General features: G+C 59.4%; 54 protein-coding genes and 1 tRNA gene. 10 read left to right on the top strand and 45 right to left on the bottom strand.

Going from position 1 to position 45685, the window contains the following annotated elements:
• The 5 genes from AC1D2G_RS32935 to AC1D2G_RS32955 form a co-directional block, all read right to left on the bottom strand.
• Positions 1 to 1615 (bottom strand): polysaccharide biosynthesis protein (locus tag AC1D2G_RS32935; protein ID WP_477419248.1); only part of this gene is annotated, 1615 nt, incomplete at its 3' end.
• Between the two features lie 1447 nt (positions 1616 to 3062).
• Positions 3063 to 3365 (bottom strand): DUF1330 domain-containing protein, encoded by a 303-nt coding sequence (locus AC1D2G_RS32940; RefSeq protein WP_457155403.1) that lies wholly within the window; start codon positions 3363 to 3365, stop codon positions 3063 to 3065.
• Between the two features lie 2439 nt (positions 3366 to 5804).
• Positions 5805 to 6047: a hypothetical protein gene (locus tag AC1D2G_RS32945; protein ID WP_477308891.1), complete on the bottom strand. Its 243-nt coding sequence runs from the start codon at positions 6045 to 6047 to the stop codon at positions 5805 to 5807.
• A gap of 260 nt (positions 6048 to 6307) precedes the next feature.
• On the bottom strand, positions 6308 to 6907 hold the full coding sequence (locus tag AC1D2G_RS32950) for a c-type cytochrome (RefSeq protein ID WP_457154244.1): 600 nt from the start codon (positions 6905 to 6907) through the stop codon (positions 6308 to 6310).
• 235 nt (positions 6908 to 7142) lie between these two features.
• Positions 7143 to 7364, bottom strand: a complete 222-nt coding sequence (locus AC1D2G_RS32955; protein WP_477400146.1) for a hypothetical protein — start codon at positions 7362 to 7364, stop codon at positions 7143 to 7145.
• A gap of 461 nt (positions 7365 to 7825) precedes the next feature.
• Between AC1D2G_RS32955 and AC1D2G_RS32960 the strand changes: the two genes are divergently transcribed.
• The gene (locus AC1D2G_RS32960) at positions 7826 to 8137 is read left to right on the top strand and encodes a site-specific integrase (protein WP_477308886.1); all 312 of its coding nucleotides are present in this window, start codon (positions 7826 to 7828) and stop codon (positions 8135 to 8137) included.
• Positions 8138 to 8234: 97 nt separating this feature from the next.
• Positions 8235 to 8324 (top strand) — tRNA-Ser (locus AC1D2G_RS32965).
• Positions 8325 to 8422: 98 nt separating this feature from the next.
• On the opposite strand, the gene AC1D2G_RS32970 is transcribed toward AC1D2G_RS32965, so the two are convergent.
• From AC1D2G_RS32970 to AC1D2G_RS32985, 4 genes are all read right to left on the bottom strand, one after another.
• Positions 8423 to 9121, bottom strand: a complete 699-nt coding sequence (locus AC1D2G_RS32970) for a hypothetical protein (RefSeq protein ID WP_477419251.1) — start codon at positions 9119 to 9121, stop codon at positions 8423 to 8425.
• Positions 9122 to 9664: 543 nt separating this feature from the next.
• A complete protein-coding gene (locus AC1D2G_RS32975) occupies positions 9665 to 10021 on the bottom strand; it encodes a hypothetical protein (RefSeq protein ID WP_477419253.1) in 357 nt (118 codons plus the stop codon).
• Complete coding sequence (locus AC1D2G_RS32980) at positions 10018 to 10470, bottom strand: hypothetical protein (protein ID WP_477419255.1); 453 nt, start codon at positions 10468 to 10470, stop codon at positions 10018 to 10020. Before AC1D2G_RS32980 ends, AC1D2G_RS32975 begins: the two co-directional genes overlap by 4 nt.
• 3 nt (positions 10471 to 10473) lie before the next feature.
• The gene (locus AC1D2G_RS32985) at positions 10474 to 11172 is read right to left on the bottom strand and encodes a hypothetical protein (protein WP_477419257.1); all 699 of its coding nucleotides are present in this window, start codon (positions 11170 to 11172) and stop codon (positions 10474 to 10476) included.
• A gap of 114 nt (positions 11173 to 11286) precedes the next feature.
• Between AC1D2G_RS32985 and AC1D2G_RS32990 the strand changes: the two genes are divergently transcribed.
• Together AC1D2G_RS32990 and AC1D2G_RS32995 are read left to right on the top strand one after the other, a co-directional pair.
• Entirely contained in the window at positions 11287 to 11526 is a 240-nt protein-coding gene (locus tag AC1D2G_RS32990; protein WP_477419258.1) for a hypothetical protein, read from the top strand.
• Between the two features lie 169 nt (positions 11527 to 11695).
• On the top strand, positions 11696 to 11986 hold the full coding sequence (locus AC1D2G_RS32995) for a hypothetical protein (protein WP_477419260.1): 291 nt from the start codon (positions 11696 to 11698) through the stop codon (positions 11984 to 11986).
• 48 nt (positions 11987 to 12034) lie between these two features.
• On the opposite strand, the gene AC1D2G_RS33000 is transcribed toward AC1D2G_RS32995, so the two are convergent.
• From AC1D2G_RS33000 to AC1D2G_RS33010, 3 genes are all read right to left on the bottom strand, one after another.
• On the bottom strand, positions 12035 to 12247 hold the full coding sequence (locus tag AC1D2G_RS33000) for a hypothetical protein (RefSeq protein ID WP_477419262.1): 213 nt from the start codon (positions 12245 to 12247) through the stop codon (positions 12035 to 12037).
• A 420-nt stretch (positions 12248 to 12667) separates the two neighbouring features.
• Positions 12668 to 13045 (bottom strand): hypothetical protein, encoded by a 378-nt coding sequence (locus AC1D2G_RS33005; protein ID WP_477419264.1) that lies wholly within the window; start codon positions 13043 to 13045, stop codon positions 12668 to 12670.
• Positions 13038 to 13283 carry a hypothetical protein gene (locus AC1D2G_RS33010; RefSeq protein ID WP_477419265.1) on the bottom strand — a complete coding sequence of 82 codons (246 nt, stop codon included), beginning with the start codon at positions 13281 to 13283 and terminating at the stop codon, positions 13038 to 13040. The genes AC1D2G_RS33005 and AC1D2G_RS33010 overlap by 8 nt, the downstream gene beginning before the upstream one ends.
• A 109-nt stretch (positions 13284 to 13392) precedes the next feature.
• Between AC1D2G_RS33010 and AC1D2G_RS33015 the strand changes: the two genes are divergently transcribed.
• Both AC1D2G_RS33015 and AC1D2G_RS33020 read left to right on the top strand, forming a co-directional pair.
• Complete coding sequence (locus AC1D2G_RS33015) at positions 13393 to 13593, top strand: hypothetical protein (protein WP_477419267.1); 201 nt, start codon at positions 13393 to 13395, stop codon at positions 13591 to 13593.
• Positions 13590 to 13835 (top strand): hypothetical protein, encoded by a 246-nt coding sequence (locus tag AC1D2G_RS33020; protein ID WP_477419269.1) that lies wholly within the window; start codon positions 13590 to 13592, stop codon positions 13833 to 13835. The genes AC1D2G_RS33015 and AC1D2G_RS33020 overlap by 4 nt, the downstream gene beginning before the upstream one ends.
• On the opposite strand, the gene AC1D2G_RS33025 is transcribed toward AC1D2G_RS33020, so the two are convergent.
• Together AC1D2G_RS33025 and AC1D2G_RS33030 are read right to left on the bottom strand one after the other, a co-directional pair.
• A complete protein-coding gene (locus tag AC1D2G_RS33025) occupies positions 13832 to 14035 on the bottom strand; it encodes a hypothetical protein (protein WP_477419271.1) in 204 nt (67 codons plus the stop codon). The genes AC1D2G_RS33020 and AC1D2G_RS33025 overlap by 4 nt on opposite strands.
• Positions 14036 to 14037: 2 nt before the next feature.
• Entirely contained in the window at positions 14038 to 14931 is an 894-nt protein-coding gene (locus tag AC1D2G_RS33030; protein WP_477419272.1) for an ATP-dependent DNA ligase, read from the bottom strand.
• Positions 14932 to 15140: 209 nt separating this feature from the next.
• On the opposite strand from AC1D2G_RS33030, the gene AC1D2G_RS33035 reads away from it, so the two are divergent.
• Positions 15141 to 15491, top strand: a complete 351-nt coding sequence (locus AC1D2G_RS33035) for a hypothetical protein (RefSeq protein ID WP_477419274.1) — start codon at positions 15141 to 15143, stop codon at positions 15489 to 15491.
• Between the two features lie 206 nt (positions 15492 to 15697).
• On the opposite strand, the gene AC1D2G_RS33040 is transcribed toward AC1D2G_RS33035, so the two are convergent.
• From AC1D2G_RS33040 to AC1D2G_RS33060, 5 genes are all read right to left on the bottom strand, one after another.
• Entirely contained in the window at positions 15698 to 16147 is a 450-nt protein-coding gene (locus AC1D2G_RS33040; protein ID WP_477419276.1) for a hypothetical protein, read from the bottom strand.
• Positions 16148 to 16760: 613 nt separating this feature from the next.
• Positions 16761 to 17486 (bottom strand): TIGR04255 family protein, encoded by a 726-nt coding sequence (locus AC1D2G_RS33045; RefSeq protein ID WP_477419278.1) that lies wholly within the window; start codon positions 17484 to 17486, stop codon positions 16761 to 16763.
• A 147-nt stretch (positions 17487 to 17633) separates the two neighbouring features.
• Positions 17634 to 18047 carry a DUF1515 family protein gene (locus AC1D2G_RS33050; RefSeq protein WP_477419280.1) on the bottom strand — a complete coding sequence of 138 codons (414 nt, stop codon included), beginning with the start codon at positions 18045 to 18047 and terminating at the stop codon, positions 17634 to 17636.
• A 140-nt stretch (positions 18048 to 18187) separates the two neighbouring features.
• Positions 18188 to 18451, bottom strand: a complete 264-nt coding sequence (locus AC1D2G_RS33055; RefSeq protein ID WP_477419281.1) for a hypothetical protein — start codon at positions 18449 to 18451, stop codon at positions 18188 to 18190.
• Complete coding sequence (locus AC1D2G_RS33060; RefSeq protein WP_477419283.1) at positions 18451 to 19260, bottom strand: glycoside hydrolase family 108 protein; 810 nt, start codon at positions 19258 to 19260, stop codon at positions 18451 to 18453. The genes AC1D2G_RS33055 and AC1D2G_RS33060 overlap by 1 nt, the downstream gene beginning before the upstream one ends.
• Positions 19261 to 19339: 79 nt before the next feature.
• On the opposite strand from AC1D2G_RS33060, the gene AC1D2G_RS33065 reads away from it, so the two are divergent.
• Positions 19340 to 19735, top strand: a complete 396-nt coding sequence (locus AC1D2G_RS33065) for a hypothetical protein (protein WP_477419285.1) — start codon at positions 19340 to 19342, stop codon at positions 19733 to 19735.
• On the opposite strand, the gene AC1D2G_RS33070 is transcribed toward AC1D2G_RS33065, so the two are convergent.
• From AC1D2G_RS33070 to AC1D2G_RS33150, 17 genes are all read right to left on the bottom strand, one after another.
• The gene (locus AC1D2G_RS33070) at positions 19732 to 20118 is read right to left on the bottom strand and encodes a hypothetical protein (protein ID WP_477419287.1); all 387 of its coding nucleotides are present in this window, start codon (positions 20116 to 20118) and stop codon (positions 19732 to 19734) included. The genes AC1D2G_RS33065 and AC1D2G_RS33070 overlap by 4 nt on opposite strands.
• A gap of 11 nt (positions 20119 to 20129) precedes the next feature.
• Positions 20130 to 21677, bottom strand: coding sequence for a hypothetical protein (locus AC1D2G_RS33075; protein WP_477419288.1), 1548 nt, complete (start codon positions 21675 to 21677; stop codon positions 20130 to 20132).
• A gap of 268 nt (positions 21678 to 21945) precedes the next feature.
• Positions 21946 to 24024, bottom strand: coding sequence for a hypothetical protein (locus tag AC1D2G_RS33080; RefSeq protein WP_477419290.1), 2079 nt, complete (start codon positions 24022 to 24024; stop codon positions 21946 to 21948).
• Positions 24024 to 26024 (bottom strand): glycoside hydrolase family 24 protein, encoded by a 2001-nt coding sequence (locus AC1D2G_RS33085; RefSeq protein WP_477419292.1) that lies wholly within the window; start codon positions 26022 to 26024, stop codon positions 24024 to 24026. Before AC1D2G_RS33085 ends, AC1D2G_RS33080 begins: the two co-directional genes overlap by 1 nt.
• A gap of 353 nt (positions 26025 to 26377) precedes the next feature.
• Positions 26378 to 27955 (bottom strand): tail fiber domain-containing protein, encoded by a 1578-nt coding sequence (locus AC1D2G_RS33090; protein ID WP_477419294.1) that lies wholly within the window; start codon positions 27953 to 27955, stop codon positions 26378 to 26380.
• Between the two features lie 27 nt (positions 27956 to 27982).
• Entirely contained in the window at positions 27983 to 28450 is a 468-nt protein-coding gene (locus tag AC1D2G_RS33095) for a GNAT family N-acetyltransferase (RefSeq protein ID WP_477419296.1), read from the bottom strand.
• Entirely contained in the window at positions 28447 to 30063 is a 1617-nt protein-coding gene (locus tag AC1D2G_RS33100; protein WP_477419297.1) for a hypothetical protein, read from the bottom strand. The genes AC1D2G_RS33095 and AC1D2G_RS33100 overlap by 4 nt, the downstream gene beginning before the upstream one ends.
• Complete coding sequence (locus tag AC1D2G_RS33105; RefSeq protein WP_477419298.1) at positions 30060 to 30743, bottom strand: phage adaptor protein; 684 nt, start codon at positions 30741 to 30743, stop codon at positions 30060 to 30062. Before AC1D2G_RS33105 ends, AC1D2G_RS33100 begins: the two co-directional genes overlap by 4 nt.
• A 2-nt stretch (positions 30744 to 30745) precedes the next feature.
• Positions 30746 to 31516, bottom strand: a complete 771-nt coding sequence (locus tag AC1D2G_RS33110; protein WP_477419300.1) for a hypothetical protein — start codon at positions 31514 to 31516, stop codon at positions 30746 to 30748.
• Between the two features lie 93 nt (positions 31517 to 31609).
• On the bottom strand, positions 31610 to 32101 hold the full coding sequence (locus tag AC1D2G_RS33115) for a hypothetical protein (RefSeq protein WP_477419302.1): 492 nt from the start codon (positions 32099 to 32101) through the stop codon (positions 31610 to 31612).
• A gap of 12 nt (positions 32102 to 32113) precedes the next feature.
• Positions 32114 to 33085 (bottom strand): phage major capsid protein, encoded by a 972-nt coding sequence (locus AC1D2G_RS33120; protein WP_477419304.1) that lies wholly within the window; start codon positions 33083 to 33085, stop codon positions 32114 to 32116.
• Positions 33086 to 33091: 6 nt separating this feature from the next.
• Positions 33092 to 34144, bottom strand: coding sequence for a hypothetical protein (locus tag AC1D2G_RS33125; protein WP_477419306.1), 1053 nt, complete (start codon positions 34142 to 34144; stop codon positions 33092 to 33094).
• Positions 34141 to 34434: a hypothetical protein gene (locus tag AC1D2G_RS33130; RefSeq protein ID WP_477419308.1), complete on the bottom strand. Its 294-nt coding sequence runs from the start codon at positions 34432 to 34434 to the stop codon at positions 34141 to 34143. The genes AC1D2G_RS33125 and AC1D2G_RS33130 overlap by 4 nt, the downstream gene beginning before the upstream one ends.
• Positions 34434 to 36572, bottom strand: a complete 2139-nt coding sequence (locus AC1D2G_RS33135) for a hypothetical protein (RefSeq protein ID WP_477419310.1) — start codon at positions 36570 to 36572, stop codon at positions 34434 to 34436. The genes AC1D2G_RS33130 and AC1D2G_RS33135 overlap by 1 nt, the downstream gene beginning before the upstream one ends.
• Positions 36573 to 36598: 26 nt before the next feature.
• Positions 36599 to 36853, bottom strand: coding sequence for a hypothetical protein (locus tag AC1D2G_RS33140; RefSeq protein WP_477419312.1), 255 nt, complete (start codon positions 36851 to 36853; stop codon positions 36599 to 36601).
• Between the two features lie 22 nt (positions 36854 to 36875).
• Positions 36876 to 38276, bottom strand: a complete 1401-nt coding sequence (locus tag AC1D2G_RS33145) for a hypothetical protein (protein ID WP_477419314.1) — start codon at positions 38274 to 38276, stop codon at positions 36876 to 36878.
• Positions 38251 to 38706 (bottom strand): terminase small subunit-like protein, encoded by a 456-nt coding sequence (locus AC1D2G_RS33150; protein WP_477419315.1) that lies wholly within the window; start codon positions 38704 to 38706, stop codon positions 38251 to 38253. Before AC1D2G_RS33150 ends, AC1D2G_RS33145 begins: the two co-directional genes overlap by 26 nt.
• A 136-nt stretch (positions 38707 to 38842) precedes the next feature.
• Between AC1D2G_RS33150 and AC1D2G_RS33155 the strand changes: the two genes are divergently transcribed.
• Positions 38843 to 39319 carry a YfbU family protein gene (locus AC1D2G_RS33155; RefSeq protein WP_477419317.1) on the top strand — a complete coding sequence of 159 codons (477 nt, stop codon included), beginning with the start codon at positions 38843 to 38845 and terminating at the stop codon, positions 39317 to 39319.
• Positions 39320 to 39356: 37 nt separating this feature from the next.
• On the top strand, positions 39357 to 39824 hold the full coding sequence (locus tag AC1D2G_RS33160; protein ID WP_477419319.1) for a hypothetical protein: 468 nt from the start codon (positions 39357 to 39359) through the stop codon (positions 39822 to 39824).
• Between the two features lie 211 nt (positions 39825 to 40035).
• Here AC1D2G_RS33160 and nusG read toward each other — a convergent pair whose 3' ends face one another.
• The 9 genes from nusG to AC1D2G_RS33205 all read right to left on the bottom strand — a co-directional run bounded on the left by nusG (position 40036) and on the right by AC1D2G_RS33205 (position 45111).
• The gene (gene nusG, locus AC1D2G_RS33165) at positions 40036 to 40569 is read right to left on the bottom strand and encodes a transcription termination/antitermination protein NusG (RefSeq protein ID WP_477419321.1); all 534 of its coding nucleotides are present in this window, start codon (positions 40567 to 40569) and stop codon (positions 40036 to 40038) included.
• Complete coding sequence (locus AC1D2G_RS33170) at positions 40566 to 41051, bottom strand: hypothetical protein (RefSeq protein ID WP_477419323.1); 486 nt, start codon at positions 41049 to 41051, stop codon at positions 40566 to 40568. The genes nusG and AC1D2G_RS33170 overlap by 4 nt, the downstream gene beginning before the upstream one ends.
• Entirely contained in the window at positions 41044 to 41481 is a 438-nt protein-coding gene (locus tag AC1D2G_RS33175; protein WP_477419325.1) for a hypothetical protein, read from the bottom strand. Before AC1D2G_RS33175 ends, AC1D2G_RS33170 begins: the two co-directional genes overlap by 8 nt.
• A complete protein-coding gene (locus tag AC1D2G_RS33180; protein ID WP_477419327.1) occupies positions 41478 to 41753 on the bottom strand; it encodes a DUF6074 family protein in 276 nt (91 codons plus the stop codon). Before AC1D2G_RS33180 ends, AC1D2G_RS33175 begins: the two co-directional genes overlap by 4 nt.
• Positions 41754 to 42617 carry a hypothetical protein gene (locus AC1D2G_RS33185; protein ID WP_477419329.1) on the bottom strand — a complete coding sequence of 288 codons (864 nt, stop codon included), beginning with the start codon at positions 42615 to 42617 and terminating at the stop codon, positions 41754 to 41756. It abuts the gene before it with no gap.
• Positions 42617 to 42799, bottom strand: coding sequence for a hypothetical protein (locus AC1D2G_RS33190; protein ID WP_477419330.1), 183 nt, complete (start codon positions 42797 to 42799; stop codon positions 42617 to 42619). The genes AC1D2G_RS33185 and AC1D2G_RS33190 overlap by 1 nt, the downstream gene beginning before the upstream one ends.
• Positions 42796 to 43149 carry a winged helix domain-containing protein gene (locus tag AC1D2G_RS33195; protein WP_477419332.1) on the bottom strand — a complete coding sequence of 118 codons (354 nt, stop codon included), beginning with the start codon at positions 43147 to 43149 and terminating at the stop codon, positions 42796 to 42798. The genes AC1D2G_RS33190 and AC1D2G_RS33195 overlap by 4 nt, the downstream gene beginning before the upstream one ends.
• A gap of 83 nt (positions 43150 to 43232) precedes the next feature.
• Entirely contained in the window at positions 43233 to 43442 is a 210-nt protein-coding gene (locus AC1D2G_RS33200) for a helix-turn-helix domain-containing protein (RefSeq protein ID WP_477419334.1), read from the bottom strand.
• Between the two features lie 448 nt (positions 43443 to 43890).
• Positions 43891 to 45111 carry a tyrosine-type recombinase/integrase gene (locus AC1D2G_RS33205; protein WP_477419336.1) on the bottom strand — a complete coding sequence of 407 codons (1221 nt, stop codon included), beginning with the start codon at positions 45109 to 45111 and terminating at the stop codon, positions 43891 to 43893.
• Positions 45112 to 45685 lie beyond the last annotated feature (574 nt).

The following is a 45685-nucleotide window of genomic DNA, read 5'->3' on the forward strand; positions in this document are numbered from 1 at the left end:
GCCCGGTGTAGACTATCTGAATGTCGGTGTCCGGGCGGTGCCCCGAGAGACGGATGAGATTTCGAGCAAGATCCACGATCTTCACCGGCGAGCCCATGTCGAGAACGTAAATTCGGCCGCGCTCCTGCTGCCGCTCGCGGCTATGCGCCGCCGCCTGCAGGACGAGGAGGCAGGCTTCCGAAATTGTCATGAAAAAGCGTTCCATGTTCGGATGGGTAACTGTCACAGGGCCGCCGGCCCTGATCTGCTTCTCGAACAGCGGGACCACGGATCCGGCCGAACCCAGGACGTTGCCGAACCGAACGGTGACGAAACGTGTGGCGTTGACGGCCGAGTCCAGATCCATCGCCTGGCAGAACATCTCTGCCATCCGCTTGGTAGCGCCCATAACGCTAGAGGGATTCACAGCCTTGTCGGTTGACACCATAATCATCGTGGAGACGTTGGCACGAAGCGCGGCCTCAGCGACATTGCGCGTCCCGATCGCGTTGGTGAAAAGGCCTTCAAGCGGCTGAGCCTCAACGATCGGCACATGCTTGAGTGCTGCTGCGTGGAAGAGCACGTCGGGCCTATGGCYRGCAACGATTCTGTTGACGGCGTCCTTTTCGCGCACGTTGCAGAGGSCRGCATGCAACTYGAGGCTCGGGCGGGTGCCAGYGAGTTCAGTCTCGATAGAGTAGAGAAGGTGCTCGCTGGCGTCCACGAGAATGAGGCCGCGTGGGTTCAGGGCCGCAACCTGTCGTGCCAGCTCGGATCCAATCGAACCGCCCGCGCCGGTGATCATGACGGTCCTGCCCTCGATCATTGAGGCGATCTTGAGCGCATCAAGTCTAACGGGCGGCCGATGCAAGAGATCTTCCAACTTGATCGGACGCGGCTCAATTTCAGCATCGATGCTTTGCATGTCGAGAAGGTTCGGGAGCTTCAGGATTTCGACTTTCTGCTGTGCCGCAATCTCAACCAACGCCTCGATGCTGGCGTGCCGTTGATAGTCCTCGCGCGAACGCGTCAGAATGAGCGCCTCGGGTCGGCGCCCCTGGGCCTCAAATCGATTGAGGATCTGCGGTAGTCTTTCCAGCGGACCCAACACTGGAACCCCGCGAATAGAACGTCCGGTCCTGCGCCCCCGTTCGTCGATTATCGCAAGGATATTGAATGACGCATTATTTCTCTCCTTGGTGGTCCTCAGGAAGGCGTCGGCGTTGTCGGTGGCTCCAACCAGCAGCACGAACTTGCAGGTGCCGCGATCGAACAAGCGACCGGTGTCGTGGCGATTGCGATAGAGCCGATACGCGGCACGCGGCCCGGCTAGCAGCAAGATCAGAAAGGCCCAGGCGATCAAGATCGAAGAACGGGGAATCGAGCCCAGTCGATCCAGCAGGAATTGGGCCACTGTGAAACTAGCGACGGACGCGCTAGCAGCATAGGTGATTGCCAGGAGATCCGTCAGCGACGCATAGCGCCAAATACCACGGTTCAGYCCAAACAAGAAACCGACGCCGCTRACAATGACCCCGAATAGAGCCGCTGCACCAAGGAAATACGTCAGGTTYTGAACGACAATATCGAAATCAAGCCTCAACACGAGCGAAAGCAACATCGCGGCAGCACCCATTATGCCGTCGTGAACCAGCGCCAAGCCTCGCAATACTATCGGCCGAGAAACCCTCCAAAACCAAGTCGCATTGTCCCCAGTATAAACACGCTCTCGCCGTTTGCGTTCTGCTGGAGACACTAGTTTAGACCTTTAACAAAGGCGGCCATCATTCGCGGACGTCTAATTTCCAAACAGCCAAGGCTCGGTCGCTCGGATTCGCAGTATAGGGCTCTGGCGCTAACATGTGCCAGCAACTTCTGAAAATGGGAATCCTTCACGCGCCGATAGATCTTCGAGCGGTAGCCGTCGAACTTGACCTCGAGAATCCAGTTGTCACCTCGGGAGGAGCGTTTGGCCGGAAATTAACTTCGGCCAACGCAGCCAGTTCCGCCGCAACAACAAAAAGCCGCCACCTTGCGGGCAGATGATGGGCTTCTCTAGAGAGGCCGGAGAGGGGGCACAAGCTGGCCGGTATACAAACGTGACGCCATAATATTAGTTTCGTCTAAAATGCAAAAAAACCCGCCACGTTGCGGCGGCTGCGTTGGGCGCTCCGAGCGCCAGTGGGTGTGAGAAGTGGGTGGGCAGACGTTTGGCTCGGCAACGGATGTGGCCTGGACTGTCAAAGCTGCCCTTCAAACCAAAGACTCGGAAAATCCCGATCGGGATTTCGATAAAGCGCGGGAAGATCCACCTCCGCGAAACATTCATTGGCATCAGGCACCATAGGCGTCTGCATCTCAATTATATTAGCTTGTGCTTGAGGACCTTTTCCGACTGGGCCGGCGTCCACCATCCCAACACCCTGCCCAACGAGTGCGCCGGCGGGAAGTGAGGAAGCATGAGCAGCTTATGAGTATGGGTCGTACTCGCTACGGGTTCCATCGCGATCATTTACCTGTTGTCGTATGTCTCGATCAGGATGCAGGGGCAGCGGCGCCAGGCGCGATGAGGGCTTACCGGGAGCGGTGCTTGGTTTGACGGCAGGCGAGCTTTTCTCTCTTGCCCTCTCAAGTTCCAACAATCTGATGTAATAGGTATCAAAGGCCTCACTGTTCTTCCGCTCCTTTCTCCGGAGGTGAAGATACGGCAGCGCAAACGCCAAAATCGTTATTAGGCCGATCGGACCCGCGATGTGATTGCCGCCTGCAAGCCAATAGAAAACCGCAAAGACGCTGCCGGCTATCACCGCCCCTGCCACACTTCCCTTGATAGGATCAAATCTTGGCGGCGGCGCAACCGTGTCTGCCCGTCGCCTGGCCTTGAAGCTAACGCGTGCAGCATCCAATCTGACAATTCCCGATTATCGACGCGAATGGCCGGCGCAGGGGATGCTTGGGGAAGCGAAGCCGCACCGGCCACCTTGGCGGGAAAAGCCCCCCGCGCCGTTAAGTTTATCGTATATTAGATATCGCGCAATTAAGACTGAAGTCCCACTGGCCTAAAGGCCCGCTTCGCGGCACCGTCAGACAATGGGTGTTGTGATCCCTTCCAGCGCAATGATCCTGGTGTTGGCGCAACGTTTTCGAATCTCGATCAGGCGGGCGTACTCCGGCGAATTGTACCAGCTCATCAATGACGCCATATCTGGGAATTCGATAATAACCAAACGGTGTGGCTCCCAGTCACCTTCCAGAACCTTGGTCGCACCGCCACGACCTAAGTATCGCCCGCCGTAGCGCGCCTCGGTGGCCGGAACATCCCGCCGGTATTCCTCGAACGCGGCAGCGTCTTTTATGTCTACATCCGCGATAAGATAGGCGGCCATTTGTGCTCCCTCCCTTTGTCGTCGAACCCCTTCGCCATCGCTTTGGCCTACCGATTAGATCTTTTCCGGCTTGTGCTCCACCTTTTGCTGCTTCCATCGTTCTTACGGATAGGTCCCGAACATATTAGCGAAAGCGTATATTTTCACCAGCCGGCTCGCTCCCCAACCCGCGCCGGTCAGGCCCGACAGTCTGCTGGCCCCCCGCCGTGCGGAGATGCCGGGCCGCTTAGTCTGAGCGTCGCTGCCCTGGTGTCTTCGGGTGGCTGGTGAACGCGATGTTTCGGTCAGGGCGCCCTGCGTCACGGCAGGGCTGGCAGAATAGGACCCGGATCAAATCCCAGTGTAGGCAGCCGTAATCTTCGCCGAGACGGTCAACCAGCGCTTGGATATCGAGGTCGGCATGCCGGCGGCACGTCATGCAGTGACGGAAAGCCCCGACCCGATCTGTAGCTTCTTGCCGAGCGTGTCCTCGACGAACAGATATTTCATGGCCATGGGATGGCGCTACCCAGCCTTGGGGGGCCGCACAGGCCCTGTCCCGAACCATTGAATGAACGGCGAATCCTTGCCGGTGACGTCCTTCACCGTCTTCAGCAGCGCTTCGTGGGTGCGCTGGAGCGCCCGGTAATGCTCGCTGCTAGGTGATAGCAACGGCTGGACTATGCTTTTATGAAGTCGTTCCGCCTCCGCTGCGTAGTCACCACCAATGCCCCCTTGGGCGAAAAGCCCGCCGCCAGCAGACTGAGAGCGGGCAGCGGGCCTTTGATTTTCGGCAGGTGGAGGCCCGCCGGGCAGCAAAGTGCCGTTCGCTGCCGACGGTGATGGTTATCTGGCTTTGCGCGGACCGACGACTTACTGATTCGTAAGGCTATGGAACGGGATGCCGACGATAACTGAAATGCGTCGGGTCCGCTGCCGGGGAGACAGCGGACTCAAACTAGGGCCAAGAGGGGCAAGGCCCTTTATGATCCCTATGCGGGGATCAGGGTGATAACACCGGGCGAGCACAAACGTTCCGTCGGCTGAAAGATATTTCCCAAGCTCCGCTCCACGCCCGATTTGACTCGCTAATCCCTGACTAAAGCGTACTGAAGGACGTCGCTGGCCAATTTGAACGGGCGCCTGGCGCTTGGAAGAGTCGATCACGCTTTCGCCCCCACGAGGGATAAAGCGATGTCATCCGACGATCATCTCGATTCTGAGCAACTTGCAATGCTGACAAAGGTTCTCAACGACTATTGCACAGAGGCAGGAATTCCAGAAGGCCATCCCGCATGGGAACACTTCGGCCGGCGCCTCAAGAGCCTATCCCAGTCCGGGATACATGATCCCGATGAACTGGTGTCCAAAATGAACACTGGCTACGAGGATTGGCTAGGCGAGATCGGCGCTACGGGTCCTTTCATACCGCCCAAACTGTCGTCCGAAGACCGTCTCGTAGGCGACAATCGCTTGCCAGGGTCAGACCTAAGAGGCAGGCCAGCCGTAGCGAATAGAGTTCGGCTTTAAGAAAGCCCGGATTTTTTGGTGACGGGGCATCCGGCCGGCATTTTCAACCGCGGGGCATCGTCCAAAAGGCTGTATTCCAAAAAACTCCAGCGAGCGCGCTATGATGAATATTAGGCGCCGTTCCCCTCAAAACGCCGCCGGGTAATGGCTCGGCGCCCCGCTGGTTTGTTGAGTGTCAAAAGGGCGCCGGGATGGATTGCCTGGCGGAAAAGCGACCGGCTTCACTGGCATTTCTGGGTCAACATGGTAGTGCCCGGCCGGGGGGGGGGAAGGCTCAGGGCTAACCGTCGCATTTAAAGCCCTTAACCTTTATTCAATACGCCTAATTTAGCATCGTTTAATGCGCTTCTCCATTCTGCTTTTTGGCTGGGCGGCATTCTTCGGTTGGGACTTTGCTGCCAACGATGGCGAATTCACAGTATGCGAGTTGCCCACCTACTCCATCTTTCTGGTCTTATGTGAAGCACCAGCGCGCGTTTCCGTTGGCCTCTTTAGGCACGGGACGGACCATCCTTCCTCCGCCTGACCCGCATTCGCACACGGTGGCCCTCGTCATTAGTCGTGCTCATCAGGGGCGACCTCGTCGGCTTGGGGTGGTGTCCCCCTTCTGAAAAGAGAAGGGCGAAACGATAGATCCTCGAGGGAACAGGTCGGTAGATCGCGCGCAAAAGTGCGTCCGCTGTGCGTTGGCCAAGTTCAAGCATGACGTTGTCGAATGTGTCGGAAATCCGGCAATTGGGGCAAGATAGGAGGTCGGAACCTTGCGGCTCACTGACACTGCTAAGGGGCACTCTGCACGAATTGCAGATAATGCTAGGGGCGCTTTCTATCATCTAGACAGATATCTCGCTGTTTTAATCTACAGAGCAATTTCGGTGCCAAGCACAATTGATCCGTGGCGGGACATCTAGCGCCGCTCGCTTGGCGCCATTAGAACTTCGGTTTCCAGTCGCGGTTGCGCTGCACCTGGATACCCTCGTAATCAGGAACCACAGTGAAGAACACCGGCCGGCGGTCGCGCCTTGCAGCCTTACAATCCGAGCAGCCGAAGAGCCCGAACAGATCCCAATGCATGGAGCCGCGATCCGGGCCGAGCCGGTCGATAAGCGCTTGGACGTCGTTGAGATGGTTCCGGCAAGCGCCCGGTAAGGCCCCTGAAAGGATGATGGCCACCCGCACTTAGCCTTAATTGAGCGACTTCAGATTTGGTTGTAGAGTCACTTGAGCGGGAGATCTGACCTCCCCCGCAATGGCCGGTGCAAGCTTTAAGGCCGGCACCCGCCGTCGACTGCGGATGTACCAGCGACGGCGGGAGCAGCGGCAAGCACCGGCTTCAGGGCAAGTAGCGCCCCGCCAGCGCCCGCTCACTCATGCCGCTAAGCAGGAGTTGCGCGTCGACAAAATCATCAGAGAAATTAATTCGTGGACGACCGTCAGCGAATCTTTTGGCGGAACCTGGAGTGGCAACTGGTGCAATCCTGCAAAATCATGTGCACCAAGTGTTCTGCGGGCAGCGTCGCCGGATCGGGTTCAGCCGCGTTAGTGCGCTTCCCCAGCAGACTTCCGCCGTCCATCATCGTTCCAGGCCCCATCCGCATTTCGGCGTTGATTTGCGGGGGCGCATTCGCAGCCTCCTTAGCCAGTGCAGTTGTGAGCGTGGCGATGTGGTGAGCCAGCGCCTCAAAACTTCGTCGGTCTTGGTCGATTTCCGGTTTGGCACCGGACAGTGGACCGAGCGATCCGGATGGAAACTCGCCAACGAGGCTCCCGGTTCGATCTCGTAGGGTTTCAGCAGCGTCTCGAAATGCAGCAGCATTGTAAGGGACTTGGCCGTTAAACATCCCAGCAAGCGTTTTTGCAGCCGCTGCCATTTGTTTCATGGACGCTTGGCGGGCCACGATGAGTGCTTCACTGCCAACCTTGGCAGCGGCCAGGGTTGAAACACAAGCCAGTGCAAGCCCCACCGCAAGGACGATGCGTTTCACCGAGTTGTGCGCTCCCCAGTGCGGGCAGGCCGCAACTCCAATGTTCATGCGCCTACCTCCAAGTCACGCTTGGGCCATACACCTTCCAGTACATGGAAGGTCAAGCCGCGTGATCTCGCCGGCAAGCGGCGAATGGTCACTCCGGCACGCCAGCATCTGTCGACCTCTTCGCCGATCTCGATCCCCCGAATTCCGATCACCGCCGCGTCAGCAATCAGTTTGTGGGTGAGCTCGTCAACCGAGATGACATCGGGCCTTTGCCGTCTCGGGGACGTTGTTGGCTTCAGATAGAGCTGCGAACGATCTGGCCTGACATCGCGCCGATCACCGCATTGAGTAATTCAATGTCCTTCAAAGCTGCGATCTCTAAAGGGTCGGTGCTTTGGGCTAGAGTCCTGATTTCAGGCACGCCATCAGCGTCACGGGGCGCAAAGCTCTCGACCAGGACATCTCGATACTGCTTCAGCAAGCCGAGCGCATGATGATCTAAAGTCTCTTGATCCACAGGCCGATCGTATCAGAGCGCCAACGGCCTCGCCAGCAAGCGTTTCCCCTGGCCGCCGTCCTACAGCGCCGAAGCGTCCCGCGCGGCCTGGCACTCGTCGACCCTTTCAGATCCGTCAAAACAGGCCGACACGTTGAGCTTGGGGAAGTGCAAGACCTTGGCCTGCCACCGTGTCCGCTCAATCTCGTATTCGCCAACGCCCTCGGCCCATCGCGTCCAGCCTCGGTCAGGGCGTTCGGTAAGTTCGCTCTCGCGCATGGCTCGCGTTGGCCTGTCTCATTTCGGGACAAAAATGCTTGGCACCGGTTTTGCACTGCATAGTTTGCCGGTACCCTCCTCCTACCGGTCCTGATCGGGGATCAGGAAGTAAACCTTCGCCGGGCTTGAGGGATTGGGGTTCCTTCGCCCGGCGAGTTTTCTTTCAATGCAGCACCATGGCGCCGGCCAGCGAGGAGCATCGCTTGAAGCTTGGCATGGGCAAGGATGAGAAGGATCTGGCTTTTCCGACGTGGGATGGCCGTATTCGAACCCCTCGCCCGTTGTCAAAAGAGTTCGCTCGGGAAGCCGAAACTGCTGGTGATCCGCAAGTCACCTTCCATCGTCATATCACGCACCTGTTGCGCAACGGCGTTCCTGTGCAGGTCGTGTCCGCCCGCGCCGGTCACGCCGATCCGTCAGTCACCCTGAACATTCATGCGCACCTGCTCCCAGGACAGCAGGAAGGTGCCGCAGCGGTGGTTGACGCGGCCCTCAATGCCGCACTACAGGAATGAAGCGCGAACCAGTCGGGAACGCCTTCGGTGCCAATCCGGTGCCAACAGGCCGAAGCCAGCCGGCAGCGCACTACCTAAGTGATTGAAAAATCACAACGGAGGAATGGCCGAGCGGTTTAAGGCACCGGTCTTGAAAACCGGCGTGGGTGCAAGCTCACCGTGGGTTCGAATCCCACTTCCTCCGCCAGATTTTTGCCTAACGACTTGAGATATATAGATAATTTCAAGCCGCCTTATTTGGTGCCTAACTTGGTGCCTAACGTCTGCAAACGATGAAGCCCTTCGTCACCAACGGGAATATCCCCCTCTGAGCATCATCATATCCGGATCTTCCTCGTCCTCTTCAGGCTCATAAGGAGCCGGCGCCTCCAGCAGATTGATCCGCCTTAGGTCGGTGCCGCCCATCGGCGCATCGAGGGAGAGTGTCTTGAAGCAGTCGTATTCGCGGTTGTAACGGCCGAGGTAGTCCTTCATGCGGGCGCCGATGTTCTCCAGCAGCAACTCGCCTTCAAGGACGGCCAGGAGGATGGAGTTGATAACATCGTCACGCATGAAACGCGGCAGTGCGGCGCTGACGGCTCGGCTCACTACCCGATAAACCGTGTCCGGGTCGTGGCGAATGGCGTTGATGGATTTTGCTGTAAGCCTGTGTCCGGCCTGCTGCTGTAAGATTCGAACGCGATTCTCAACGTAGTACGCATGGGTGTAAGCGGCATGCCTGTCATGGTTAGCTAGACGCCAAGCCTTTTTATAGATGGCACGGGCCTCTTTGGTCTTTTCCCGGTGCCTTCGATTGTACTCAACCACTTTGTCAGCGTTTTTATCCCGCCATTTTTGCCTTTTTTCTCTAGAGGCCGGGCCGCGTTCCCTTATCCGCATCTTTTCTCTAAAGGCTGGATCGCGTTGCTTTGCCCGGATTTTTTCGAGGTTTTTGGCTCTGTAGCGCCTCTGCTCTTCGCGGTGTCTGATTGGGTCGAGGACCATTGCAGATATGGCAATCCGATCGGCCGTTCACGCAAGGGCTTGGTAAGGGGTTGTGCCCGCTAATCCCGCTAATCCTCCACCGCAAAGTGAAAAGCCCGCCACCCAGGGAAGAGGCAGCGGGCGCTAGTTCGGGAGGAGTGCCGAGCATCGCCTATGCCCGCGAAACAACGGTACGCCTCACCTAGCTGGATAATATGCACGCGCCGGTTGAAGCCCTGCATGTTCAAGCTGCGTGACTTTTCTGCCACAAGATTGGGCCAGCGGTTAATGCTTATCGCCGTTTGGATTTGGTGCCGGTGCCTCTCGCACATCGCGCGGTGGCGGATCGACATGCTTAGGCTCTGGCGATGATTCCTTGTCGGGACGACGAACTGGTGTCTTCTCCGGGGCGGGCTTCGGCGCGGGCCGTTCTTTGATTTGACTTGGCATTGGTTCTCTCCGTCACCTGAAAACCTGACAACCGCACTCTTTGTTCCGACGGCAGCCAACTAAAACGCCCGCCACCGTGAGGCAGCGGGCATCAAGCGTCCGACAGGCAATTGATCAGAAATGGCCGTGCCAACGCTGCCCATCTTGTGGCAAATCGGGGTCGTTGGACCACGTTACGGTTTCGCCGTAGTCCGAATCCGCGTGTTCGAGGTCCGAGCCCGATCCGGCAAGATTGCCTTCCAGGTCTTCGCCCAGGCCGAAAGCGCCTGTGCTTGTCCAGCCTAACGAATATTCCAGCTCGCTGGTGTCCCCTTCCCTGTCATCGGTGCCGACGACTTCGGCGCCACCAGCCATGTACGGTTCCATATCCGGGTCCGGGTCCACGAGGTCCAACAGGGATATCAGCCGTTCAATTTCATCCTCGATCGAGCGGCGGACGGTCGGGTCGGAAAGGCGAACGTGCGCGCTCATGATTGCACCGCCTTCCGGTTCGCCTTGCGGCCTGCCTGCTGGCGCCCGATGATTTCGAGGCGTTCGGCCAAAGCCGCCTCATCGCGGGCAATTGCCAGTGCGGTTTCAGGAGTGCCGCCGCCATGCCGTTGCAGCCAATCCTGTTTCCAGCGAAGATGGCGGACGCACTCGGCAGGAATGAACACCTGTTTCAGGCCTTCAATCTGCCACGCGCGAAACGCTTCCTCCGCAAGCTCACTCGCTTGGATGGCCTCTCGGCTTTCTCTGCCGTGCGCATCAACAGCAAGTATCCGGCGAAAGTCGGCCGTCATGCGGAAATGATAGGCCAACTCGATTTGCATGCGGCCAGTCCGCCAATCACTCGCTGGCTTGATCCATGCGGTGATTTCCGCGAGCTCATCGACCACGACCGGCGCAGCTTTGGGTCGGAAAGCAACAACGTCGCCCATTGGTCACGCCTCCCCGTCAGTGCAGAACGACGCGAAGCAGGCGACAAGGTCGTCCCCTTCAATCGGCAACCCAAGGCGCTGATAGCCGCTAAGAAGGCATACCGCCTTGCCTCTGACATCCTCCAACGTCACGCAAGGTTGGCGCAGGACCACATCGAACGCGGTCGACAGATCGCGGTGAGCTTCGTCGGATTGGCGATATGCTTCGTGGTACCCGCTGGCCGAGATTGCGGCTTCCTGCTCGCGCAATGAAGTCAGACCTTCATCCCGGGCACTGGCAAGGTTCGCCATCCACCGATTGTAGCCGGCGCGGTCCATCAAGCTCGATGCCCACGACTGCTCCACTTGCTCCAGTCTCCGGGCTATCTCAGCTTCGAGTTCGGCCGACGAATTGAATGGCTTGGACCGGTGCGACCAGATGGACGTGAGCCCGCCCGGCGGGGTCCACTTCGGAAAGAGCTTGTCGCCGAGGACTTCCGCGATGGCCTCTTCCCTAGCATTACATGCGCTGTAGGTGGCTTCTGCCGACCGGCAGGCCGCGATTGCCTCTTGCAGGTCGGTCGAACCGGCCGACGCGTGAGCGTGAGGTGCGACCGTAGCGACAGCAGCGGCGGTTGAGATGGCAGCGGCACCCACCAAGAGACGGCGGCGGCTGACATTGGGCATGCCTTCGGCGGCAGCCCGAACAGAGGTGTTCAGCATGTGTGGTATTCCCTGTTAACTGGTTTTATTTACCAGTTGACCATGAATTAGTATTAGCTTGCCGTCAACAGCAAACTATGAAAAAATACTATCTTGATAAGAAAGGGACACAGAATGCTCACAACCGGAAACCAGCTTCGCGCCGCGCGCGCCTTGGCTGACATGGACCAAGGAACGCTCGCGAAGCGGGCCGGTATCAACATCAACACCGTAAGTGCCATGGAGAAGAAGGGTGCCGAAGGTCTGACGAGCGGCCTGGACAAGGTGCGCGCCGTGATGACCGTTCTTGAAGAAGCCGGCATCGAGTTTCTGAATCACGGAAGTCCAGGCGTCCGGCTGAAGGCGAAGCTGTGACACGGAAACTTCTGATATCGCAGAAAGAGGCGCAAGGGTATTTGCGCGTTGCAATCTCCGAGCGCGCAATTGTTGAAGTCGACGTGGGAGGCATGACCTTTCGCTTTTTGCCTTCGGAATATGTGGACTTGGATCGCAAGATTGTCCCGGAGCCCGTCAGGGATCTACCATGACCCGAGCATCCATCGCCGAAGAGCTTGAGAGCGCCGCCGATCGCATCGCGGACATGTCGCGGGCTGATCTCCAGATCATTCTTCGACGCGCTGCCTTGATGCTGCGGAACGTCGCTGGCGTGCCCCTGGAGCCGCCGACGGAAGACGCGCTCAATTCCATAGCCGGCGAGATGGGGATCGGTAAGTCCGATCTCATTCAGATCGTGCTGCGTGAGTGGTTGGAAACGAACGCCTATCTGCCCGTCCGGATGATCGATGAGGAAAGCGAGACAGACGGAAGCGCATAGCCGTGTATCACTGCCACTGACACTGCGCAAAGCAAGCCGGATAGCCCCTTAATTGTGGTTGTCCAACAAGATGGCAAGATTTCTGGCTGCGGCGCTTTCTACAATCAGTTCCTCCAGCCACAAGTCACCGACGCGCGATTTGTTGACGCTACGCCTGACTACACGGAGCGCTTCATATATCGAAACTGCGGTGGTCTTCGCGTGATCATCAAGATAGCGGCAGACTGCAATCACGGCATCTGCATCGATGTCGAGTGGCAAATCTCGTATGGCACCCTCCCGCTGGGCCGCTAGTAACTCGCCAAGGAATGGCCGGTGCGGGCGATGCTTGGGTGAAGCGAGCCGCACCGGCCACCTTGGCGGGAAAAGCCCCCGCGCTGATAAGCCTATATAATATTAGCAATCGCGCAATTAAGACTGAAGTCCTTGGTTTGTCAGCCTAAAGGCTGGTTTTCTCGGTGTGCGACTTCGCGCAAAAAGGCCTGCCATCCTGTCTGATGAAGGCATGCTCCACTTTTTGCTGCTCCTTCGTACATAAGGATATGCCTCTTTATATTAGCAGAAGCGTATACACCGGTTAGCCGGTGCGACCTCTGATGCCCCCCGCGCCGGTCAGGCCCGGCGCTCTGCTGGCCACCCGCCCGAAACAGGGATGCCGGGCCGCCTAGTCTGAGCGCCGATTCAGCGCGGCCGATCCGCCTTTACGACAATCCGGGTATAAGCGCGCTCGACACCGAAGACCGCTTCGTCCTTCGTATCCACCCGGCCGCGCGCACCGCATATGAAGCAAGTCCAGAACCAGGTGCCCGCAGATGGGCCATGCTGCTCTCTCATGATCCGACCAACGCTCCTGCTCTGGAAATCGCCGCAGAAATCATAGGGCACCGTCTTCCCGCCGATGACTGTTCGACCCCATTGCAGCCAGACGCGGGCGCCTCGGTCGACCAAGATCTGGAAGGCACCTTCCTTTGTGTCCAAAGTCTCCAGGATCGTGCTTCCATCAAAGACTTGCCAGCCGCGCTGATAGGCTAACCGGACTATGAGGCGTTCGCTATCCACGGAACCGCTCGGTAAACCAGGTGATCTTGCCGTCGACCTTCATGGGCTTGTGGATCATCAGGCGCTTGGGCAGATGTTCAGGGTGAACCTCGATTAGCGTGATCTTGATCTGCGGCTTGCATCGGCTGCAGTCGAATTTCAAGGCAAGGGGATCGACGCCGCCACCATAGACCATCATCAGGTCGGCCGACCGGCAGTAGCGGACGTTGCCGCAGCTGCATTCCGCCTTGACGAGCATGTTGTGCCGGGTCGCGCCTTGCCCAGCGTGTCGATCGGATCGTGCGCCATGGGAACAAAAAAGGAACATTTTCCTTGATCGTCAAGACGGCTTGTGGAATCTTTTCGCCATGAGTGACGAACCGACGAGACTTGCCGAAGGCATGACACCCGTGCCCCGCGAGCGCGCACGGATCGAAAATCACATCTGCGAGTTTGTTGGATGCGGGAAGCGCGCGCCGTTCGGCTTTGCCAAACCAAGGCAGGCTTCGCATTGGTACTGTCTGGAGCATCGCGAGCACGGCGACCGCCATTTGCAGGGGGCAAGATGATCTATCCGCCAAAGCACCAGCGCGACTATCTCGATCGCTCGATTGACTGCCAGGAGGCCATGGAGCCGGGCTTTCAGGCCATTGTCGATTACATGCTGGAAGTCGGCTGGAACCGAGGCGAGATCCTGCAATCGCTAAGGCGGTTGATCGCCGCCGACAACATGACCCAGAAAGAAAATGCCAGAACGGAGACGGAGCTTGCGATTGCGCGCGCCATGATCCGTGCCGGCCGAATGCTCTAACGGCCCAAAGGCTGCCTTGAAAGCGAAACCAACTCCGCCTCATCGGTCACGCCGGCCATGTAATTCGCGATAATCCGAGACGCGAGTGCTTCCCTAGCGTGGTGATCGTTGACCTTAAGCTGCTCGAAAACTCGCCCCAGCAAGGCCAACTCTGATGGGTCAAAAATACCGGCTTCCGTAGCTTTTCGCCGAATTGGCATGATCAGACGCCACCCTCCTCATCTCGCAGATCCTGCACCGACGCATGTCGCAGCTTTAGCTCGCCACGCAGGAACTTCACCCGGGCCTTTATGCCGGGCTCGACCCATTCGACGTCCGGAGTGACGACGGCGCTGGGCAAGCCCTCTGGCGGCCTTGCCTTGGCCCGCTGCACGCGCTGCCACAGCCGGTCCTTGATCGAGCGTGTAGCGCTGAAGAGCGCCTTGCCGGCATACTTGCCGTCGCGCGCCATGAGCGCCATCGTGGGCCTGCCAGGTTCGCTCTGGAGGCCGATCAGATCGAAATCGCCGATCTCGAAACACTTCGTCTTCACCCAAGAATCGAACGGACCGCTGCGATAAGGGCTGTTGCGCCGCTTCGACACCATGCCCTCTAGACCCATCTTTTCGACGCCAGCGAAGAACTCGGCCCCGCCTCCCTCAACATGCTGGCTGTACTGAATGATGCCTTCTGCCGGCTTCACCAGATCCCAGAGGATGGCTTTGCGCTCGATCGCCGGCCGCGACCGCAGATCTTCGCCGTCCTTGTGCAGGATATCGAAGGCGACGAAGGCTAGTTGCTCGGCATTCCAGGCCATGCGGGAATGCATCTGATGGAAGTTCGGCAGGCCGTCCGCCTCCGGTGCGATCATCTCGCCATCGAGGATCAACGCTTTGGCCGGAAGCTTCTCCAATGCAGCGACAATCGGCCAGTAGCGCTTTGACCAGTCGTGGCCGGTCTTGGTGAAGGCGCGACCGCCGGTCCAATCTAGCACCAGCTGAGTGCGGAACCCGTCATATTTGATTTCGTGCAGCCAGTCGTCGCTGACCGGCGCCACTTCGACCAGGATCGGTTCCTGCGGCTTGATGAAATTCAACCGCTCACGGTCGCTACGCATTCACTCACACGCTCCCCACTCGCCCTTAAATAAGTTTTAGCTAAAATAGTTCCCAAAACGCCTACCCCGCGCACACCCGCCCAACCATGTCTGCGGATTTCTTGTTGGCTGCACTTGCCGCCACTGGCGGTGGGATGCACAAACCTACTTTGGCGCGACTGATAGCTGCGCCTTTTAAAGTTGCATGAAACAAGGGGCGGGGAGACATAATGCGCAAGGTGTTGTTTGTGTTGGTTTTGCTTGGCGTGGTTCAGCCGGCGCAGGCTGGCGAGATAAGCCAAGAGGAGTTCGTTGATATCTTTGCCCAGTTGATCGTCATCGGCGGCACATGCCATCGGCTTCAGATTACGGACGAAGTTAACGTTCTTGGAAAGCAGGCCGGGGTCACCAAGGCGGACCTTAACATCAGCTGGGACAAGACGAACGCCCACATATCGAGCTTCGAAACCTATTTGCGCGAGAATGACCTGATCATGCCGGATAAGGTCTGCCGGCTCGGTCTCGAACTGTATGGTAAGTATGGAACACGGGCTGCCGGCCTCTTGGAGCTGGTGCATTGAGCTTGTAGAAGAGCATTTGGCGCGCGACCAGCGGGCCGCCGTTGGCCTTCTGAATAATGAGCGCGCCCAGCGCCCACCAAGCCGCCGCACCGCCTAGGCTCGCGCACAAAAAAGCCCGCCACCTTTCGGCAGCGGGCAAGTTTATGGAGTGCTGGGATCAACCAGCATAGGGTCAACGAGCGGCGGAGGGGTTGGTTGCCGAAACTCTAGACCGGGAAATCCGTGTTTAGCGCGAATTGGGACCAAGATGACGCGGCAAGCATTTCCTCAAGCTCAATGTCGTCACGCGGGAACCGCCTCACCTCGGCATGGGAAATATTATCCCCATCTGCTGCATGAACGATCCTGATTTGATGCTTTCGCTTTTCACACGTCTTTCGGATTTCTCCTGCAACACCGAACGCAAAGGCGCTTTTTTTCCCTACGTCTCTTACCCTTCGCGTCAATTGCACGGTTTCGAGCATTTGGCTGGCTCGATCGCCCGAATAAAACTCTAGCCAATTGGTCGAGAGGTAGTCCTCGTCTGGCCGAAGCGAGAATGCATTGTATGCGGGCCCCTCAACTTTCTCAGACCCGTCCTCCAAGACGATTTTTCGGAGTTTTGACCAAGGTACATAGCGAACTAGGTGGTGCGCCTCGTCAATGGCACTCGTCATTTAGGCGTACCCATAGGGTTGAACCATTGGACTGGTTCATATGGCAAGAGGACAGCAGGCAGTCGGGACACTACCGTCGAGCCCGACGCCGATTCTGGTTCGCCATCTCGTGTAGAGGTGACGATCCAGCGGACCCTATCCCCTGGCTCACAAACTAACGTAAGCCGATTGTTGTCGTTGCTCCAGGTCGCGACCAAGCTGCCATGCTGCGTTGCACCCAACCCGGGGCGGCGTGAGGGACGCAGGAAAAGTATCATGCGAAGGAACGTTGTAGAGGCACGGTGGGTCACCGGTACGTCATCAGGATCCCACTCGTCTTTGTCCAACAGCTGATCGATTTGACCGAAAAGCTTCGAACGCCAATCGCCATCTAGATGCATAGCGATTGTGGCGACTTCAATTTTGAATGCCGCTCTCGAATCAAATAGCTGGCCTTCTAGGTCGCTTACCTGATTCAAAAATTTAAGCTGCTGTTTTCTAATAGGTTTTGGCGTGCCGGAGTCACGTTGCGTGGAGCGCGCTAACGTATTGTATGAGACCCCCGCTGCAATTGATTGCTGCAGACCAGGCTGCGCCGGTGAGGGAGACGATCCCTTAACTGTAACTAAGGCATTCATTCGAAAAGCTCACGGCTGTTATCGGTAACGAATTGTTCGAACAGTTTATTTTTTAGGTCTCTGGCCTCTACCAATATGGCCTCTTGATCCTTAACCGCAGTCGGAATCTGTTGGTCTCGCCACACATCTATATCAAGTAACAAGGACATGTACCCAAGCAAGGGCGGCGGGGTCACCAACCCGGCGGCCAAATTTACATTCCAGTAGGGTATTGTAGAAGCCGTCGACAGCTGAGTAGAGAACCCGGTCCAAGGTGCGTCAGACACATTCGGAAATTCGATATGAAGCCGAATGTAGTCAGTGATCGGGACTTTATCAACCAAATCAAAGGGAATATCGATCCTGTTGATGAATCTGACACCGATCCTGGATGGGACTGTGGTCCCTACAATTTTTCGCCACGCCTTCCAATTTGCTTTCATCGAGTGATCGAGGCTCTCCCAGCCTTGATAAGGGGCCAATCGTGACGTCGTTATGCCGAAAGTGTTCAGAACGCACACATCGGCTTGGTCCAGAGACGTGAGGCGGAAGCCTGTTGGTTTCAAGTCGACACCGCGCTGAGGCAATACCTGAATCTCAACGTCTTGGACCAGTTGTACGGTAGGATAGCGACTGAGTAACTTCTGCGACAGACGTTCCAGGTCCTCAAATTTTGCCGGCCCATTAACGCGGAAATCAATCACCGCTTCTGTTATAGGAGGCCTACCGTAGCTTTTGGGCACCTCTAGACTCCTCCCCACCAGGATCACATGGTGCTTGTAAACCAATCCGCGCGCCGAAAAAGTCACATTCGACAAAATCCACGCGTGTCACGACGGCAGCATTCTCGTAGCAGATAAGGCTTGCGCCAGGATTTCGGACACCGCCCGTCACCCGCCGCGCAACACGCGCCAGATGTCGGTCCAATAGGCTGTGACCAGCGAAGCCAGTGCCGCCGCCGCCATACCTGTGACGCCCAGTGCGCCGAGCCCCATAAGCTTCCAGCGCGTAACTTCGGCAGTGACCGCCTTCACGCTGGTCATATCCTCATTTAGCTTGCTGACAGCCGTTTCCGTCGCCGCTACCCGCTCGATCAGATCATCAGTCTTTTGATACATCTTCGCCCGGCTGGCGGCGGCGCGCTGTTCGGACTGCTCATAGCTCAGCGCGGCGCGCGAATCGCTGTCCTTGATGTCGCGACGGATCTCCGTGATGTCGCGCTGCATGTTCTGCGTGGCTTCCAAGAGCCCGCCAATCATCATTTCCAGGCTCTTTGTGGATGCCGGCATGCCCTCGCCCTTCACTGCAATGCTACTTCGAACAGGCCGGCGCGCGCGTGCACGTCCGGTTGTTGCCCGCCACCTGTTCGGCAAATGGCCTGTCATTTTTGATGATGAAATCACGCGTTGGCCCGGATGGCTTCAGAAGCGAGAACCCGGCTCCATTAATCGCAGCGGTCTGGCTGCACCCACTTGCCGCCAAGCTCAATGCAAAGATGCTGCTGATCGAAAGCGCTGATTTCAACATTGTCGTCATTCCTTTGCTGGATGAGGGCAAGGGCGGCTTCCCGCGCCTCTGCCTGGACGAGTGCGCGGGTTTCGGTGCGGGTCGCCGGGTCATGAATGATGATGACGTACAGCACTGCTACGATAGCGCAGACAGCGGCGCCGGCCGCCGCTGCCAGTGGAAGCTTGATCGCGTCAAACATCAGCTTTCCACCGTCGATCGGATATCCTTGACGGCATTGATGATCTGGCCCTTGAGGACGAGCAGGATCAACAGGACGATGATCAGCACCACGCCGCCGGCAAGGATCGCCTGCCAGTCCATGCCGCCTAGCCAGCCGAGGCCAATGCCACCACTGCCCAGGGCCGTAGTGATCCAGCTCCAGCGGTTGGTCTTTTCCTTCACCTTGGTATCGACCAGGTGAGGCACGGTCGGCTTGTCGACTTCGACCGGCACATTGACCTTGACCACAGACGGCTTCTCCGGCGTCGGCAGCGCGGACATTGCAATGGCAGCAGCGCGCACGGAAGAGACGCGGCTTTGCCAGCCCTTGCCGAATGTCTTCCATGTCGGGAGTCGCTTCAGGAATGCCAGGCGAGCGTCCGACACGGTATCGATAATGACGCCGGCCGGCTTTGCTCGCACCGCCGCAAGGGTCGCAGGGCCGATCTTGCCATCCTGCTTGATATTCGCCCCGCAAGCGGCCTGAAGGTATTTGGTTGCCCTGTCCGGCCCGCTGTTCACCGCGAAGTCAAAGACGGCATAGTCAACGCCGTCCGGCAGTTCAGCGCCGGCCACTGCATCCCAATAGAATCGGCGATAAACCGTCGCGATCTGGGCATCTGTGATATGGCGAAGGTCGTCCTTCGTTGCGTCGGCCTTCACGTAACGGCGGAAGTTGGCGAACGTGACGCCCTTCATTGTCGCGCCACCCGGGTCTTTCGGGTTGTCACTCCAGCCACCTTCTGATTTCAAGACGAGCGAAAGCGCCCGCGCGAAGTTGCGGTCCATGGTGGTATTGTCCTTTCAGGTGATGATTGACTACAGTGTTCGGCGGGCCGGGCTTGGACGGCTAATAGAGGAAGTCCTCATGCCAGAGAATGTTATGAAAGCGCCGATATTAGAGGTCGTCTTGTCATCCGGGATGAGCGAAGCAGCCGAGGCTGTGTCCGTAATTTTTGGGTCGGTCGACAAGCAAATTTATCAGTTGGACTTTGCGATCAAATGCATTCCGCTGGCTATAGCAGCGATTGCCTCAGAAGCCGGGAAACTACTTGCTGTTCTCCCGGCAAACAAGCAGCCTGCCCTTCAAGGCATCCGCGCAACAGGAACTCAATTGGCGATGAAGGAAGACGGAACGGTCGCTCTCCTGTTAAGGCTGGAGGGCGGGGCGGATTTGCCCTTAGAACTTCAACACAAGGATCTGCTCAACCTACGTAGCCAGATCGATGAGGCCGTTCAGATGGCTAGCAAGCGGCGCCACTAGGCGCGAGTGCTCAGGGCGGTCGTTGACAGCAGTTCTTCAGCCGATGAAGATTCCGCCTTCACCCTTTCCGCCACCGCCACCGCTTCCTCTCGTGCCGCCTTCACTTCGGCCATCTTCGCCTGAACGTCCGGTGATTTGTTCTGGATGACGCGCAAGGCCTCGATGCGCTGAACGCCTTCATCGGGAACGGCTGGGTAACCCATCGAGGCTAGGTGCGCGTTGACGGCGGCCACCTGTTCAGCGACATCGCCGAAACAATCCACGACCGTCCGATGAGGCTCGGAAAACAGCACCTCGCCGTTGTCGACAACCTGCTTCAGAAGCTGGATGCCGATCGAACCGTCGGCGCAAAGCGTGATCTGATTGAGAACCGTATTTCGCATGGGATTTTCCTTTATGCTTGATAAGCGACAGTGCCGCTCATGCGGGTCGTTGCTGACATATTGGTTTTGTTCAGGTCGGACGTGCCAGTTGTTCCGCCGATTTTTATTTGCAGAACCGTAGAGACGGCGAGCACGGTAAGAGCTCCGGAAATGGAGGTCATGCTCGCGTAAAGGCCAACCGGCCCTGAACTCAGCGCAATCGCAGCGACCGGCAGGCCGGTAAGGGTTGCTGTTCCGGAACCGCTGCCCAGCGTCGATACCGTGTTGTCAAAGGTTGCAATGATTCCCCGCCCCGTCTTGGTGTATGTGCCCGACTGGTTCGAGTAGACAAAGCCGGCCGTGCCGCCAGTGCTAAAGGAATATGCCGGCGTCCATGTGCCTTCCTCGTAGTCATCGAGGTTATTGGCATCGGCAGAAGGGCTCTGAGTGGCCGGGAATTGCACTCCCCTGCCTACAGTCACGTCAAAGCTGGAAGTGACACTTACGCCGCTCAGCGTATTGGCGGACAATACCGATGAAAATGTACCGTTAGTGGCTGTGACATCGCCATCCACACCAACACCAAAGCCGTCGATGGTGGCGATGGTTTTAGTCACACCTCCGCCAGTTGTATTGAAATTCAGTCGACCACCTTCTGAAGCTGACGTAGCGTTTGTAATTCGCCCTGTGATGTCAGCATAATCTTGGACATTGCCCGCGCTGTCCCTGCCCTGGAACAGCAGGCGCCCGATCAGGTCCACATTGGCGGGGGATGCCGAATCCCTGAACAATTTGAGATCCGGGCCGACCGTCGCGCCAGCGTCAACAAGTGTGAGCGTGGTCGTGCCGCCAGTGAATTTGGCAGAAGGCACTAACGAACCCGCTATCTTTGTGCTGACCGTTAGAGAGCTATCCTCTGACGTGTTCGTGGGGTCTTCGATAGTGCCGAATACGTTGGCATATGTCTCGATGTTGCCGGCGGAGTCCCTGCCGTCAAAGCTGACATTGCCAATCAGGTCAGAAGCGGCAGGTGATGCAGAGTCCCTGAACAGCGTCAAAGTCGGCCCGACCGTCGCCCCTGCGTCGGTGCTGATAATCTTGCCTGGCAAAGCCAACGCCGACTGATAACTGATCACCCGCCAGTTGCCACCACCAAGTGACTGGGCAACACAGGTATCCCCTGCCGCCGTGGTGATATTCGCCCCAGTCGGCAGGATCAGCGATGTTGCATTGTGGGTGAGCGTCAGAACGCCGCCGAAGTTGAGATACCTCATGACGCCGGCCGTCTTCGTGCCGAACGATGTGATAGTCGTCGTGCCCGTAATGCCGACGCTCACACCAGTTGCGGCGCCAATGTCGGTTGTGGCCGCACTCGCGATGTTGGCGCCGATCGTGGCGAGATTGTCCGCGCCACCGACTGCCGTAGCCGCCGCCGTGCCGCCATACTCGATCGGGCGCAGACCGTTCATCTCAGCAACGAAGTCGTCGACCTGGGCGTTGTAGGGCGCCGACTTGACGGTCGTGTTCGGCGACCCATAGGTGCCCGGCAGCAATTGCATGACCTTATTGACGCGGGGCATGGCGTTCTCCGTAGTCAGATTGTGGGGTGCTTGGGCCGGCTCTTAACGAGCGGCTGCAAATCGGCTAAAAGGCGGAATGTCGCGAACGACCGTTTTGCAAATCATTGCCGCCTTGATCACCATCGCGGTGTTGGCGGTTCTGCGTCAGGGCCTGGATTCGTTTCTCAGCAGCCTCGAACCCAGGTTCATGATGGGTCTGGGTGTCGGCCTTTTCGTCGGCACTTTCTCAGTGCTTCTGATCTGGTTCTTCGAAGAGCGGAAACAGAAATCAGCGGCGAGTGGCGGACGGACCCGAGAGCAGCAAAGCCCGCGCGACTTTATCGACCTGTGACTGTTGCAGCGGAGATCCCCGGCTGGCCTTCATGAGCGCCGCCAGCACAGGGCTTTGCTGACCAGCAGTCAGCGAGCGCGCCATATCCGATATCGCTTTCTCATTCCCGCCACTGCGCAGCGCGTTGATAATGTTCTCTGCCGCCCTGTAGCCAGAAGCACGCGCCGCGCCGCGCACGCCGCCGGCCATGAAGGCTTCAGGTACGCCAAAGCCCCTCCCCGCCTCGCCTGTGACGGCATCCTGGGCGGCGATGCGCGCGGCGCTCTCAGAATTGCGCGTGACGATGTTGGACGTGTCGGCAAACAGCCGCTCCCGGTCGAGCAGATCGATAATCGCGCGCGCCTTATCGTCGCCGAACAGGGTCGACAATCGCGCCCGGTTCCAATCGCCTTCGCCCTTTATGATCTGCTGTAGCGCAACGCGGTCGTTCGCCCTGGTCCCGACAATGCGCTCTATCTCAGCCCGAGCGCCCTCACGCAAGCGGAGCGGCACGGCAGATGGCCCGATCTGCAAACCCTGCGGCAGCGCCCCGTTCTGAACCTCCGCAGCGAGTTCAATGGGTCGTGGCGCCTCACGCCCATCGGAAAGCACCGTCTGGCCACGTTGAAGCGCCGTGCGCTGGCGGGCCAGCTCGGCATATTTCGCGTCAACTTCCTTGATGCCGGGAACTGATGCGCGCAGCTCGTCATCAACAGCCTGCCTCGCGGTGGTCAGCGCATTGACCGCATTCGATCCCTGCGTTGTTTCCAGCATGTCGTCGATGGCGTGTCGGGTGTTCAGCAACTCTCCGGCGTCCGTCACCAGCGACGTGCCCGGAGGCGGTTCGCCATTGGCTCGTGCGCGGGCGATGTCTGCCGGCGTAGGCTGATGGTCGAGCATCGAGCGGACGCGCTGGACGACGCGCTGCGGATCGCCTCGCAAGGTCTGCGCCTCCTGTTCGAGGTAGCGGGCAATCGGCAACGTGTCGACTGGCGCAGCGTCCCGCAAAGCCTGCCGATACTCTGGCTGCAACCGCTGCTGATTGCGATCGATCCGTTCAACAATCTGGGACGGCGTCGGCGCGGGACCAAGGGTGTCGTCAAGGGTGGAACGGATGCGCCAATTCGCGTCCGCGTCACGCGCGCCGATCGCGCCGCGAACGATCTGCTTTCCTTCGCCGGGTGTCGCAGCAATCGCGCCGGCCGTATGGCGCATGTTGGGGCCAAGATCCATAACCATGCCTTCCGCGCCATGGTTAGGGAGCATCGACGCGTCAATGGCGTCGTCCTTGGCGGCTTTCGCGAGAACGGACACAGCTCGCTTATCCAGCCCGAGAGCCCGAGCAATCGCACTGATCTGCACATTGTCGGCAATGGCTTTGACGCCCCGGCCAACCAGCGGCGCAACGATCGGAGCAGCCAAGCCGAGCCCGCCGCCGATAATTCCGCCCTTCACAGTTTCCTTGGCATCGCCGCCGGAGCGAACCGAAGCATCAGCGCCATTGATAAGCGCGCCACTACCGGCTGACGCCAACAATCGAAGCGGCGTAGAAGCCACGCCGATACCGAACACCTGTGGAGCGGCCACCATCGCCGGCAAGGTGCCTGCGACAGCGCCTGATACACCGCCGGCCGTTGCTGTGTAGGGATTGTCGTGCACCGCTCGTTCTGTCGCCTGATTGAGCGCGTAGCGATGCTGCTCGGGGCTCTCGTCGGAAAGTATTCCGCCCAGACGTTCGACACCCGCTTTGATGTAGGGGCCGGCGATCGGAACGCCGTTGAGCACGCTCGACGAGAACGCACCGAGCTTGTCCATCATGGTCGTGTTTTGGTCCGGTGCTACCTCGCCGGTTTTCGGATCGTATCCCTTCACACCAGGAGGCACGTATTCCGGGGCATTGTGACCGGCCGGCTTGAAATTGCGCACGTCGTCGAGCGAGACGCCTTCGGACGCAATGTAGGCGTCGATGTCCGCTTCAGGCGCGTCCTGAGCGACCATCTTGCCAATGTTGCCTTTGATGCGTGCGAGATCAGCCATCAGTCGAGACCGTACTTTTGCTTGAGAGTCGCTTTGGCGTCTGACGGGGCCGCGCCTGGCTGTCCGCCGGCTGCCGTCTTGATCGCGTCGACCATGGTGCGGATACGGGCGCGCTTGTCGGCGACAGAGGTCGGGTCTTCACCCGGCTTCGGCATGAGAACGGAGGCTTGGTTTGCCACTTCGCCGGGGTTCGCCGTGGCGCCGGACGTGCTGTAGAGGTACGTCGCAATGATCGTCTGCAATGAATTTCTGGCGCGCTGGTATTCTGGCGTCTGCATGAAGTTTGCGCCGTAGTTGTCGCTGCCGGGAATGGCCGACCATGCCTGATCGCCAAGGTTGGAGAGCGCGTCAAAGTTGTTTTCGACAATCTTCAGTTCCGGCGCGGCCACCTGATAGAGTTGCTGATTTCGCAACTGCGCTTCAGTCGGCGCTTTCGTCGTGCCGGGGATCGCCGCTCCCGCTGCCGGGGCGCTTGGTGGCGGAGCAGCCGGAGCCGGGGCAGAAATAGGTGCCGCAGGAGCCGCCGGGCCAGGCGTCGGGACGGCATTCGGCGCGGGAGGCGCGGCCGGGTTTCCCATAGGCACCGCAGGAGCACCACCGGGCGCTTTCAGCCAGGCCGGAAGCGTTGGCGGCACCTGGACAGGCACCAGGCCATTCTCTGTCTGGACGAGTTGCGTCTTCGGCTGCGAGATGATCGCATACGCTGTCGCGTATTCCCTCGACGACGGATCGGCGGTTTGCAGGATGTTCCAAGCCTGAGCGTCGAGGCCGGTCCCTTCGAATTTCGTCGGGCCGGCGGCGCCGATCTGCTTTGTCTCGCCAGACGCCGGGTCGAACAGTGTGTTGTCGTCGAGCTTCTGCCACTGCTTCGGCGGGACAGCCAAGGACTTGCGGGCCGCCTGGATCTGAAGCTGCCGCAGCGGATCGGCTTCCTGCTGCTTACGCTGGATCTCGGCTCCGATGATGTCCTTCTGTTCGTCGCTCAGGAACGGCTGCTGAAGCGCGTTGTAAAGCTGCTGCATGCTCGCGCCTTGCGAGGCGTCAAACGTGTCGGCAGTGCCGCCAGCGGTCGCAGGGATCATCGAAGGATCGGTTTGCGCCGTCATCTGTGCTTGCGGTGCAGCCGGCTTGCCGAACAACGCCTGAGCGACCGGACTTGCTGCCGCTGGCGCAGTCTGGGCCTGTGGCAATGGTACGGGCTGTGGCTGGCCGCCCTGTGGCGCCTGCATGGGCATAGGAGCCTGTCCGCCGGTCATTGGCGCCGGGTTCATCATCGCGGCCAAGACACGCTGTCCGGGCGGTGTGACAGCGGCGGGGCCGCCCACCTCGCCGGGCTGGACGGGAACCGCGTCCGGTTGAGGAGCAGCGTTAGCAGTCGGTGCCAATTCTTCGCCGGGGCGGTTCATCGCGTCCCACTGAGCTTGGGTCATTCCCTTGGCGGCATATTCGCGGGGCATTGGCCGAGCGGTTGCAGCGCTCACGCCAGCGGACGGATCGAGGCTGGCAACCTGCACGGGAGATTGTTCCTGCGCTGCGGCCTGCTGGGCCTGAGCCGGGGTTGCGCCAGCGCCAAGCGCCTTCTGGTAGGTCGCCACAAACCTGTCGGTGTTCGTGCCCTGCTCGATGCCACCGGGAAGGCTGGTCCAGATAGGGCTAAGCACCTTGCCGACGCTGGCAATCGCATTTGGATCGCCAGACTGCAGAACGGCGTCCAGATCCTGTCCGGTCTTGGCCTTGTAGGTCTCGGCAGCAAGATTCCATGCCGCCTTGTCCTGATTGACGGGAGAGAAGTCCGCCAGCCCGAGCTTGCTGGCCTGATCGTTCCACGTCGAGCCGAGGAACTGGTATTTGCCGGCGGCCGACGACGTACGGCCGGCATTCGGTCCAGTCTGGATGCGAACAGCTTTTTCCGGATGATGCGAGAAATCACTGAACTTGCCGCCGCCATAGATGACATCGTAACGGCCACCGCTCTCCGGTCCTGAAATCGTGTTGAGCAATGCCTTCTGATAGGGCTTGGCATCGGCCCATGCGAGCTGATCGCCGCCATAGTCGGCAGCCCCTGAAGACGGCGCAGAGGCGCCCGGCGCCGACGGAAACGCGGACGGCCCTCCAAGAGCAGCCAGCACCGGGTTGAACGCGGCATTGGCGGCAGTCTTGCCAGCGGCTTCCGACGCGTCCGCCTTGCCCATCATCGATCGGAAAAGCAGCGCCTGGCCGATTGCCGACAGGCCTTCGCCAACGTTCTTCGGTGCGCTCTGGTTCATCAGGATTGCATTCGCAACCGCGCGCGCCTTCGCCAGTTCGGCGGGCGTCTTGTATTGCTGATCAGGACCGAAAATGAATGACGCCATCATGCCGCTCCGATTGCAAAGAGGCCGGTCAGGGCTTTGCCGTAGTCAACCTGCCGATATCCATCCGGCCGGCGCGAAACAGCGTCAGGAACGACCTTTTCAACCTCGTCGGCCATGAGGCCGAGACGCTTCGGCGCGCCCTTCGGATCGGTCTTGTAGTTGTAGGTCCACAAGCCTGTTCCATCGTCGTCGAGGTCGATCACCTTGCGCTTGTCCCTCTTCATGTCGGGGTCGGATGCCATGATGGCCGATGACCCCAGACCGAACAGGCCGCCGAGAATGCCCTGTGACGCCTGGGCCTGCTGCTGGGCAATGGCGAGGCGCTGATTGTAGTTTTCGTTGACCAGGCCGGCATAATCGACGGTCGGAATCGTCGGCATGGTCGGGTTGACGAAATTCGGCTGCTGAAGCTGCGACTGGCTGAGCAGACTGCTGATTTCATTGAGCGGCTGAGCCCGTGCCGCATAAGCTTCGTTCAACGCCTGGGTATGCGCCTGGTTCTGCGCGTTGAACCGGGAAAGCTGCGCATTAAGCGTGCTATCCTGAAGCTGGTTGTTCTGTCCGGTGACCTGGTTCTGATTGGCGAACATCTGCTGATTTGCAGTGTTGCCAAACGTCGCGTTGTTGGCGTTCTGGCCATATTGCTGCGCCTGGGCAGCGTTCTGGAAGCCGGCGCGCTGGGCATCGAGATCGGCAAGGCGAGACTGCTCCTGACCGGACGCCAGCAGCACGGAAGTCCGCTGATCATTCTGGCCCTGGTTCAGGACGCTCATTGCATTGTTGTAGGCATCGGAACCCAGACGGATGCCCTGATTTGCAAGCTGGGTTTCCAGCGCGGCGCGCTGCTGATCCATCTGCGGATTGAGGCGCGAGTACATCGCGTCTTCCACCGCCTTGGTGTTCGTCGAATAGCTCTGATCGGCGGGGCCGTACGTCCGCGCAATCGAGCCCGCATTAGCTATCTGGGTCTGCAACTGGGGACCATTGGCGAACTTCTGATAGTTCGGCATCGTCAGACTGGACGCGCTGCCAGCCGCCGGAATGCCGGACGTGTTCATTGGCTTGCCGAGATAGTCCCGCAGGAAAGCCGACCGATCGGCAGCCGTGGTCGCAAGGTTCGTCTGCGCCTTCTGCGATTGATCGAAAATGGCCTTTTGGGACGGGCTCAGCGTCTGCGTAGCAGTGTAGGTCGGGACATTGTACCCTTTGACCTGTGTCCAGCCATCCGGCGTGGTCGTGGCTCCCGGTACGGTTTCCGTACGGTATCCTGTTATAGTCCGCCCGCCGTCCCCGTTATGACCGCCACCGCCACCGCTATAGATAGGGACCTGTTGTGTCGTTGGCGCGCCAGTCTGCATGGTCGGCGCTGACGACTGGATTTGACCGTTCGGCCCTTGCCAGAACGTCTGCCCGCCGGTTTCATCGTTGATGAACTTCTGACCCGACTGCGTATAGGTAAGGTTGCCGTAGGGCGTGACCTGGTTGACGTTTCCGAGAGCGGCATTCGCCTGTGCCGTGGAAACGTTAGTTCCAGTCTGGGCCGCCGCCGTGACTTTCGGATCTGGTGGCTCCGGCATGCTAGGTGCGCACATTGCTTCGGCTCCTTAGAAGGTGATCATCATGACTTCGGCGACCGGCTTGAAACCAAGACGGCGCCAAAGCGCGACGGCACGGGGATCGGTGCGGGCGTCGATCGTGGCACGGACGACACCTTGCGATTTCAGGAATTCGAGAATGAAACGGGTTAGCTTTCGGCCGATACCGTTGCGGTGATCCGGATGGACGTAGATCGTGTCTTCGCGCGCAATCGTCTCTTGATTGTGCATGTCGGTCTGGATGTAGACCGTCGAATGCCCGACCGCCTGGCCCGTTTCAGTGCGGACGACAAAGGTGAAGAGATAGCCGCCAAGGTCCGCCTTTTCGTAGATATCAAGGCGCGGGTTGAACGGCGCCATGGGCATGCCTTCAGCGGCAAAGCGTTCGCGGGTTTCCTCGAAATGCATCCGGGCCAGCGGCTTGATTTCAGGCCAGGCCGCAATGAAGCTTTCGCGCTTGATCGTGTATTCCGTCATACGATTGTCGCCCCGATTTCGAATGACACGTCGATGCTGACAAGCTCCGTGTCAGGAAGCGGCGTGAGGCCGCCCGTGATCTGCGATTGCCATTGCATGACGTAGCCGCTGCGGCCGATCGAGCGCCAACGCGCCAGCACCTGCACAGGGCTTTCCGGGCCGTCCCACAGGGCAACGTCCCATAGTCCGCTGTCCCATTCGTTCGACGAGATGTCTGCGGTGGCATCGGGCGGCGACGGCAGTTCAATCGTGTAGTTCATCGAGACCGACAGTTTGTCGATGAACGGCGTCGAGCCGATATAGGTCGCTCGGGCTTGGTGAACCGTCTTGATCGCGCCCGGCACGCCGAGGTTGTCCGGGTTCGCGACACACGAATAATAGATGCCGGCGCCGTCATCGTTGCCGCCGACTTCGGCAAGCTTCACGCGCCCGTCGTTGGTCCCGAAATAGAGCTGCCCGGCGTGCAGGATCATGCAGCGGGTGTCCCAATTGGTGTACTTGCACCAGGCCCCAGTCTGCGTGTTCACAACGAAGCAGATCGGCTGCTGTTCGTCGTTGGTCACCGGGCAGTTTACAATCGCATAGCTGCGTTCGGGCCACTTCACGATTTCCCAAGGTAGCGTGCGCCTGGCGGCTGCTTCCCGGCGCCAGTCAGGGCCGATTTCGCGCGATATCGTCGAAAGGTCAATTGCCGCCCGGTCCTTGCTGACGGCAACCGAAATCGGGACGATGCCGTCTTCCGTCAGGATCAGCAGATCGCCACCGGCATGCATCGAACCGCGCGGACCAAGAGGCTCTGCCAGGTCGTAGCGGCCGACCAGTTGCCAGTCATTGGCATCGGCTGGGTTCGAGCCCTGATAAACCGCGACCTCGCCCTGATCGGTCACCAGAACAATCTTGTCGTCGAGGCCGTCGCCAGTATCCATCGACCATGTGGAGCCGAAATAGAGGGAGCCGCCGCGCTGGAAAACGCCGTTCAGATCGACCGTGCCAAGCGCTCCGCCGACCGAACTCACTGGCAGATATCGCAGGAGGAGTGTCGAGGCCTGGATGAAAAACTGGCGCTGGCGGTAGACCCAAACGAAGGAAAGCATCGCGGTCGACGCAATGCCGGTGATGGCGACCGGCGCTGAAACACCCGTGACCACTTGCCAGCCGCCGACCGGATCATAGAGCCGCAACAGATCATGGCCGTTGACGATGGTCAGAAACTCGGTGCCCGACGTGGTGAAGTCGGTATAGGAGTAATACCCGTTGGTTTGGCCGGTCACGACGGCGGCCGGCGGAACGACCGGATCGGCAACCGTTGTCACGTCGAAAATCTTGGTTTCGGTCGCGGCGAAAAGCTTCTTGCCGGAAGGCGCATTGAACGAGATCAGGCTTTCAACCGGATCGCCCGCAATAGATACCGTTGCATGTGTGCGACTGCCACCGCGCGCCCTGATGCCGGTCGTGGTCGGGCGCCAGTTCTCCAGCACCTGGGCAGTGGCCGGTGTCGGGTTTGCAAGGCTGCCTGCCGTACTCCATCCGGCGATCGGCGCCGGCAGGGTGACAATCTGCGTATTACGCGCGCGGCCGGGCTTGGCGTTCTTGGCAAGGAAAGCGCTCTTCATCCGACCACAGATCCCGGCCAGACATTCGAGCGCCGCCAATTGCCGGGGCGGTTGCCAGAGACCACGGGCTTTGACCCGCCGTCCTTGTCCATCTCCTGCGCAAGTGCGATTTCGTAGTCGGAAAGTTCCGCGGCGAAGTCCTGGCCCTTCCCCTGCTTCCACAGATAGATGATGGCCAGTTTCAGCAAGCGTTCGCTTAGCACGAACGTGTCGCCATCGGCGAGGAATTCGGTTTGCCCACCGGAAACGATCTGGTTCTTGATGTAGAAGAATTTGGCCGTCTCACTGGCGCCCATGATCGGCAGGATATGCAGTTCATTGCCGTAGACGGTCCAAGCCCCGACGAGCGGATTGACCGGCCAGACCGTGATGCCCAGCCATTCGTCGCTGCTGACGATATGCTGCATGTCCCAAGTGAAGCGGCTGGACCACAGAGACGCCGTGGTCAGCATCCGCCCATAGTCGGCCGGCAGGCTGAAGGCTTCCGCAATGCCGTCGCCGGCAGTCGTCGCAATCTTGCGCAACTTCTGCCAGTCGAAGGCTTCAGCGATGACGTTCGCCGCCTCATTGGCGACCGCCTGCATTTCCACAAGCTCGCGTTCGGTGCTTGAAAACACCGCTGACGGGCGAGCGATCCCGATCGCCAGACTGGCGTTCTGAATGACGGTCAGGATCGTCATGACTATGCGGCCTCAGCCATCAGCGCGGCGCGCAGCTTGGGAGCAGCCCACCGCTTGTCATAGGTGATGCCCTTGGCGTCGAGCTGCGCGCGAAGTTCGGTCACCTCGTCGTCGGCCGGTTCGGCATTCGTTGGCGCCGTGCGCTGATCCAGCAACTTTTCCATTTCGGCCAGCCTGTCGCGCAAGGCCTCAAGCTGGCTGTCCTTGTCAGCCTCACGCTTGGCGGAATCGGCGCGGTCGGAATTGTCGAGGAACACGCGGGCCTGCTTCTGAAGATCCCGCATGCCTGGCAGGGTGACGCGACCGATCTGCGCTTCGGAAAGCCCGGCGACTTCCTCGACGGTGCGAATGCCGTAATGGCGAAGCACGTCGACCTGGCCCGCATTGACGGCCGGCCACGCGCCAAGCGGCGTGCCGTTCAGCGGCACTTCCTGCCCGCCCTTCCATGCATTGTATGCCGGCTCGATCTTAGCCCAGCGCGCGCGCATGAAAGTCGCCTTCGTGCCGGTGCTGTTTTCTTTCAGCATCGAACTGTCCGGGCGGATGTTTTCGACGCGGTCGGTGTTCTGCGTCGACAGCACGCCCGCCACGGGCGCCCATGTCACCCAGTCGACCGCGACGTTTTCGAGAACGCGGTTGCCCTTCCTGTCGAGCAGGAAACCCTTGGTGTCCATGTCTTCGTTCAGCGGGTCGGTGCCACGCTTGGCCCGACGCTCGTAGGTGGTCTTGAATCCGATGACGCGGATCACCGGTTCTTGCTGTTCGTTTGCCATTGATGGCCTCCGTTCGGAATTGGAAGGTGAGCGAAAGGGGCGCGGCGATCCCGGAGGACCGCCGCGTTTGGTTCTTCAGATTGTCGCGATGCTTTAGTGCGGGAACGCGCACATGATGATTTTCGCCGAAGCGTCGATCGCATAGGCGCAGACCGTGTCGGTGACAGCGGCGGCAACCTTCAGCGTGCCGTCGGTGGTGGCCGAAAGGATCAGCCCGTTACCGTCGGCGCCGGAGACCAGGGCGGTGGTGATTGTTGCCACGCCCATGACCTGGATCCAGCCATATTCGCCGTTGCCCGGAGCAGCGACCAGCACGCCGGCACCATTCGCGGCGGTGTCGGACACGTCCGAGGTGACTTCGTTCGTCACGCCGGTCGAAACGCCGCCCGGCGCATAGAAACCCACCACGTTGCCGGCGACGGCGGCAATCGCGCCGGCACCGGAATTGTACTTCACAAAGCGGTAGGTCTTGTTGTCGTGGCTGACATAGATGTCGCCGATGCCGGGAGCGCCATAGCCTTCGGAGCCATAGAGCTGGGCGGCAGTGTACGTTGCGCCGAGGTTGGCGCCTACAAGAGCGGTCATGATCTGATCTCCTTATGCCGCGTCCAGGAGAAGGCCCTGACGAGACCGGTTCGAGCACGCCATGTTGCCCATCCAGTAGAACGGGATGACGATGGCGTCCTGGTTGACCGGCTTCTTGGCCTCGTCCTCCGACCACTGCGCGTCCCTGTGCTGGAACAGGTACAGGTAGTCGGTGTTGAGGAAGTATCCCTTCTCCGCCGTGGTGGCGAAGTTGGTGTTTTCGTCGAAGATGACATCGGCCGTTTTGTACTTGTAGCCGAGGAAGCCGGCCTTGGCCTTCTCTTCGTCGATGTAGCGCTGGAACTGCTGCTGAGACGCCTCGTAGACCGAAAACAGGTCGTGCGAGAACGTGATCAGGTCCGGCGTTTCACTGCCGACAGTCAGATCCATCCAGAGCTGGTTCATTTCGCCAAGGATGGTGTCCTTGGTGTAGGCGTTGGTCCCGGTGATCTCGCGGAACTTGTTGCGCCAGAACGCGCCAATGGCCGTGGACGAATCGAGCCCGCCGACGGTGCCTTGACCGTTCGACTGGATGATGTTGGCCAGACCGTTGACCTGGTTGGGAAGCGAGCCGTCCGAAAACACGTCGATCGAGAAGTTGTTCGACGCGGTGCGGATGGCGTTCTTCTTCTTCAGCTTGACCAGATTGACCATCGCCGACTTGCCGGCATTCTTGCGAAGCTCGGCACCGCTGGACACGACATGCAGCGCGATCTGCGCCCAGTCGTATTTCGCGGAAGTGGCGATGTCGGACGCGTTGGTGTTCAACGTGTCATAGCCGCCATAGCGCTGGTAGGTCTGGTTTTCGCCGTACTCGAGCGGAACCTGAATTTCGGTGCCGCCGTCGAGAACTTTCACGTTGCCCTTGGCCTTCAGGCGGTTGAGCAGCGGGGTATGCTTGGAGACGTTGTCCGCGACTTCGGTCGCGGTGTTGCGCAGAGTGGTCGAAACCATCTGCGTAAAGACGGCTGATGGCGTTGCCATGAGCTTTTATCCTTTGCTTTGTGCTGCGTCATAGGCCCGCGCCAATTGCTCGTCTTCGGTGAGCTGGCGCGTCTTGCCCGATGAATTCGAGGTCACGTTGACCGCATTGGCCCGCCTCGCGTCGTCGGTCCGTTTCGGGTCTTTCGCAGCGGCCTTTTTCAGGTTGGCTGCCTTTGCCCGCAGATCGGGGTCGGCGTGGATGGCAATGTCATAGGCGAGGTCGAAGATGGCTTCCTTGGAAGCGGCTTCGCCCAGCCTGGCGCGTGCCTTGTGGATCGAGTGCACCATGTCGTCTTCCGCGATTTCGGAATAGAGCGGCTTGTCCTTGGACAAGCGGTTCAATTCCTCATTGACGGCAGCGACCTGGGCAGTCTCGCTTAGTGCATCCTTCACGATACGCTCAACATCAGCGGCCGAGGGGCTGGCTGGCTGGCGATCGGCAGGAATTGGGGCTTGACCGGTCAGGACAGCAAAAAGCTGCTTGGTGATCCCGAACCGTTCAGCAATATCGATGATGCCGGCAACTGGATTGGCTTCCAGGCGGCGCTGTGCATTCAACAGGGCTTCGACAGCCAGAGGCGCTGTGAACGGCTTTCCGTCCGGCAGCGTCTTGCCGGCCAGCAAATCCTTGTTCCGCGCGACAACCGCCGCGATCGGCTGAAATGCGGTGATCTGCCGGCCTTGATCTGTCATGCGCTTGTGGATGTCGGTGTCGCGCGCCGCAATCTTGGCCTGCACGTCCGGCGGGATCTTCGCCCAATCGGCATCCATGCCGTTCCAATTTGCCGGGAGAGGCACGGCGGCGGGCGCCGCGAGCGTCGAACCAGCGGCATCCTCGTCGCCGGCCTCTCCCTTGTCCTCACCTTCCAGTGAGACCTCTTCGTCTTCGCCACCGTCGGCAGAGGCGAACTTGCCGCCGTCGTCGCGGGCGGCGCCGTTGTCGCGCTGCACCTGGTCGAACAGCGCTTCCAGTTCGGCGTCTTCGCTGATCGCCGCATCATTGGCGATTACGCCGGCCGCAGTGTCGGTCGCTGCATTGTTCAGTTGTTCGACGCTCATCGGAATTCCTCGCTCACAGTTAGACCCCGCTTGGCGCAAAAGGCCTTGTTTTTGAACTTGCCCTTGGTCGGCGACATGCCGGCGTCACCCGCTTCGACGCAGCCGCTGCGCTTCAGGTCTTCCCGGCGTTCCTGACGCGTGGTGATCAGCTTGCCGTTGATCGGGCTGGCATATGCCGGCATCGTCGGCGTGATCATCGGAACAGCCAGCGGCCGAACCGGAACGTCCATCGGCTCGCCGGTCGCCCGGTCGCGAAAATGACCATCGCGCCACACGAAACGCTCGCCCATCACATCGCCCCCGCCATGCCGAATTGCTGCGCAGCCATCTGGCGTTGCACCATGGCAAGCTGCGCCTGCTTGATCTGCAATTCGGTGTTTTTGATTTGGGCATCGATCGCAGCGTTCTGTTGCTTGATGCCCTGATCGGTCTTGGCGCTCTCGATCTTGATCTGCTGATCGGTTTGCGCCGCCTCGATTTTCTGTTTCTGCTCGGCGGCTGCGGCTTCGGCCTTCGGATCAGGCTTCGGCCCGGCAGGCTGCTTGCCCTTCGACTTCGCCATCTGCACCAGCTCGTCGACCACGTCTTCGACGCTCTTGCCGAGATTGAACAGCCGGGAGAACGAGCCGAAGATTTCCATCGCCAGTTCCATGGGCAACGCGCCCTGTTGCACCAGCGGTCCGACGGCCTGGAAGTACTGGCTTGCTGCCTGCATGAAGCCGGTGGCCTCCGCCTTCTGCCGCGTAAGGTCGGCCTGGATTGTGCTGTCGCTCTCGACATCAATGCGGAAGTAGGCGCTCGCCTGCTCCTGCATGAGCCCCCGCAACTGCATGAGATGCTGCAACTTGGCCTGTCGTGCCTTCTCCGCTTCCTGGGCCTGCATGGCCTGCTGCTGCAACTGCTGCATCTGTTCCGGCGCCATAGGCGGCTGGCCGGGTGCGGGAGGTGCCGGAGGCGGAGGAACCGGGATCGGCGTCAAATCCTGCTCTGTCGGCAGGATCTGGATATCGGTCATCTTCTGGAGGGTTTCGGGCGAGAATTTCGCCGGGATGATTTCGGACATCATCACGAACAGGTCGCGGGCCGCGCGCTCGATCATGCGCTGCATCTTCTGGATGCGCAGCGATCCCCACTGGCTTTTGATCTGCTGGGCGCCAAGCGTTTCATTCGCCTTGCTGGCGCCGCGAACAATGTCGGAAATGCCGGTGATTTCGTAGATGGCCTGCTTGGTCTGGTCGCGCAGCGTGTAGAGCTCGCGCAAGACCATGGTCAGCTTTTCGACCGGCCAGAAAATGATTGCGTTCTGCAAGCCGCCGGCCATGGCCCAGCGCTCCGCCTCAGCGATAGCAACAAATTCGTTGTCGTCGCCATCCAACACGGCCTGAACGTCGGTCGGGCTGACACCGTACCAGCCCTTGACCTTAAGCTGTTCGGTGATGATCCGAATCCGCTTGGTCGTCATGTCCAGTTCTTCGGCCAGCTTTCGATAGATCGAATACGGGTTGACCGGCATCAGCCGGCCATTGATCTCGATCGGCTGGACCGGCGTGGCGGTCGGGAAGAACTTCGACAGGCCAAGAGGGTCTTTGACCCGCTTCAGCACCTTGCCGTCGTTGGCGCTGACGAACACGACAGTCTTGCTCTTCCGGTCCCAAATCTCCCACGCCTCATGATCCTTGTCGGGTTCGGTCGGCGTGCTGCTGTCGGCGGCCTGGCTTGCGACCAGCGAGGCATCGACAAAGTCGTCGTAGTCATCGCAACCAATGACGTGCCGGAAAGCCTCCCACGGACGGTCTTCCCAGCGCTTTGCAGGGCCGTGGCGATAATCCCGCCAGCTTACCGCTTCGAAACAGATCCGCTCGTTGGTGACCGTCTCGTCGGGCTGATCGTACGGCTGATCCTCGCCTTCGGTGGCGTCATCGTCCTTTCCGGCAATCTGCGACAGTTCCTCGTCGGTCGTCTCTCCGCCCTTTTCGAAGTCGCTCTTGAAGCGCAGGCGGATGACACCACGGCCGGCCAGGAACCCGTCCTGCGCCATGGCCTCCATTTCGACCTGAAGTTTGCTGTCGTCGACCTGGATGCGAATAGACCGCTCGACGATCTGGGCAAAGTCGCGCGCGACCGGATCTTCGTTGCCGAAGCGCCTGCGGATGTCGGGAGCCGGCGCCGAGTTGATGGTAGCCGGGACAATGGTTTCAACGTTCGCGTAGAGAATGTTGAAATCCGGTGCGATCCCGACATCAGCCGACGTCGTGTCGACCTTGTTGCCCTCGCCTGTATAGGCAGACACCGCCATCGCGGCATCGTCGAGCCAGTTCTTTTCGACCTTCTCGGCGTCCTCGATGCAGACCAGCCATTTCCGGCCGGTCTCCTGCAACGGCTGGCCGTCGGTCGGCACTGTCTTGGCTTTGAGTTTCGACTTTGCCATCAGGTTCTTTCTCGACATGGAACCGCTTACTTGGCCTTGGGAGCCTTGCCGCGTGGCTTGACGGGTTCGTCGGCCTGATCGGCATCGGTGATGACCGGCGCGCTGAGATAGCGCTCGATGCCGGGGATTTCGGCCTTGACGCGCTCAAGCAGGCCATCGTCGGGCGTGCTGGCGATGAATTGCGACGCGCGCTTGCCGGCCATGACGTGTTCGCCGCCACGCCACTGCCTGGCGATGGTGCGAATGGTGCGGTCGGCTTCGGTTTCAGTCTTCGTGCTCATGACTGTGGTTCCTTCTGGTGGATTATCGGCCTATCCGCTTCTTGCGGCGGGCCATGGCCTTGACGGCTTCATGGACGGTCATCTGCGAGCGGATCGTGCCGTCGTCGCCGACCGCATATGTGGAATCCTGCAGCTTCGGTTTGGGTGGCGGTGCCTGTGCTGCGTCCTTCCAGGCCAAGCCGAGATAGCGGAAGGCCGAAGCGATGTGTTCAGCCCAGTCCTTCACCGGGAGGTCGAGAAAGCATTTGCGGTCATCGTCCCACTGGCGCCGGAAAGCCTTCAGGCCTTCTATGCCAACGTCGCCGCATCGGCCCTCATCGAACTGAGCAACTTTGATCGTCTCGCGTGCTGCGTTGATGCCATCGGCCACGCTGACCATCTGCACCATCTTCGGCTTGCGCCCGTGCTCTTTCAGCGTATCGAACCGGGTGCGGTTGGCGCCCCAATTCATGACCATTGCGTCATGCGGAACGTAGTCGTGGCCGTGATAGCCCTTGTCGTCGAGCCACTTGCACCAGTCGGCCAGGTCGTCGCTTTCCGGCTTGTAGAAATCAACGATGCGAGGCTTGCCGTTGATGACTTGGAAACACCAAATCGGATTGTTCGCGGCCTTGCCCAGATCCCAAGCCGTGTGAACCGGATAGCGCCAGTCGATCGGCACGATACCGATGCGGCCTTCGACTTCACCCGCGGCTAATTCCGCTCCCCAGTAGGAGCCCACCATGGCGCCGGCAAAGGAACAGTAGAATTCCTGCTCGATCAGCAGATCGGCCATCGCCTTGCCGAAGAGCGCTTCGTATTCGCCGCGCTGATCCTCGATCGCTTGCAGCGATATTGCCCCGGTGTCCTCCGCCGTCAGCACTTGGGTAAACCAACGGTCATCCGTGGCGAACCGCTTCAACATCCCCTTGAGGTGATTGTTGCCGCGCGGCGTCGAGATGAACGAAGCCCAGCCGCCGTTTTCAGCGAGGATCGGAGACAGGTAGGCCCAGGCCGACGGGTTCGCCAATGCCCATTCCGAAGCTGTCAAACCGACCGGCGGAGACCCGACCAGGGCGTTGTAATTGTCCGACCCGACGAGCTGCCATGTCGACCCGTTCTTGAACCGGATGAACATATCGTTCTCGCGGGTGTTCGCCCGGATCGCGTGAGGAAAGGCCTCGTCTATCCGCCTCTTGCCGCTGTTCGGATTGACCGCTTCCCAGATTGCCTTTCTCGCCTGGGCGTATTCCGGCAGCATGTGCCAATACGTTCCGACGCGATTGAACGCGGCGACGGAATGCATGCGAAGGTTGATGTCGTCCTTGCCGGCGCGGCGATGCCAGATCAGAAGCTGGCGGTTGCAGCCTTCAAGCCACGAATCCCATGCCGGTTTCTGATAGTCGCGCGGCTCCCAATTACTCGGAAGGTCGACGCTCGGCACGGCTCACCACGTTTACGGTCAATGCGCCGCCATCCGGATCGGTGAGCGCAAGCTTGCTGCCGTATTTCTTCGGCTTCATCTTCTCGGCGATCCATTGCCGCGTGCTGACCCTGAGAGCCGACCGGCGAAGCGCCTCGCCATTCTCCTGCCAGCCGGTAACAGCACCGTCCGCGTTCTTTCGCTCGATCCAGTCGTTTCGGCCGTCGTCGGCTATGTCGACCATGTCATCGACGAACGTGTCGGTCTGGGCGTCGCGCGCGTGCGCGTACCTGGTCGCAAATGCCTCGTCGGCAGCGAGCCAGCGGAACACCGTCGACTTGTTCGGCATGTCTTCGCCTTCGCAAATCGATCGAAGACTTTCGCCGTCTGCAATCCTCTCGCAGATCGTGTCCACGAGCTCTTGGGTGAATATGGTCGGTCGCCCTGTCATGGGTGTTTTGCCCTCTGCGACATCAGCGGCCCGAAGGCAGGCTGTCCGCGTTGGTGATTACTTTTGTGCTGAGCCCGTTGTAGGTCGGGCGGTTTAGTGCTCTGCTTGCCTTTGCAATTGTGCGAGAGGAAACCAAATGTTTTCGAAGACCGAGCGGTTGATGTTGCTCAACCAGTACACGATACTTTCTAAGCTTGACCCCAAGGGAGAGTGGGAGCGCCCTGCGAAGATCATTCAGGATGGCCTAAGTGGTGAGTACAGTTCGATTACCGACCACATCTACGACGGCCTTACCAAAGACGAATGCAGTTACGTCAACGATGTGATGAACCTTTTTGACGCGCTTCAGCAGCCATACGTTACGGCAAAAAAGCCTGTGCCAAGTGACGCCGTATTTCCTGGTTTCGACGGCAACAACGAAACTGCGTTTATGAGCTATGCCCGGTTTCTCAGGGGCGACGGTCGCTGGGATTTCGTAAAGGTGGCGAGCAAGGATATGAATAGCCACTATCCAACAACCGAACGGTACAGCCGGAAGCTTGAGGCTTGGTCCAAGCTAGGCAGGCCTTATCCCTTGGCCGGTCCGGCCGCTGATGAAGTTTTGAAGGCCTGAGCGCAAAAGCGAGGGCGCTACTCGGTTGGAGTCAACAATGTGGATGCCACTGCGCATTAGGGAGGCATTGGAAATTGCCAGGAACCGGCGCGCTATCAGGCGAATCGACCGCGCTTACAGTGTCGATTTGGCAGCAGCTAAAACGGCCAGCGACCGCCAAAAGGCCGAATATGGGCGTCACTGGGCAACTTCATTGCACGTTGACGAGATCGAGGCGATCAAAACTCGTAGGCTGCTCCGTAAAGCGAACCGGCTCGACGTTCCTTATGAATACGCAAGCGAGACCAGCGCCAATTGGGAACAGTCGCACCAGCTACATACTTGGCACCTGACGACGGTCGGGTATTCCGAACTTCGAAAAGCGATCCGGGCGGAGCGCAGAGACCGGCGCGAATCTGCGATTACGTGGTCTGGCGTTATCATCGGGATCATCGGTACGCTGGCCGGGGTCATCGGCTCGCTCACCGGGCTCCTGTCCGTCTGGCTTTCTGCCCGGGGTCCGTAACGCCACGTAACGTTACATCACGTTACACGTTGACCGTCACGCGACCAACGTTTGCAAACAGCAGCTAACGTTTGTTGAAGGGTACGGCTTCCCCGCCGCGTGAGGGGCGATCCTCACACCGTTCCGGCGATAGCTCAGAGACCTCGCACAGACGAACGTATTCGCCCAAATCAACAAGAGACGGGATAAACGTCCCAAATATGAGCGCAATCTAGCCTGTTCGTCCCAACATTTCAATAGGAGCCTTCGTCTTTACCTCGCGGCCCAAGATATTGAGCATCAAGGTGATATCTTTCTCACCGACACCATGGACCGCGCCCTTGAGGCCGATTAGCGCGCCCTCTGTCACCTTGATCGTTTCGCCGACCGCGACGTTGTGGCCGTGCACTCGCAGCTCATCGAAGTCACCGGCATCTTGCGCCCGCCGAATGGTCTGGACCGTCGCGTCGTCAATCATGATGGGTTCGCCGACGCCCGCCCCGGCTTGTGTCCGCAAAACCTTCTCCACCGCCGAGCAGTTCAAGACGCGATGCCAGTGCACCGAGCCCAACACGAACAGGTAGCCGTTGAGCAGCGGGTAATAGCGCGTGATCCAGCGGTTTTGCCGATTGTGCTTATATTCTTTTCTGAATTGCGGCAGGTAAACTGCCTGCCCGAGCGCAAGGATTTCTTCCCCAGCCTTAAGATCCTGGCCCGGCCGAGTCTTGGCGATGAACCAGCGCGGCAGATCGACGTGTTTGTTCATAGGTGGAAGTCCCTCAATTCATCGAGAACATCAAAGCGCGCGCTTTTAGGCTTGGTCTTGATGGTCGGATTGGTTTCCAGGCGCCGTTCGCGTTCAAGTCGGTCCTGTTTCTCGCCTTCGGTCTCAAAGCGCCGAATGGGCACTCCCTTCTGTTTGATTGCGGCGAGCACGAGGCCGAGCTGGTGATCGCTCAGTTGGGCCTTGAAGGTCTGGCGCTTACCGTTTTCCAGCAAATCGATCGCCCAGCCCCACCCGTTCCTGTAATATTCGATGATATGCATTGGACGGACGTACTTGAACCGCCCTTCCCTGCCCGTGCGGGCCAGCCGGTCGCTGTTCGATCGGCCGAGCAGCCTTTGCGCCATCCGCATTTCGTGCGGGTCCAGGCCCGTCAGCGCCGACGCCGGCTGATAGCCGGACAGCAGCTTTTCCGCCATGCGCTGCAATTGCTCTTCGGATAGTTCCTCGCTCTCGTCAGTCAATGCGGCAACCTTTCGATGAGAGATAGTCAGCCACGTCCACCGTCCTGACTCCCGAGGCCGCGCCGAACGTGCCGAGCTGAGATGTCTTGAAAGCACGGTTGCCTTGCGGGTCGAACTTTGCTGACGCGCCTGTGCGTAGCCACCCCGGCGCCTTGGCCGCGTTGACCTTCAGCCTATGCTCAGCCTTGCGTTTCTTTTTCGCCTCCCGCTTCGCCTTACGGCTTTCCTGCCTCTGCGGGTTGATCGGCGCCGGCCCCCTCGACAGGATCTTGGTTGCAATCCAGTCAGCCCGCTTTTCGGCTGGGGAGATCGGCTCATTATTGCGCCGATCGGCGGCGCGCCACGCTTCGGCATTGGTCGGGAAAGGACCGGCTAGCGTCAATCCACCGTCAACCACGACAAACCCGCCTTCAGTCTCAATCACCGTCATGCGGCATCCCCTCCCCGTTGAGATGCCGACGAGCGCAAGGCGTCGAAAACGACCAGGGCGAACTTCTCTATCTGGTCCTTGATCACGTCGCCGTCATGAAGCCCGCAAAGCTGCATCCGGCCAATTTGCTGGCGAACGGTCGACCGCCAAAAGCGATCAGCGGCGGGGCCATGGCGCTTTTCAAGAACGCCGATGGTTTCTCGGACCAGCCGAACGTTGCGGTGTAGCGGGAATGGAACGATCGATGCCGTTTTGTCTCGGTTCTGTTCCATTTAGCTCGCTGCTCCCATACGGTTGAGCACTTCTTCCCCGTCGCACTGTTCGGCGCCGCCGTTGGCGTTTACGGCACCATGTCCGCTTTGGAGGGAAGGAAGGAACTTTGACGGAAGCGCCAAGACGACCGCCGCCGAGCCAAGCGGCAAACCGATTGTGACCGATGAGACAAGTGTGTCGCTTTTGGTAGAGATACCTACTAGCGACGGACCTGTCTCACGATAGCGCCTGTACCATTGGGCGCGAGAAATCCCCTCGGCATCCCATGGGCGACTTTTGGATGAGGAATTTTTGGCCAGCCAGCTTTCGCGAGGCTCCACACCCTTGGCCCGGCGCTTTGCGGTCAATCGAGCTCGATCATTCGACCGCTTGACATCCTTTGCGATACCCTTGCGGATGCGGGCAGAAAAATCGCACGCCCCCATGGTCTTGATTTCGAGCGCTGTCCGCTCCAACAGGGTCAGGCAAATCTTGCGCGCCGCTTCGTCGGCCTTCATCTGGTATTTGCGACCGACCAGCATATTGAGAATCGGGCGGATGATCGTCCCCGCCCGCTGCAATGCCCACGGCGCCCACCGACGGCACCAATCAGCCAGGACTTTATCCAGATCGGCCCCGGTCTGGTGGCAATGGGCATTGAGTGAGTACGCGGCGACCTCGATAAAAAGGTCGGCGTCGTCGGTCTCAGGCAGGATCACACCGTATCGACTGGTTATGACCCGTTCCAATTCGCGAAGCCGCGCGTTGTTCAGCATAAACGGCGCCGTCTGGCGCGGCTTGTCGGCCAGGATGCACCGGCCGACTTTCATCTTTCCTGTCCGATTGGCGCGATGACGCGCCTTGGCAGCGGTGGCGAGGCTCATCAAGCCGACCTCGCCCGGATAAGCGCCGCCTGCCGGCAGGCCTCGACCGCGTCTTTGAGCGGCAACGCGAACTTCTCCTGCAACTGCGGGATTATCGCCTTCGAGCGATCCGCCGACCCGGTAGCCAGCCACGAAGCTGCGAGGTCGACGGGATCTTGCAACTTGCCGAGATCAGCGCTCACGCGGCCACCGCAGAGTCTTCAAGGATCGACACATCATCGCGAAGGACATACCTGGCGTGATGACCCGCGAACGGGCCGCCGTGATCCTCCACCACGGTTTCAATGTCGAAAGTCTCGCGAAGAAGCCAGATGTAATGGCTCCACCTGGGAGCGGGATTGTCGATCGGCGTGCAGCCTGCGTCACCGGCCCGGATCAGCTCCCGAAGCGCCCAGGCCTCGCGGCCGACGAAGGAAAGAACCTCGCCTCGCTTTTCGCCTTTGGCCGCCGTCCGTACCGTGATAGCGAATTTCTTGTTCGCGTTTTCATTTCGTGAATTAACGCCGGCTCCGGCGCCTGTTATGGAATGCATGTTCTGGTCCTTTCGGATTCTAAGGGGATGACGAAAAAGTCGGGTCAGATCGGCTTGGGCGGTTGGTTGTCCAGACGGACCGCTCAAGCTTCCCCCGCAGGGGCAGGCTCCTTGTTGCCGACTGGCAAGCTATCGAGCCATGCATCAGCATCAATTTTGCGAATGATGGTTCGGCGCCCGGCTTTCCTTATAGAAAGTCGACCAGCCTTGATTTCATCGTAGGCGAGATTGCGGCGAATGCCGTAGGCATCGCAGAAGGCATCGACCGTGTAGGCGTTCGGACTGGCGTTCATTCAGTTTCCTTTCGTTGCTTGCAAACACACTCAAATCAGTAGCCACATATTACCATTGGGACAGAGTCCCCGCCCACCCCTGTTTTGGCTTCCCACAGGTATTCAATCACATTTTCGTGAACCTGTTTTATCAATGGCTTAAGCTCATTTTCTGGCCTTTTTGACCGGAGTTTTCGCAGACGTGAAGCGAATTCCGTTCACTTTTAGTTCCACCTCTCGATTCGGTTTCGCGTTTGGTCGAACGCAGCAAAACGCCCGGCACCAAAGACTAACTCGCGAAGGGAGCGAATCCCCACGCCAGTCGCCGATCCTCCCTCAGGCTATTTCTTGGAAATGTTGGAGGGAGCTGCGCAAAACGCGCTCAACCTCACCTGTAATAATGTGGTGGCGCGGAATATCCGTCAAGTCCGGACACCCCAGCACACAACTATTTGTTCACTGACTGTTCTCATGCGGCAACGACGCGAAGGTTCCCCTTCAAGGCGGGAGCATTCAGGAAGTTGGCCCAGGCCGACATCAGCTTGCGCCGCTTCTCCAAAGCGTCGGAGCGGCGATATGCATTCTCGACCGGGTCACCGACTTTGTGCGCGAGTGCGGCTTCAGCAACTTCGCGCGGGAAACTGGTTTGATCGCCGGCCCAATCTCTGAAGGCCGATCGGAAGCCGTGCGGTGTGTAGTGGCCGACTTCCATCCGGCGCATCTGCATGGTCATGGCCATCACAGACAGCGGCATCTCAACGGTCCGTTTGCTTTCGCCGGGAAACACGTAGTTTGACACGCGCGCTTCGAAAAGTGGCGTCAGGATTGCCAGGGCCGCGTCTGTGAGCGGCACCCTATGAAGAACGCCAGCTTTCATCCGATCCCCAGGCACGGTCCAAAGCTTTTCCTTCAGATCGATTTCCGGCCATGTGGCGCCGAGGACTTCCCCCGAGCGCGCCGCCGTAAGGATGAGGAAGTCCATCGCCTTCGCAGACATGGCTTCAGATGCCCGCAGGCGCTTCACGAACGCAGGCACGTCAGCGTAGGGCATGGCGGCATGATGACCGCGCGAGAGCTTCTTGCGCTTCGCCAGCAGGTGTTGCAGGTGACCGCGCCATAGGGCGGGGTTTTCGCCAGAACGATGACCGGCCGCCCTGGCAGAATCCAACACCCGTTCAATCCGACCGCGCAGCCGTTGCGCCGTCTCGGGCTTTTCTTGCCAGATGGGTTTCAGGATCTCCAGAACATCGACGGTCGTAACCTGATCCACCGGCTTTTTGCGGATGGATTTGCAATACGTGTCGCCAAGCGTCATTTCCCATTGCGCCTTGTGCTTGGCGTTCCGCCAGCCCTTGCCAACAGCGGCGATCAAGTCTTCCGCACATTTCGCGAACGTCGGTTTTTCCGTCGTGGCGTCCGCGTCGATCGGTTCGAGCCCTCGCCGTAGTCGGTCCCGGCAGTCGGTCGCTACCAATCGCGCAGCCTTAAGGGAGACAGAGGGATAGGAACCGAGCCCGACTTCCTTCCAGTCGCGCCCTTTGCCAGACCCCTTGAAGTGGATGAACGACCAGGATTTGGTCCCGCCTTTCTTAACCCGCAGGTAGAGCCCGCCGCCATCGCTATACCGACCGGCTTTAAGGTCTTTAGCGCGGACGGTTGTCTCTGCAAGCAGGTTGAGCGAGCGGACCATTTTCTGCAACTCCGTGCCTAACTTCGAAGCACGATGTTAGCGGATTTGGACGGATTACGCCAAACAAAGAATGCCGGAAACCCTTAGGAATCAATAGCTTTTAAGGACTTTTGCAAACGTCAGCCAACGCAGGTATGGAAGACACTTCCTCCGCCAGTCAAGCCCCGGGGCGGCGAAGCTCCCCTCATCGCGCCCCGGCTGGTAACTGCGAAGCCCCGCGCAGTTAGGCATATTCCGCCGCTGCTTTCAAAATAGCGTGCTTGAGCAGCGTGGTCTTATTCGGCGTTCCCTTGGGCCGACCTAGACCAGGGCCTTTTAGGTTTTTGTTATTTTTTTAACTAATGCGGGCATTCTCGCTCCTCGACGGCATCAGTGGCCGGTTGGGCTGGCTGTCCGTGTTGGTTTGCAGGTCGGCTAGTCGCGGCGGGGAACAAGCCGGCTCCTGGAGGTTAAGATTATTAGCGGAGGCTCACATGCTCGCGACTGTATGTGCGGTATTGGCTGCCAGGAATAACGAAGCCGAAATCATTGGTGTGATCGACCTCGCGAGCAAGACGGAGGTCAAGCTCGGCAC

The organism is Mesorhizobium sp. P2_C7 (assembly GCF_056404515.1).

Bases quoted from the DNA above. Each gene is read 5' to 3' on its own strand.
- AC1D2G_RS33135 (WP_477419310.1), bottom strand. From the start codon at position 36,572: ATGGCAAAGTCGAAACTCAAAGCCAAGACAGTGCCGACCGACGGCCAG.
- AC1D2G_RS33080 (WP_477419290.1), bottom strand. From the start codon at position 24,024: ATGGCTGATCTCGCACGCATCAAAGGCAACATTGGCAAGATGGTCGCT.
- AC1D2G_RS32980 (WP_477419255.1), bottom strand. From the start codon at position 10,470: ATGGGCGACGTTGTTGCTTTCCGACCCAAAGCTGCGCCGGTCGTGGTC.
- AC1D2G_RS33025 (WP_477419271.1), bottom strand. From the start codon at position 14,035: ATGCCAATTCGGCGAAAAGCTACGGAAGCCGGTATTTTTGACCCATCA.
- AC1D2G_RS33065 (WP_477419285.1), top strand. From the start codon at position 19,340: ATGCCAGAGAATGTTATGAAAGCGCCGATATTAGAGGTCGTCTTGTCA.
- AC1D2G_RS33125 (WP_477419306.1), bottom strand. From the start codon at position 34,144: ATGAGCGTCGAACAACTGAACAATGCAGCGACCGACACTGCGGCCGGC.
- AC1D2G_RS32950 (WP_457154244.1), bottom strand. From the start codon at position 6,907: ATGAACATTGGAGTTGCGGCCTGCCCGCACTGGGGAGCGCACAACTCG.
- AC1D2G_RS33110 (WP_477419300.1), bottom strand. From the start codon at position 31,516: ATGGCAAACGAACAGCAAGAACCGGTGATCCGCGTCATCGGATTCAAG.
- AC1D2G_RS33100 (WP_477419297.1), bottom strand. From the start codon at position 30,063: ATGAAGAGCGCTTTCCTTGCCAAGAACGCCAAGCCCGGCCGCGCGCGT.
- nusG (WP_477419321.1), bottom strand. From the start codon at position 40,569: ATGAACAAACACGTCGATCTGCCGCGCTGGTTCATCGCCAAGACTCGG.
- AC1D2G_RS33030 (WP_477419272.1), bottom strand. From the start codon at position 14,931: ATGCGTAGCGACCGTGAGCGGTTGAATTTCATCAAGCCGCAGGAACCG.
- AC1D2G_RS33060 (WP_477419283.1), bottom strand. From the start codon at position 19,260: ATGGACCGCAACTTCGCGCGGGCGCTTTCGCTCGTCTTGAAATCAGAA.
- AC1D2G_RS33115 (WP_477419302.1), bottom strand. From the start codon at position 32,101: ATGACCGCTCTTGTAGGCGCCAACCTCGGCGCAACGTACACTGCCGCC.
- AC1D2G_RS32940 (WP_457155403.1), bottom strand. From the start codon at position 3,365: ATGGCCGCCTATCTTATCGCGGATGTAGACATAAAAGACGCTGCCGCG.
- AC1D2G_RS33160 (WP_477419319.1), top strand. From the start codon at position 39,357: ATGTGGATGCCACTGCGCATTAGGGAGGCATTGGAAATTGCCAGGAAC.
- AC1D2G_RS33180 (WP_477419327.1), bottom strand. From the start codon at position 41,753: ATGGAACAGAACCGAGACAAAACGGCATCGATCGTTCCATTCCCGCTA.
- AC1D2G_RS32970 (WP_477419251.1), bottom strand. From the start codon at position 9,121: ATGGTCCTCGACCCAATCAGACACCGCGAAGAGCAGAGGCGCTACAGA.
- AC1D2G_RS33055 (WP_477419281.1), bottom strand. From the start codon at position 18,451: ATGTTTGACGCGATCAAGCTTCCACTGGCAGCGGCGGCCGGCGCCGCT.
- AC1D2G_RS33070 (WP_477419287.1), bottom strand. From the start codon at position 20,118: ATGCGAAATACGGTTCTCAATCAGATCACGCTTTGCGCCGACGGTTCG.
- AC1D2G_RS33010 (WP_477419265.1), bottom strand. From the start codon at position 13,283: ATGCTCGTCAAGGCGGAATGCAGCTGCGGCAACGTCCGCTACTGCCGG.
- AC1D2G_RS33205 (WP_477419336.1), bottom strand. From the start codon at position 45,111: ATGGTCCGCTCGCTCAACCTGCTTGCAGAGACAACCGTCCGCGCTAAA.
- AC1D2G_RS33200 (WP_477419334.1), bottom strand. From the start codon at position 43,442: ATGAACGCCAGTCCGAACGCCTACACGGTCGATGCCTTCTGCGATGCC.
- AC1D2G_RS33130 (WP_477419308.1), bottom strand. From the start codon at position 34,434: ATGGGCGAGCGTTTCGTGTGGCGCGATGGTCATTTTCGCGACCGGGCG.
- AC1D2G_RS33015 (WP_477419267.1), top strand. From the start codon at position 13,393: ATGAGTGACGAACCGACGAGACTTGCCGAAGGCATGACACCCGTGCCC.
- AC1D2G_RS32995 (WP_477419260.1), top strand. From the start codon at position 11,696: ATGACCCGAGCATCCATCGCCGAAGAGCTTGAGAGCGCCGCCGATCGC.
- AC1D2G_RS33035 (WP_477419274.1), top strand. From the start codon at position 15,141: ATGCGCAAGGTGTTGTTTGTGTTGGTTTTGCTTGGCGTGGTTCAGCCG.
- AC1D2G_RS33075 (WP_477419288.1), bottom strand. From the start codon at position 21,677: ATGCCCCGCGTCAATAAGGTCATGCAATTGCTGCCGGGCACCTATGGG.
- AC1D2G_RS33175 (WP_477419325.1), bottom strand. From the start codon at position 41,481: ATGACGGTGATTGAGACTGAAGGCGGGTTTGTCGTGGTTGACGGTGGA.
- AC1D2G_RS33195 (WP_477419332.1), bottom strand. From the start codon at position 43,149: ATGCATTCCATAACAGGCGCCGGAGCCGGCGTTAATTCACGAAATGAA.
- AC1D2G_RS33040 (WP_477419276.1), bottom strand. From the start codon at position 16,147: ATGACGAGTGCCATTGACGAGGCGCACCACCTAGTTCGCTATGTACCT.
- AC1D2G_RS33120 (WP_477419304.1), bottom strand. From the start codon at position 33,085: ATGGCAACGCCATCAGCCGTCTTTACGCAGATGGTTTCGACCACTCTG.
- AC1D2G_RS33155 (WP_477419317.1), top strand. From the start codon at position 38,843: ATGTTTTCGAAGACCGAGCGGTTGATGTTGCTCAACCAGTACACGATA.
- AC1D2G_RS32985 (WP_477419257.1), bottom strand. From the start codon at position 11,172: ATGCTGAACACCTCTGTTCGGGCTGCCGCCGAAGGCATGCCCAATGTC.
- AC1D2G_RS33095 (WP_477419296.1), bottom strand. From the start codon at position 28,450: ATGACGGAATACACGATCAAGCGCGAAAGCTTCATTGCGGCCTGGCCT.
- AC1D2G_RS33150 (WP_477419315.1), bottom strand. From the start codon at position 38,706: ATGACAGGGCGACCGACCATATTCACCCAAGAGCTCGTGGACACGATC.
- AC1D2G_RS33105 (WP_477419298.1), bottom strand. From the start codon at position 30,743: ATGACGATCCTGACCGTCATTCAGAACGCCAGTCTGGCGATCGGGATC.
- AC1D2G_RS33020 (WP_477419269.1), top strand. From the start codon at position 13,590: ATGATCTATCCGCCAAAGCACCAGCGCGACTATCTCGATCGCTCGATT.
- AC1D2G_RS32975 (WP_477419253.1), bottom strand. From the start codon at position 10,021: ATGAGCGCGCACGTTCGCCTTTCCGACCCGACCGTCCGCCGCTCGATC.
- AC1D2G_RS33090 (WP_477419294.1), bottom strand. From the start codon at position 27,955: ATGCCGGAGCCACCAGATCCGAAAGTCACGGCGGCGGCCCAGACTGGA.
- AC1D2G_RS33140 (WP_477419312.1), bottom strand. From the start codon at position 36,853: ATGAGCACGAAGACTGAAACCGAAGCCGACCGCACCATTCGCACCATC.
- AC1D2G_RS33185 (WP_477419329.1), bottom strand. From the start codon at position 42,617: ATGAGCCTCGCCACCGCTGCCAAGGCGCGTCATCGCGCCAATCGGACA.
- AC1D2G_RS32990 (WP_477419258.1), top strand. From the start codon at position 11,287: ATGCTCACAACCGGAAACCAGCTTCGCGCCGCGCGCGCCTTGGCTGAC.